This is a genomic window from Gordonia aurantiaca (genome assembly GCF_039939235.1).
Taxonomy (GTDB): Bacteria; Actinomycetota; Actinomycetes; order Mycobacteriales; family Mycobacteriaceae; genus Gordonia.
Window position 1 is genome coordinate 849,957 of the sequence record NZ_JBDUUF010000001.1, and the last position, 55,869, is coordinate 905,825.

Genomic DNA, 55,869 nt, shown 5'->3' on the forward strand with positions numbered 1-55,869 from the left:
CAACTCGACGACCTCAACTGGGAGAAGCGCCGCTACCGCCGTTGGCAGGCCTACGGCGACTCCAAGCTCGCCAACCTCATGTTCGGGCTCGAGCTGGCCAGGCGGCTGCGCGAGGCCGGGTCGTCGAAGCAGTCGTTCGTCGCTCATCCCGGTTATGCCGCAACGGAATTGCAGGGTCGCACGGAGACCGTCATGGACTTCCTGATGAAGCTCGCCAACAAGTCCCCGATGGTGCAGTCCGCGGCCGCGGGCGCCTGGCCGCAGCTGTATGCGGCGACCATGCCCGGACTGGGGTCCGGCACGTTCTACGGGCCGACACAGTTCTTCGGGCTCAAGGGGGCGCCGGGGCGCAGCGGCTACAAGAAGATCGCGAACGACGAGGCGTTTCGGGCCCGTCTGTGGGCGGAGTCGGAAAAGCTGACCGGGGTGACGTTCGACGTGGCGTCCGCGGGATAGCTCCTGGGAGAACGCGGACTTCGGTGGCGGTTTCGGGCGCCGGAGACCGCGTCTGGTGTCACTGCACCGAGAATGCGATGCTGTTCGACGCCCCGGAGATGGTGTCGGTGACGCGGATCGTGAAATCGCCGGCGCCCTTGAAGGAGTACGACTTCACCGCCGTGCAGTCGCGGGTCTTGAACAGCTCGGCCTCCTTGGGCACCTTCGGCCCCGACAGCCGGATCTCCATGCGGCACTCGTCGCCGTCGACGATGGGGCCGGCCTCGATGATCGAGTTCCAGCGCACGCCCAGGCGCGAGTTCTTCGGGAAGGTGCCCGGCGCGATCTCGCGCGCGTTCTTCGGGTTGTACACCCAGACGTTGATGGAGCGGACGCCGTTCGGGGCGTCCTTGCGGCCCAACTTGCCGTAGTGGGTGACCTTGTCACCGGACGAGCCGAGCGCCGCGCTGCCCGAATCGAGGCTTCCGCTCGCGCTGCCGAACAGATCGCCGGCAGGATCGGCGGTCGCCGGTGCGATCGGGAGCAGCAGGGCGGCAGCAGCCAACAGACCGACGAGACCGGTGCGCATCATCGAGTTCCCCCTCATCACGTTCGATAACGAATTGATTAAAGCAAAAGGGGTCGAATTCGACTGTGGGCCAGGTCATAGCGTGACGCGCGGCTGGTGAGATCGACCACCCCGTGCCGAGAGCAGAACCGAGCTGACCTGCTCGGAGTCGCCCTGATCCACAGGTGGGCGAGGTGGGGACGACGGCCCTCCACGGGTAGAGTTCCGCAGGTTCACGACCCCGATCCTCTAGGAGCGCCCGGTGGGGAAAGCCACGGCCAGAACCACGGCGACCACCGACGCGGTGTCGCCTGCCGACCGCCAGTCCGTCCTGCTCACCCTCCGCTCGCCGGACCGCCTGCGCACCGAGGTCCTCGCGGGCCTCGTCGTCGCGCTCGCGCTGATCCCGGAGGCGATCTCGTTCTCGATCATCGCCGGCGTCGACCCACGGGTCGGCCTGTTCGCATCCTTCACGATGGCGGTGACGATCGCGATCGTCGGCGGCCGGCCCGCGATGATCTCCGCGGCCACCGGCGCCGTCGCGCTGGTGGTGGCGCCGCTCGTGGAAAGCCATGGGCTGCAGTACCTCATCGCGGCGGTGCTGCTCGGCGGGCTCGTCCAGATCCTGCTCGGCGCGCTCGGTGTCGCGAAGCTGATGCGGTTCATCCCGCGCAGCGTGATGGTCGGCTTCGTCAACGCCCTGGCGATCCTCATCTTCTGGGCGCAGGTACCGCACCTGATCGGGGTGCCGTGGCTGGTGTACCCGATGGTGGCCGCCGCGATCGCCGTCATCGTGCTGTTCCCGCGGCTGACCACCGCCGTGCCGGCGCCGCTGGTGGCGATCGTCGCGCTCACCGCGGTCACCCTGGCCGCGAGCCTCGATGTCCCGAACGTCGGTGACGAGGGCGAACTCCCGGACAGCCTGCCGTCGCTGATGATCCCCGACGTGCCGTTCACGTGGGACACCTTGACCGTCATCGCACCCTATGCGCTGGGCCTCGCACTCGTCGGGTTGATGGAGTCGCTGATGACCGCGAAACTCGTCGACGACATCACCGACACCCACTCCGACAAGTCCCGGGAAGCCGTCGGGCAGGGAGTCGCCAACGTCGTCACCGGCCTGTTCGGTGGCATGGGCGGTTGCGCGATGATCGGACAGACGATGATCAACGTCAATCAATCGCGTGCGCGCACGCGGATCTCGACGTTCCTCGCCGGCGCGCTGTTGCTGGTGCTCTGCGTGGGGCTCGGGGATCTGGTCGCGAAGATCCCGATGGCCGCGCTGGTCGCGGTGATGATCATGGTGTCGGTCGGGACCTTCGACTGGCATTCGATCGCCCCGAAGACATTGCGCCGCATGCCGAAGTCGGAGACCGCGGTGATGCTGGTGACGGTCGCGGTGACCGTGGCGACGTCGAATCTGGCCTACGGCGTCGTCGTCGGCGTGCTGACCGCGTCGGTGCTGTTCGCGCGGCGGGTGGCGCACCTGACCGGGGTGGTCGAGGTGCCCGGCGAGCCCGGCATCCGTGTCTACAAGGTGACCGGTGAGCTGTTCTTTGCGTCGAGCAACGACCTCGTCTACCAGTTCGACTACACCGTCGACGAACCGCGCGTCGTCATCGACCTGGGCGACTCGCACATCTGGGACGCGTCGTCGGTCGCGACGCTCGACGCCATCACCACCAAATACGAGGCGAGGGGCAAACAGGTGACGATCGTCGGGCTCGACGACGTGAGCGCACAGCGGCACCGTCGGTTGAGCGGACACCTGGGCGGGGAGTAGCCCTGGTCAGTCCGGATTCGCGTCGCTGTCGCGGCGGCGTCGGATCACCAGCGCCACCTGGATGATCGCGGCCGCGCCGGCGGCGATCACCGGGATCCAGATCATCACGTCGGTACTGCCGTTGACGATCTCCCGCATCGGGATGATCATCAACGGCACGACGAGACACCACGTCAGGATGTCGGGACGGCCCTCTTTGATGCGTGTCTGACGGTCGGATTCGGTCATCGTGCGGCCCGGATCGTCGGGTCGTCGGCGGGCCGCACGGCGTCACGCGCGGATGCCGGCGCGGGGCGCGCCACGACGACAGGGTGCATGGTCAGCCATCCTAACGGGCACGGCACACAGCGTCGGCCGCCCTCCGAATTGCTCGAAAGTGTGTTCGACAAAGCGTGTATGGTGGCGGCATGTCCATCGGTATCCAGGGATCGCTGTTCGCCGAGGTCGACGTCGAGCCGACACTCGGTGACCTGGCCACGATGACGCGTCGTCCGCTCACCGACGGCGCGTGGGTGGACCTGTGTCCCGGGTGGATCAGCGGGTCCGACGAGTTGTTCGAACGGCTACGGAAGACAGTGCCGTGGCGGGCCGAGCGGCGGCAGATGTACGACCGGGTCGTCGACGTGCCGCGGCTGGTGTCGATCTACCAGGCCGACGACCGGCTCCCGGACACGCTGATCACCGAGATGAGGTCGGCGTTGAGCGCGCACTACCAAGCGGAGCTGCCCGAGGGCTTCGCGACCGCGGGGATCAGCCTCTATCGCGACGGCAACGACTCGGTGGCCTGGCACGGGGACCGCATCGGTCGGTCGGCCACCCACGACACCATGGTCGCGATCATCTCCCTCGGCGCCCCGCGGCCGCTGCTGCTGCGACCACGGGGCGGCGGGAGATCGCTGAAGTTCACCCTGTCGTCCGGTGACCTGCTGGTGATGGGCGGCAGCTGCCAGCGCACCTGGGAGCACGCGGTCCCGAAGGTGCGCGCGGCGGGTGCGCGCATCAGTATCCAATTGAGGCCGCCGGGGGTGTGGTAGGCCGGCAAGACGTAGAAGATGCGGACGCCATGTCCCGTTGTTTTCTACGAAATCCCTAGCCGGCGTTCGAGATCGGCTCGATCGGCAACCGCAGCGCGGCCGGTGCGTGGTCGGGGACCGTCGGGCGCACCGGCGGAACCGGGGCGACCGGGCGGTACGGCTCGCCGAGCGCCGGACGCGGATCGGCCTCACCGGCGTTCGGCCACATCGCCATCGCGCGCTCGGCTTGGGCGGTGATCGTCAGCGACGGGTTCACGCCCAGGTTCGCCGACACCGCCGATCCGTCGACGACGTGCAGTCCCGGGTGGTTGAACACGCGGTGGTACGGGTCGATCACCCCGTCCTCTGCGGAGTTGCCGATCGAACAGCCACCGAGGAAGTGAGCGGTCATCGGGATGTTCAGCCAGTCGACGAACGAACCGCCCGGATCACCGTCGATCTCGTCGGCGATGCGTCGAACCGCCTCGTGGCCCTCCGGGATCCAGGTCGGCGGGGGATCGCCGGCGCCCTGCCTGCTCCGTAGCATCGGACCGAAACGGCCACGGCGGGAGAACAACTCGAGCGAGTTGTCTGCGGTCTGCATCACCAGCGCGATGATGGTGCGCTCCGACCAGTTGCCCACCCAGAGACTACGCAAGGTCACCACCGGATGCCGGAACGCCTCGATCAACGCCTTCACCGGGCGCGGCAGTGTGCCGTCGCCGTCGATGAGCATGGCCTGCAGCAGGCCGATGAGGTTGGAGCCCTTGCCATATCGGACCGGCTCGATGTGCGTGTGGTCGTTGGGATGAAACGACGAGGTGATCGCGACGCCCTCGGTGTAGTCGACCTTCCGGTCGCGGGCCGTCGCGGCGAGTACCGCCTCGGAATTGGTGCGGACCACCTTCCCGAGCCGAGAGGACAGACCGGGAAGGTGCCCCTTCTGCTGCATGTCGAGCAGGAGCTTGTTGGTTCCGTAGGTGCCGGCGGCGAACACCACGTGATCGGCGGTGAACACGCGGCGCCCGCGCCGCGACCAGCGTCGACCGGTCCGATGCGACTCCACGACGTACCCGCCCTCCGACCGCGGGCGGACCGTGTCGACGGTGGTCATCGGGATGACGTCGGCCCCGGCCTGTTCGGCCAGGTACAGGTAATTCTTCACCAGGGTGTTCTTCGCGCCGACGCGGCAACCGGTCATGCAGGCGCCGCAGTCGGTGCAACCGGTGCGGGCCGGTCCGACCCCGCCGAAGAACGGGTCGTCGACGGTCTTGCCCGGTTCGCCGAAGAACACGCCGACCGGGGTGTGGACGAACGTGTCGCCCGCGCCCATGTCCTCGGCGATCTTGCGGATCACCTTGTCGGCGGGTGTCATCCGCGGGTAGGTGGTCACGCCGAGCATGCGCGACGCCTGGTCGTAGTAGGGATCGAGTTCCGACGCCCAGTCGGTGATCCGGCCCCAGTGCGGGTCGTCGAAGAACGCCGGCAGCGGCCGGTACAGCGTGTTCGCGTAGTTCAGCGACCCGCCGCCGACGCCCGCACCCGCCATGACGAGGACGTCACGCAGCAGGTGCATGCGTTGCACGCCGAACAGGCCGAGTGCCGGCGCCCACACGTAATCGCGAAGGCGCCAGCTGGTTTTCGGCAGCTGGTCGTCGGCGAAGCGGCGGCCCGACTCGAGCACCGCGACACGGTAGCCCTTCTCGGTGAGGCGCAGCGCGGAGACCGAACCGCCGAAACCGGAGCCGATGACGATGGCGTCGTAGTGTTCGGTCCTGGTCACTGGGCGAGAGTCCCCTCGGTGGCGTCGGAGTCAGCGGTGTCGGACGTGGTCTCGGCGGCGACCTCGGCCGGGATCGCGTCGTCGAAGCGATGGTCGGCGACCACGAACGTCGACATCATGCGACGGAAGTCGCTGGTGTACTTCGGCCACATCACCGAGTTGCGGCCCGTCGAGTCGAGGTACCAGCTCGAGCATCCACCCGAATTCCACACGGTGCGAGCGAGTTCCGGGTCGAGCTCGGCGTTGTAGCGGTCCTGCGCGTCCTGGGTGACCTCGAGGACGCTGCGGCCGGTGCGCTTGAGCTCGGAGATCGCCTTGGACATGTAGTAGGCCTGTGGTTCGAGCATCAGGACGATCGAGCTGTGGCCCAGGTTGGTGTTGGGGCCGTACAGGAAGAACATGTTCGGGAAACCGTGCACCTCGACGCCTCGGTACGCCTGCGGCGAGCCCTCCCACGTCTGCGCGAGCGTGCGGCCGTCCCGTCCCGTCACGGCCTTGGCGATGGGCGGCTCGGTGGGTGTGAAGCCGGTCGCGAAGATGACGGTGTCGACCTCGTGCTCGCGGCCCTCGGCGTCGACGACGCCGGTCTCGGTGAGCCTCGACAACGCGCCGGTGACGGTCACGTTGGGCCTCTGCAGTGCCGGGAACCACTTGTTGGTCAGCAGGATTCGCTTGCAGCCGATTTCGTAGGACGGAGTGAGCCTGCGACGCAGCCTGCGGTCGCGGACCTGCACCCGGAGCTGGGCCAGCGCCATGGTCTTCGCGATGGGGAGCAGCTTCGGGTTGCGCGCCATCATCAGCACGTAGAACTCGCGGTAGGCCCACACCATCTTGCGGACCGCCCGGTGCACGGCGGGCACACGGCGGTAGACGGCGCGTTCCAGCGGCCCGATGTTGCGGTCGAGACGCGGCACCACCCACGCGGGGGTGCGCTGGAAGACGGTGAGATGGCCGACGGAGTCGACGATCTCGGGCACGATCTGGATCGCCGAAGCGCCGGTACCGACGATCGCGACCTTGCGTCCGCGCAGGTCGTGGGTGTGATCCCACTGTGCGGAGTGGAACACCTTGCCGGTGAACGCATCGGCGCCGGGCACGTCCGGGACGCCCGGCTCCGACAGCGCACCGGGGGCGGCGACCAGGAACCGGCAGCGGATCGGTCCGTCGGTGGTGTCGACGACCCACTCCTGCGCAGCGCCGTCCCAGCGGGCGACGGTCAGCGCGGTGTTGTAGCGGATCTGGTCCTCGTAGTCGGCGGCGACGGAACGCAGGTAGTCGTGGATCTCATGGCGTCGGCCGTAGGTGTGCGACCAGTCCGGGTTCGGCGCGAACGACAGTGAGTAGAGCGAGGTCGGGACGTCACACGCGGCGCCCGGGTAGTCGTTCTCCCGCCACACGCCGCCGGGGCCGTCGGCGCGCTCGATGGCAAGGGTCTGCAGGTCCGGATGGTCCTTGCGCAGGCGGTGCAGTGCGGCGAGGCCGCCGAAGCCGACGCCGACGACGAGGACGTCGACGCGGTCGGGCAGGGCTGTGCGGATGTCAGTCATGGTTCAACAGGTCCTTCCATACGGGCAGGAGACGATCGATGAGTGCGCGGTCGGCCTCGGGGGAGCGCAGGATGCGCGACACCGCGAGACCGCGGGCGAGTTCGATGGACAGTTCGACCTCTTCGGGCGTGTAGCGGTCGCCGAACAGTTCGGCGCAGCCGATCGCCAGGGCGTCGGAGACCTTCTGTTCGAGCGGGATGAGTGCGGTCCGCAGGTTGACGTCGGTGCGGGCGGCGACCCAGAGCTCCAGCGCGGCGTCGAACAGCGGCCCGCTGAACGACTCGATGAGGATCTCGAGGCCGTCGTCGTCGCTGCGGGGGCGCGACAGGACCTCTTCGAGGCGTCGGTCGACGAGGTGCCCGACGGCCGCGACGACCAGGGACTCCCGGGTGGGGAAGTGGTGTAGCAGCGCCCCGCGTGAGACCCCGGCCCGCCGGTTGACCTCTTGGGTCGTGGTGCCGGCGTAGCCGACCTCGACCAGCGCCTCGACCGCGGCGTCGAGGACCCGTGCGCGGGTCGCCGCGGTGCGTTCGGCCTGGGTGCGCCGACCCGGCGTGGGGGTGGTGGGCTCGGTCACAGTGAGCAGGCTAACACACAAACAGTCCGGACTGCTTGTAAATGTTGCAACGACCGTGTGGGTGCAGGTCGGGGCGGTGTGAGGGTTTCCAAGAATCGCGGGTTCAGGCACAGAAGCGCTGGCTGGAGCTATCGAATCCGTGCGAACCCGCGATCTCGCGGGGGCTCGGGTGATGAGATGGCGGGCGGTTCCCATCCGGGGAACCGTGCGGTTCGCGGAGTAGGTTCGACGCCATGCGATTCGGACTCTTCATCCCCCAGGGCTGGCGACTTGACCTCGTGGGTATCGACCCCACCGACCAGTGGGAGGTGATGTCGTCGGTGGCCGAGCGCGCGGAATCGGGCGGCTGGGACTCCATCTGGGTCTACGACCACTTCCACACGGTGCCGCTGCCGACCGACGAGGCGACCCACGAAGCGTGGACGCTCGTCGCGGCGCTCGCCGCGACCACCGAGCGTGTCGACATCGGACAGATGTGCACCGCGATGAGCTACCGCAACCCGATGTACCTGGCGAAGGTCGCCGCGACCGCGGACCTCATCTCCGGTGGTCGCGTCCAGATGGGGATCGGCGGCGGTTGGTACGAGCACGAGTGGCGTGCCTACGGCTACGGATTCCCCTCCGCCGGTGAGCGTCTTGCCCGTCTCGACGAGGGCGTGCAGATCATGAAGCAGGCGTGGGAGACCGGCCGCGCCACCTTCTCCGGCAAGCACTACACCGTCGACGGCGCGATCTGCCGACCGCAGCCGACCGCGGGTAGGCTGCCGCTGTGGATCGCCGGAGGTGGTGAGAAGAAGACGCTGCGCATCGCCGCGAAGTACGCCGACTACACCAACTTCGACGGCACGCCCGAGGGATTCGCGCACAAATCCGCTGTCCTGCAGGGGCATTGCAAGGATCTCGGTCGTGACTTCGAGTCGATCGTCCGGTCGGCCAACTACAACGTCATCCTCGCCGAGACCGAGGCCGAGGTGGAACGCAAGCTTGACGACCTGGAGTTGCGGATCGCGAGGATCGTCGGCGCCGACGCGGCGTCGGGAACCATGGGCGCGTTCCGTGGGATGCCGGCGGTCGGGACCCCGGAGAAGGTCGCGGGGAACCTGAAGCGCCTGAAGGACGACGGGATGGCCTATGGCATCTTCTACTTCCCGAACATCGCACACGATCAAGAGGATCTTGAGTTGTTCGAGAAGGCCGTGGTGCCGGCGTTGCGCTGATCCCGAATTCGGCGTCGGGGCAGTTCGGCGCGTTGTGCGGATCGAACTGCCCCAACGTTTTTCGGGTCTACAATCGGCGCAGTCGCTCCGCGGCCTCGGCGATGACCTCGTCGCGCTTGGAGAACGCGAACCGCACCATGTGATGCCACGGCTCGACGTCGTCGGCGAAGACGCTCACCGGGACCGCCGCGACGCCGATGCGCTCGGGCAGTGACCGGCAGAAGTCGATGCCGTCGTCGAAGCCGAGTGGTCGCGGGTCGGCGCACACGAAATACGTTGCCTCGCTGCGGTGTACCCCGAAACCGGCGTCGCGGAGGGCGGCGGTGATCATGTCGCGCTTGGACTGCAGTGCCGCAGCCGAGGCGCGAACCCAGCCCATCTCGTTGTCGAGGGCGTGCGCGACCGCGGGCTGGAACGGCCCCGACCCCACGTACGACATGTACTGCTTGGCGGTACGCGCCGCCGCGACCAGTTCGGGCGGGCCGCTGATCCAGCCGACCTTCCACCCGGTGCAGTTGAACGTCTTGGCGGCGCTCGAGATCCGCAGCGTGCGTTCCCGCATGCCGGGCAGCGTTGCGAGCGGGGTGTGGACCCGGCCGTCGAACACCAGGTGCTCGTACACCTCGTCGGTGACGGCGATGACGTCGAATTCGAGGCAGAGACGGGCGATCTCGGCGAGGTCGTCGTCGGACAGGACCGTGCCGGTCGGATTGTGCGGCGTGTTCAGCAGGAGCACTTTGCTCTTGGGCCCAAATGCGTCGACGAGACGGTCCCGGTCGAGGCGGAAACCGTCGCCGTCGGGGACCAGCGGGACGACGCGTCGCACGCCGCCGGCCATCGCGACGGTCGCCGCGTAGGAGTCGTAGTACGGCTCGATCATGATGACCTCGTCGCCCCGTTCGAGCAGTCCGACGACGGCGCCGGCGATCGCCTCGGTCGCGCCGACCGTGATCAGGACCTCGCGATCGGGATCGTAGTCGAGTCCGTAGTGCTCGCTCTGCTGCCGCGCAACCGCCTGCCGCAGCTCCGGTACCCCGATCCCGGGCGGGTACTGGTTGCGGCCGTCGGTGATCGCGCGACGTGCGGCCTCCAGCATCGACTCGGGGCCGTCGGTGTCGGGGAAGCCCTGGCCCAGGTTGATGGCGTCGTGCTCGACGGCCAGCGCCGACATCTCGGCGAAGATCGTCGTCATGAACGGCCGCAGGCGGGTCGCGGTCCGGCTCTCCGGTGGCATGGAACCAGGGTGTCACACGGGCGTCGTGATCCCGATCCCAACCGGCGCGCGCACCGCTGCCCGACGCGCGTGGCGAGGGGGTGCATCGTACGATTCCCGGCATGGCAGTCCGATCGAAGGCCCGCAGCCCTCGGTGGTTTCGCGCATTCGCGGTGATCGCCGGCGGCGCGGTGTTCGTGCTGGCCGCATGTTCGGCCGTCGGCGAGGCCGCGGACAGGATCGGCGAGCCCGCTGATGTGGCCGTCGGCGAATGCGTGAAGGTCCGCTCCAGTGACGGCGACGACTCGACGGTCGAACCCCGGAGGTCGTCCTGTGACGTGGAGGGGATGACGTTCGTCGCGACCTACATCGGTCTCGGTGAGTGCGGGCGATACGAGAACTACCTGACCTTCCCCGGCACGTCGGAGCGGTTGTGCCTCATGCCGAACTTCGTGCAGGGGCGGTGCTATCAGATCCCCGCGTCGTCGGGCGGGTCGCTCGTCGATTTCAAGCAGGTCGGCTGCAACGGTCCGTCCGCCGGCGGTGCGACGATCTACCGCGCGGAGGTCGGCGCCGAGGACTCGCCGGGATGCGCCGCCGATCAGGTCGCGGTCACCTATGACCGGCCCGAACCGCGCGCATTCTGCCTCGCGGCGCTCGATCACTCGTGACCTCACGCGGGTGGTCCGGTTGACGGACGTCGCGACACGTCATCGCCCCCGCGAGCGATGAGGGGATGACAGACTACTGGCGAGCCGACGACCCGATGAGGAGGAGCGATGCCGCGCAACCCCGGCGAGCACTTCGCCGGTTACACGATCATCCGACTCATCGGCCTCGGCGGGATGGGTGAGATCTACCTGGCCCGCCACCCGCATCTCCCACGCGACGAGGCGCTCAAGGTGCTGCCCGCCGACCTCAGCCGCGACCCCAGGTATCGCCAGCGGTTCGTCAAGGAGGCCGAACACGCCTCCAGCGTGGTGCACCCGTCGATCGTCACGATCTTCAACTCCGGCGAGTTCGACGGCCACCTGTGGATCGCCATGGAGTACGTCGACGGCATCGACGCCCTGAACCTGCTGCGGCAGGATCCGCAGGGCCTCGACTCCGCGACCGTCGTCGCGATCGTCCGGTCCGTCGGCGCCGCCCTCGACCGTGCGCACGCCACCGGCCTGCTGCACCGCGACGTCAAACCGGCCAACATCCTGCTGCAGGGCGTCGGAGGCGCCGAACCGCGGGTGCTGCTGGCGGATTTCGGCATCGCGAAGTCACAGCAGGACGTCAGCCACCTGACATCGACCAACGTGTTCCTCGGCACCGTCGCCTACGCCGCACCGGAGCAGTTGCTGGGCAACGCCGTCGACGGCCGCACCGACCAGTATGCGCTGGCCGCAACCGTCTTCGAGTTGCTCACCGGCCGTCCGCCGTTCCAGGGGGAGAGCACGGCGTCGATCATCGGCCAGCACCTGCAGAAGATGCCGCCCCGGCCGTCGGCGCTGCGGCCCGGGATCTCACCGGCGGTCGACGCGGTGTTCGACCGGGCGCTCGCCAAGGACGCCGACCGGCGGTACGGGTCCTGTCGGGAGTTCGCCGCCGAGCTCGAACGCGCGCTGAACACACCTGGTCACCCGATGCCGACGATGCGTCCCGGCGCGCCGGTCCCGGGAGTCGGTGCGAAGCATGCGCCCGCTGGTCCGGCGCCGTCGAACCAGGGCCCCTGGGCGCCGACGCAGCAGCCGTTCGGTGCGACCGCGGCGCCGGGCGGGCAGCCGCAGACCGGCGCACCCGGGCGCCACCAGCACGGCGGACAGGCAAATCCGTACGGGCCGCCCGAGCAGCGCAATCCCTACGCACCACCGGTCGCCCAGGGCCAACCGTCGCCGGGCCTCACGCCGCCCGGCGGGTACCAGTCCTATCCGGGCGCCCATCCACAGCCGCCGAAGAAGAAGGGCGGCGGACTGCTGATCGGGCTCGGTGCGCTGGCTCTGGTGCTGATCGTCGCGATCGCCGGCGTGGTTGTCTTCGTCGCGAACTCGGTGTCGGACGGGCCGAGCACTGTCGCGCGGTCGTCTTCGTCGACCACGACGACCACCAGCGACGCGCCGTCGACGACGACCTCCCGGGACCCGGCCGACCGGACCCCGGACTCCTCACCGCGCTCGGTCACCGGACCCGGCGATGTCGTCGTCGGCGACTGCATCAGCATTGCGATGCAACCGGGATCGACGACGAGCGTGCTCGCGTCGAGTGTCGACTGTGGGTCCGCGGGCCTCAACTTCTACACGGCGGCGGTCATCGCCGGCTCCGCATCCTGTGCGAGCGAACAGAATTCGACGCTGACCTTCCCAAACAGCGGCCAGAAGCTCTGTCTCACACCGAACTTCCACCAGGGCCTGTGCTACCAGGTGCCGCTCTCGGGCGGATCGCTCGCCGACTATCGCGAGGTGCCGTGCGGCAGTGCGCCGGCACCGCGGACGGTGCTGGCGCGGGTGACCACGCGCGCGACGTCGACGGTGTCGTGCCGGGCGGGGGAGACCCGGTGGATGTTCTACCAGCCGGAATCGCTCGGCTACTGCCTGGTCGAGGTGTAGGCGGCGGGCCTAGTCGATGACCGGCGGGTCCGTCGGCGCGGTGTCCCCGATCGTCGGGCCCAGCAGGTCATCGGCGTCGGTGATCCGGTAGGCGTAGCCCTGCTCGGCCAGGAAGCGCTGCCGGTGGGCGGCGTAGTCGGCGTCGAGGGTGTCGCGGGAGACCACCGAGTAGAAGTGCGCCTGTCCGCCATCGTGTTTCGGCCGCAGCAGGCGACCGAGACGCTGCGCCTCCTCCTGTCGTGACCCGAAGGTGCCCGACACCTGGACGGCGACCGAGGCCTCGGGCAGGTCGATGGAGAAGTTCGCGACCTTGGACACGACGAGGGTCTGCAGCTCACCGGAGCGGAATCGGTCGAACAGTGCCTCGCGCTCCTTGTTCTTCGTCGACCCCTGGATGACCGGGCAGTCGAGTTCGCGGCCGAGCTCTTCGAGCTGGTCGATGTAGGCGCCGATGACCAGCGTCTGCTGATTCTGGTGCTTGTTCAGGATCGCCTTCACCACGTTGACCTTGGTGTGGGCGGTGGAGCAGAGCTTGTACTTCTCCTCCGGCTCGGCGACCGCGTACTGCAGGCGCTCCTCGTCGGTGAGGGTCACGCGGACCTCGATGCACTCGGCGGGCGCGATCCAGCCCTGCGCCTCGATGTCCTTCCACGGGGCGTCGTAGCGCTTGGGGCCGATGAGCGAGAACACGTCGCCCTCGCGGCCGTCCTCGCGCACCAGGGTCGCGGTGAGGCCGAGGCGGCGGCGCGACTGCAGATCGGCGGTCATGCGGAACACCGGCGCGGGCAGCAGGTGCACCTCGTCGTAGATGATCAGGCCCCAGTCGCGGGAGTCGAAGAGGTCGAGATTCTTATACTGCCCCTTCGACTTTCGCGTCATGACCTGATAGGTCGCGATGGTGACCGGGCGAATCTCCTTGCGTTCGCCCGAGTACTCGCCGATCTCGTCCTCGGTGAGCGAGGTGCGGGCGACGAGCTCACGCTTCCACTGCCGCCCGGCGACCGTGTTGGTCACCAGGATCAGCGTGGTGGCCTGCGCCTTGGCCATCGCGGCCGCGCCGACCATGGTCTTGCCGGCGCCACACGGCAGCACGACGACGCCGGAACCGCCGGCCCAGAACGAGTCGGCCGCCATCTCCTGGTAGTCGCGCAGATGCCAGTCGTCCTGTTCCAGAGTGATCGGGTGCGCCTCACCGTCGACGTAACCGGCGAGGTCCTCGGCCGGCCAGCCGACCTTCAGCAGCACCTGCTTGAGGCGGCCGCGCTCGGACGGATGCACGACGACGGTGTCGTCGTCGATGCGCGCGCCCAGCATCGGGGCGACCTTCTTGTTTCGCATCACCTCTTCGAGGACCGCACGGTCGAGACTGACGAGCGTCAGACCGTGCACCGGGCTCTTCACCAGCTGCAACCGGCCGAAGCGACCCATCGTGTCGACGACGTCCATCAACAGGGGTTGCGGGACGGCGTAACGGGAGTAGGTGACCAGCGCGTCGACGACCTGCTCGGCGTCGTGACCTGCGGCGCGCGCGTTCCACAGCGCGAGCGGGGTGACCCGGTAGGTGTGGACGTGCTCGGGGGCGCGTTCGAGTTCGGCGAAAGGTGCGATCGCCTGACGAGCCGCCTGCGCGTCGGGGTGGTCGACCTCGAGCAGGAGCGTCTTGTCGGATTGCACGATCAGGGGTCCATCGGTCACCCGCTCCATTGTCCAGATGCGGGGGACAGTTGTCAGCGACGGCCCCGCCGAGCTGTCCAGAACCGCCCCTGCACTCCGCGCTGGGCAGGAGCACCGGCGATGATCGGGCATTCGCGTGACCCTCGTGGGTCTGATTCAGGGGCGCTTTTCAGAAGACGGGGATTCCCAGCTTCCGGCGCAGCCGCAGATCGAGGATGTTGAGCCGGAAGATGCCGCGCAGCATCGGCGCCATCACCGGGTCGACCAGGCGCAACCCGGCCAGGATGGCCTCGTAGCGTCGGGTGTCGGCTTCCGACCACGACCAGCCCATCATCTCCCGGAACTCGGGTGGCAGGCCGGCGTTGATGGCGTAGGTGAGGAACCCGCCGAGCGCCTTGTGCGCGATGGTGCCGACGACGCCGGCCCGGAACTCCAGGAACGACAGGTCGGCGAGACTGCGCAGTTCCTCGCGCACCGGCTCGTCGATGCGGAGTTCGGCGAGCTGGGAGTTCCAGTAGACGAGGAGCTCTCCGTAGGTCTCGGGCCACTTGTCGCGGGGCACGTTGAGCGCGGTGCCCAGCGGATGCGCCTCGGTGAGCACCATCTGCTTCTCGGAGTCGCTGAGGGGGCCGTAGAGCAGCTCGTACTGGTCGATGAAGTACTTGAGCAGACACACCGCCACCCACAACTGCAGCCGCGAGTCGTTGGCGCTGTAGCGGACGGGACTCGACTCGGTGGAATACACCTGATCGTGGACGCGGCCGACGTGCTCGTGGATGTATGCCTTGTCCTCGTCGCTGCCCATCAGCGCCACCGCGAGGTAGGTGCCGGTGGTTCGGGCGCGCTTGATGGGGCGCTTGATGGCGTTGCCCCGCGGGACGCGGCTCTCGTGCACGCCGTACCCGACCTTCGGGTTGGACAGCTGCATGATCACGTTCGCGACCGACAGCGTCGGACCGATGACGGTCACCAGGTCGGCGGGCCGACGGACGTGTCGCCGACGGCGGCGCGGCCGGACGCGGTGGACCAGGTCGTGCTGGTAGGTATCGGGCACCTCGTTGCCCGCGATCTCGGTGAGGTGGCGTACGGCGGTCATGACCGGTTTCCCCCGACTGCGCCCGCGGCGGCGTCCGGCGGACACGAGGAGCACATGTCCGAGCTGTGTATCCCGATCATCGCGGCCCACTTTCCTCAGCGCTGAGTGAGATCGAGAGTAGCAAGAAGGTGAGACGTGGGTCACAGGATGTGTCTTTGTCGAGGTGTGAGGGGGCACCCCACCCGGAGACGTCTCGCGGGCCACGACGTCAGTCGTCGAGCAGCTCCACGCTCGTCAACCGGTGCAGCGAGAACCGCTGCTCGGTGTCGGTGCCGTCCTCGACCGCGACGAGCTGGCCCGCACCGAGGACCTTCGGCGTCACGACATGCCGGCTGGCCGACCCCTGGGCGTCGACGTAGCCGACGCGCAGCCGGCGGTTGGCGCGCAGCGCGAGCTGGATGAGCGCGGTCGAGGACTCGCCGCCGCCGGTCGCGCGGACCGGGCCCGACGCGGGGGTCCGCACCGGCGTGGCCGCGGCGGCCCGGTCGGTGGACCGGATCCGGGTGACCACCGCGCGCAGCTGCTCCTCCGAGGGTGCACCCCGGCGCGGCTGGGCCTGACGTCGGGCCCTCGACACCGTGACGCGGCTGCCGCGCTCACGCAGGTCCACGAGCGCTCCGGTGGAATCCTCACCGGCAGGGGCGAATCCGGCCGCCCGCAGCTGATCGATGACCTCGCGGACGTCCGACGGGGACACCGCCACCGTCGGGGCCAGGGACCGCAGGGCGAGCGGCTCGGCGGCCGGGCTGCGCAGCACCGCGGCGAGCACGGTCGGATCCTCGCACCTGATGAACGTCGATGCGACGCCGACCCGCAACTGCCCGTGCTTGCGGGCCACGTCCTCGATGAGATATGTGAGCGACTGCGGCACAGGTGTTCTCGAATGTCGGGTGAACATCTCGAGGAGCTCGTTGCTCGAACGTCCGGCGTCGAGGGCGCGGCGCACGGTCTCCGGGGTGATCCGATACACCGATGCGGCGCCGCCGGATTCGAGGTCGGCGACCAGCTCGACCTGCTCGGCCAGCTCCGGCGTCATCGGGCCGGGCACGGTGAGCGTCAGGTCCGCCTGCGTGAGGAAGTGGTCCACCGGCTCGGGCAGGGACGCCCGCATCGCGGCGAGCACCGCCGCGTCGGCATCGGCGGGATCGGTGCCGGGTTCGGGTTCGACGGTGTACGCCCGCCCGACGCTGGTCAGCGCATCGTGCGCGACCAGACCGAGCACCCTTGCCTCACGCAGGGTTTCGGCGACGAGGCGGCGACCGAACCGGCGGATGAGGCGCGGTCGGTGCCAGTGTAGGTTGGCCAGTACGGCGTCGGGGGCCACCGCAACCGCCGGATCGGCGTGCGCGAGCGTCGACAGGACCAGCTGACGCTGGATCGGCGCATACGAGTCGTGGAGCTCCGACGACAGCGTCGCCATCGCGTTGCCGTCGCGATCGGGTTCGCCGACCTGCCAGGCGCGCCGGGGCATGTGCAGCCACGCGTCGGCCAGCGACAGCCACTGTCGTTCGCGAGGCTGGTGCAACCACGTGTCGGCGGCCTGCGTGGGCGCGAAGTACTGTTCGCCGGTGTCGTTGGGCGGTGGCGGTTCCGGGAACCCGGCGTCGATGAGACGCAGATGGCCGGCGAGCTCGACGAGCAGCGCCACCCGCCGCGTCTCGAGATCGGTCACCTTGGCCAGGCGCCGCAGTTCCCGCACACCCAATGCGCCCGACCGCAGCACGGCCGCGGGGACGGCGCCGAGGGCGTTGATCAGTGCGGTGAGGTGCCGGATGAGCTCGAGGGCCTCACCACCGCCCGCGGCGTCGACGGCCTTCGCCGGGAAGCGGGGCCTCGCTCCCGGTTCGTGTAGCGGCGGAGGTGTGAGCGTCTCGGTGCGCCAGGCGGGTTCCCCGCGGATCACCGCGCCGACCATCGGCGGTAGTTCGACGGTCTGGTGGTCGACGCGGGCCAGCAGACCCGACGAGATCAGTTGCGCCACGGGCGCTGTCGGGTCGGCATCGGGTGCGGCATCGCGGCTGCGGCCCAGCGCCGGGCCGCGCGCCAGGGTCTCGAGCAGTTCGCGCGGACGCTCCGGCAACTCGGCGATCATCGCGGCGATCTCCTCGCCCGAACGCCCGGCCAGCGGACCGGTGAGATGCAGTGCCCGCCATGGCAACGCGGCCTCGAGGTGGGCGCCGGCCTGCAGCGACGAATCCTTGCCCCACAGGATCGCGCGGCGGCGGAGGAGGTCGATGCGGACGCGGATCTCGGCGGCGTCGGCGCGGCCCGAGAGCGCCTTGACGATCGACGCCGCGGTGAGCGACTTCGGCTTGCGTTTGGACGTGTCGACGCGGAAGGCGAGCACCTGTTCCAACACCGCGACCGACAGGACGTCGAGATCCTCCCCGGCCAGCGAGAGCGACGCCGCGGACAGGGCGCGCTGTGCCAGGACCCGGGTACCCGCCGGGGTGGGGGAGGCGAGGTCGGGTCGCTCGATCAGCAGCTCGGTGAGCTCCTCGTCGGAACGCGCGGCCAACTCAGCGGCAAGGCCGGCATGCTGGTCATCCGAACTCATTCGATCGACTCTACCGGTCCGCGCTGAATCGCCACCGCGGGTGCGCAAGTGCGGCCGAGGCGGTCACCCGTGCCGCCGGCGGTACTCGTCGGCGGCGCCCGGGTGCAACGGGACGGGCCCGGTGACGATCAGCGATTGCGCGTCGAGGAACTGACTGCCGATCGCCTGCGACGGCACGAGGCGGCCGGACTCGTCGAGCAGGAGGTCGACGACGGCCGCGGCCGTTGTATCCGGCACGTCCCGCCGGGCGAGCAGCAGGTTCGCGACCCCGACGGTGGTGACCGCCGGATGACGGCCGTAGATGTCGGCGGGGACGCGCACGGGCTCGTATGCGAGCCCGTACCGCCGGCGTACCTCTGGAACGACCTCACCGAGGTCGAGCAGGACGATGGGCACGTCGAGACCGGTGAATGCCGGGGTCGGCAGGCCACCTGCCCACATGACGGCGTCGACCGTTCCGGCGGCGAGGGCGTCACCGGACTCCCGCATCGTCTGACGGACCGGCCGGAGGTCGCGGTCGGGCCGGAGCCCGGCCGCGGTGAGGACCCGCTCGGAGAGTCGTGTCGCGCCCGAACCCGGTGCGCCCACACTCACCACCCGTCCGCGCAGGTCGGCGACCGTGGTGATGCCCGAGTCGGCGCGGACCGCAACCTGGAAGTAGTTCTCGTACACGCACCCGAGCGCCGTCAGCAGGGGACTCGCGCGCTCCACGGCGGCGTCGCGGAGGCTGAGCGCGAGCTCCGCGGAGCCGTCGGCAAGGGCGTCCAGGTTCTCGTCGGAGCCGCCGGACCGGAGCGGACGGATCGGCGGCGCGCCCGAGCGGTCGGCCGCCGCCGCGAGCAGACCGGCGAACTCCCAGAAGAAGCCGCCGGGCTCACCCGCCGCGAGCCGGACCGGCGTCTCACGCTCGGCCCCACACGAGGACAGCAGGAGCAACGCACCCAGGCCGGAGCACCCTCGGAGCACGGTCCGACGGTCGACCGACCCGGGTGCGCGCGACATGCTGTCACCTTAGGCCTGCCGTGCACCGGCCTCCGCGCCGACGAAGGCCCGGCCCTGTTCGCGATCGAGCGGCGTCTCCGCCTTGTTGCGCAGGACGAAGACGTAGACCAGCAGTGACACCGCGATCACCGCGGTCACGTAGGCGATGAACCACGGGACGTGACCGCCGTTCTTCGCCGCCTGGTAGATCATCGGCGCGGTTCCGCCGAACGCCGAGTTGGCGAGCGCGTAACCGAGTCCCACCCCGAGGGCACGCACCTGCGACGGGAACAGTTCCGCCTTCACGATCGCGTTGATGGAGGTGTAGCCGGTGAGGATCACGTAACCGATGCCGAGCAAGGTCAACGTCCCGGCCACCGAGGTGGTCTGGGGCAGGTAGGTGATCAGGACGTAGGTGTAGACGACCCCGCCGACGCCGAAGAAGACGAGCACCGGCTTGCGTCCGACCTTGTCGCTGATGAGCCCGCCGATCGGCTGGAGCACCATCAGGAACACCAGTCCGACCAGGTTGATCCATGTCCCGACGCGGCCGTGGTCCTCGTAGGCGGTCTTGACGATCGCCGGGGCGTTGACGCTGTAGGTGTAGAAGGCGATGGTGCCGCCTGCGGTGACCAGGAAGCAGACCAGCAGGGAGCGCCAGTGGTGCAGGAGGAGCGCGCGCATCGACCCGGACTCGGAGTCGGCGCCGGTGCGTACGGCCTCCAGCTGCTCGCGGGTGAGCGACTCATCCATGCTGCGGCGCAGCCAGAAGACGACGATCGCGGCCACACCGCCGATGAGAAACGCGATGCGCCAACCAAACTCGGAGATCTGCTCCTTGTCGAGGACGCCCTGCATCACCAGCAGCGTGAGCTGTGCGAGCACATGTCCGCCGATCAGCGTGACGTACTGGAACGACGAGAAGAAGCCGCGACGCTCACGCGTGGCCGCCTCGGACATGTACGTGGCCGATGCGCCGTACTCGCCGCCGGTGGCGAATCCCTGCACCAGACGGCACAGGATCAGGACGACCGCGGCCCACACGCCGATCGACTCGCGTCCCGGGGTCAGCGCGATCACCAGGGAGCATGCGGCCATCAACGACACACTGAAGGTCAGCGCCGCACGGCGGCCCCGACGGTCGGCGTACCGGCCGAAGAACCAGGAGCCGACCGGCCGCATCAGGAAGGTGACGGCGAAGATCGCGTACACGTAGACGGTGGAGTTCTTGTCGGCCGAGTCGAAGAACTGGCTCTCGAAGTACGTCGCGAACACCGTGTAGACGTAGACGTCGTACCACTCGACGAGGTTGCCGGAGGACCCACGCAGGGTGTTGAACACGGCGCGGCGGGTGGCCGCCGGCGAGGAGCCCGGCGGTGCGCTCCGCGAGTCCGCGGGCAGCCGGGTAAGGGCGTCTGTCATCAGGTCCTCCAGTCGTCGAACATGCACCCGGCGCGGGTCCGGCGCTGGATGCACCTAACGCTGGATGCACCTAACACTGTGAACGCAGTCACAGACTCAACGGAAGTGCGATGGAGGTTTCCTAACACTCCCTTAGGAATCGTTGTGGGCCAGCGGATCTGCCGTAGGAAGACCGAGGTCGATGCGAAGTCCGGCAGGGTGGCCGGCACTCACCGAGAGCTCCCCGCCGGCCCCCTCGACCAGGGCCTGCGCGATGGACAACCCGAGCCCGGAGCCCGGCGCGTTGCCCGCCGATGCACGGAAGAATCGTTCCGTCACGCGACGCAGGTCGTCGTCTGTCACACCGCGGCCGGTGTCGGCGACCCAGATCCGGATACGAGCCCCCTCGGGTCGGCAACCCACCTCGACGGAGGCGCCCGCGCCGGCGTGATTGACCGCGTTGCTCAGCAGGACGTCCATCACCCGGACGAGGTCGTCCTCGTCGACCGCGGCGAGCATGGGGCGGGCCGACTCCGCCGGCAGTGCGATCGACGACGACATCCCCGCATCCTCGAGTGCATCGGCCCAGAAGTCGTGGCGTTCGGCCAATACGGCGGCGACGTCGCTGACGCCGGTCGACGAGCCGGGCGGCCGCGACTCGGCGGTCGCCAGCACGAGCAGGTCCTCGACGATCCGGTCGAGCCGGTCGATCTCCACGAGTGTCCGCCGATGCGACTCGAGCGATCGGCCGCTGAGGCCGAGACCGAGGGTGTCGAGGCGGAATCGGACCGCGGCGAGCGGATTGCGCAGGGCGTGCGCGGTGTCGGCGACCAGACGGCGCTGGGCTGCGGTGGCGGTCTCGATGTCGTCGGCCATCGCGTCGAAGATGCGGGCCAGTTCACGGACCTCCGGCGGGCCACTCCGCCGCCGGTCGCCGGGGTCGTGCTGCCGCGATTCGCCGCCGGCCGGGACGCGGTCGACGATCGACGCGCGCAGCGCACGTACACGCGTGGTCAGCGCGGTCAAGGGTCGGACCGTCCACCGCGACAGTGCGACCGCGATCAGCGATCCCAGCACCAGCATGGCGAGGGCCCCGCCGGCGATCACCGCCCAGGACCTGGCCACGTCGCGTTTGGCCGCGGCCGTCGACGCCGCGATGACGACCGCGCCGTCGACCTGGGTGCCGGTGCCGATCGGCTGGGTGACCAGCACCGAGGTCGGCGACCACGGCGTCAGTCCCGACGAGATCCGGGTGCGTTGGTTGCGCAGGGCCTCGGACACGGCCGCTGCGACCTCCGGTGACCGGGCCGACAGGCCGGCGGAGGCCCGCGTCGTGCCGGTGCGGTCGACCACCACGACACCTTCGCCGTAGACGTCGTGGTAGCGCTCGACGGCCTGCTGCAACTCGGTGCCGCGCAGTTCCGGTTCGCGGTCGGCGAGGTCGGCGAAGTAGGTCGCGGCCGCGGTGCGGCTCTCGGTGAACCGTTGCAGCCGTTCGCGACTCACCGTCGTCGCGAGGGGAACCGACAGGCCCAGGACCACGATCGCCGAATAGGCGACGAGCACGAGCAGCACACGCCGCCACATCGGTCAGGAGTCCCAGCGGTAGCCGTACCCGCGGATCGTCTCGATCACGCCCGGTCGGCCGAGCTTGGCCCGGAGACCGGTCATGTGGACGTCGAGGCTGCGGGAGATCGCGACGTGGGCGTCGCCCCAGATCTCGTCCATCAGCTGTTCGCGGCTGACCGCCTGGCCCCGGCGCCGGACGAGCTGTTCGAGGAGCTCGAACTCCTTCGGGGTCAGGGTCACCTCGTCGCCTGCCACGGTGACCAGTCGGGCGTCGATGTCCACGACGATGTCGCCGGTCGTTATCCGTCGCTCCGTTGCGGCCGGTGTGACGGCGACGCGGCGTCGGGCGGCCACCTCCAGGCGTGCCATCAGCTCGCCGAGCCGGGCCGGCTTGACCACATAGTCGTCGGCGCCCCCGCGAAGTGCCCGCACCACCGACCGCTCGTCGTCCCGGGCGGTGAGCACCACGACCGGCATCTCGCTGACGGTCCGCAACCGGCGCAGCACCGACAGGCCGTCCTCGTCGGGCAATCCCAGGTCCAGCAGGGCGAGGTCGACATCGCGGTGACCGAGGAGGAGGTCGGCGCCGCGCCGCATCCGGCGGGGCTGGTGGCCGACCTCGGTCAGGGCGTCGACGAGGGCGTCGCCGACCCCGTCGTCGTCCTCGACCACCGCGATACGCATCGGTCCCACGGTACGACAGCGGGCGCCCCGGAATCAGGTCCGCCCCCTGGGTGCGTCCGGTCTAGAACGCCAGCTTCGTCGGCGTTCTGCGGTTGGCGCCGTCGCCGCTGGAGCCGTCCCCGACCTGGCCGTCGTTGTTGAAGCCCCAGCAGTAGACCGACCCGGTCGCCATCGCGCACGAGGTGCCGTTTCCGGTGGCGATCGACGTGACGTCGGCGAGGTTGATGATCTCGCGCGGCGTCTTGGTGGCGCCGCCGTTGGAGCCGAGCTGGCTGCGGTCGTCGTCGCCCCAGCAGTACGCCTTGCCGTCGGAGATCGCGCAGGTCGAGCCCCAGTCGGTGGAGATCGCGGTGACCTTCGACAGGTTGGCGACCTCGCTCGGCATGTTCCGGGTGTCGGTGGTCCCGTCGCCCAACTGGCCGTAGCGGTTGGCGCCCCAGCAGTGGGCCGTTCCGCCGGCGACCGCGCAGGTGGTCTGGAAGTAGTTGCTGGTGTGGGTGTTCGGGTCGTTGTCGGCGTCGGGCGTCTGCTCGTGGTAGCCGCCGACGGCGATGTCGGTGACGTCGGCGAGATCGCCGACCTTCACCGGCGTCGACCGCGCCTTGGTGCTGCCGTCCCCGATCTGACCGTTGTCGTTGCCGCCCCAGCAGAACGCACTGCCGTCGGACACGGCGCAGGTGGTGCCGTAAGCGGTGGAGATGTCGGTGACCTCGCCCAGTCCCGACACCCGCTTGGGCGTCGACACCTTCTCGGTGGCGTCACCGATGCCCAGCTGGCCGTACTCGTTGTTGCGCCAGCAGTAGGCGTCGGTGCCGGCCACCGCACACGTGGTGCCCCAGCCGGTGGAGATCGCCTTCACATCTGTCAGGCCGCCGACCTTCACCGCGTCCTCGACGGTGTTGCCGTCGGTGCCGTTGCCGATCTCGCCGTAGTGGTTGTTGCCCCAGCAGAACGCCTCACCGGTGGCGGTGACCGCGCAGGCCGTGCCGACGTAGGTGTTGTCGCCGGTCAGGTATCCGCCGACCGCGACCGACGTCGCATCGGCCACGCCGTCGACCACCTCGGGCCGCGGGTGCGGATCGATCGATCCGTCGCCGAGCTGGCCGGTTTCGTTGTCGCCCCAGCAGAAGACCCTGCCGCCGACGATGCCGCAGCTGGTACCGAAGTTGGTGCTCACCAGCGGCTGCGCGAGGGGTGCCTCGGCGGGTTCGTCGCCGGTGGCGCCGAGGATCGTCAGGCCGGCGATCGCACCGACCACCAGGACCAGCACGGCGCCGAGCACACCGGCGATGATCAGCCCGGTGCGCTTCTTCTTCGGCGGGGTCACGCCCGGTTGCGGGGGCTGCGACATCGCGTACGCCGGCTGCGAGAGGTGAAGCGGTTGCGGCCCAGAGTGATTCACGTCGGCGGTGTTCGTCGCGGGGATGTTCGTCGCCGGCTGCGCACCCGGCGGTCCGGCCATCACGGGCTGCGGGCCCGACTGCTGGTTCATCGCCGGACGGGGTCCGGAGGGCGTGGCCATCGGCGGCGGGGTGTATTGCCCGAAGGTCTGGCCGTATGGCTGCGGACCCGACTGCGCGCCCGCCCCGCCGCCGACGAGGGTCGGTGGCGGGACCGGTGCCGCGATGGTCTTGTTGCCCTGTGCCGCAGGCGCTTCGACGGCTTCTCGCAGTGCGGCGGCGAAGCTGCGGCAGTCGGGGAAGCGTCCCGCCGGATCCTTGGCGAGAGCGCGCTGGAAGACGGGGTCGAGATGCGCGACATCGCTGCGCAACCGGCCGATCGGCGGCACCGGACGCTGGATGTGGCCGAGCATCACCGACGGTTCGGACTGTCCGACGAACGGCGGCTGCCCGGCGAGCAGCGCGTACGCGGTGCAGGCGAGCGAATACTGGTCGGAACGCGGTGTGGCGTCGGCGCCCTCGAGGGTCTCCGGGGCCGAGAACGCGACGGTCCCGATGAACGAGTGGGTGCCGGTCAGGTTGGCCGAGCCGGCGAGCTTCGCGATGCCGAAGTCGAGGACGAGTGCGCGATCGATGGCGTGGGCCGCGGGGTCGCGGGTGACGAGGATGTTGGCGGGCTTGATGTCCCGGTGCACCACCTGATGGCGATGTGCGTAGTCGAGGGCGTCGGCGACCTGCTCGACGACCTCGGCGACCTCGGTGGGGGTGAGGCGCTCCTCGGTGAGGTCCTTGCCCTCCACGTAGCTCATCGAGAACCACGGCGAACCGTCCTCGATGCCGTACTGATGGATCGTGATGATGCTGCGGTGGTCGAGTTTCGCGGTGGTTCTCGCCTCGTTGGTGAAGCGCTGGTCGAACCCCGGCTGCGCGCTCACCGCCGACGAGATGACCTTCAGGGCCTCACGACGCTCGAGCTGCAGGTTCTCCACCAGATAGACCTCGCCCATGCCGCCCGCTCCCAGCTGGGAGATCACGCGGAAGCCGGCGATGTGGGTGCCCGGACTCAGTGGCACGGCGACACCTCTTTCTCGAGAAGAACGCGGTTTCAGGGGGCGTACGCTCGGACGATATCGGCCGGCACCCCCTCTCCGGCATCTCTCATCCGGATGAATCCGCGGTCGCGCACGGCCACTCGGTGCACCTGCCCGAGTGCAACCGCGCAGTACGAGACGCGGGTCGTGCAACCGCTCACTACGAGGCGCGGGTCGGCGACAGGCGGTCGTCGGTGCTGCCGGTGCCCATCCCGCCACTGCCGGCGGCCGGATCACGCGGCAGCCCGCAACCTCCTCGGGTGGTGGGCCAACTGCGCCTCCCGGATGTAGCGTGACCTGCGATGAGTCGACGACGGTCCGCCATCGGGTGCCATGCCCCGGACACGGCACCACTTGGTGGTGACCGTCGTGGCACAATGCTCCCGTGGCAAACAACAGTGGTGACACCGGCAAGAAGCACTACGTCGACAACGGCTGGCCGAGGAACGACCAGGGCGAGGTCATCGACCACGCGGTCTCCGAGCTCGCCACCCACGTCTCGGGTGCGCTGTCCCCGTTCGGCGACACCGAGTTCCCGATCCCGGCCGACAAGCTGCCCTTCGTGCAGCCGAAGACCGTCGTCAACAGCTGAACCCGATGTCGGCCTCCCGAGCTGACGACGCCGGGTCGGCCCAGCAGGACGGCAGCGGCCTGACGCACATCGACAGCAGGGGTTCGGCCCGGATGGTCGATGTCGGCCACAAGGCCACCACCAAGCGTCGAGCCGTCGCCGGCGGCACCTTTCACACCACAGCAGAGGTGATCGGCCTCCTCAGCGAGTCGAAGCTGCCCAAGGGCGACGTCCTCGCGACCGCGCGGATCGCCGGCATCATGGCGGCCAAGCGCACCGACGAGCTGATCCCACTGTGTCATCAGCTGTCGCTGTCCTCGGTGGAGATCGACTTCGCCATCGGCACCGACACGATCGACGTCACCGCGACCGTCGCCACCTCCGGCCAGACGGGCGTCGAGATGGAAGCCCTGACCGCGGTCGCGGTCACCGGCCTCACCCTCCACGACATGGTCAAGGTCGTGGACCGGTACGCGCGCATGGACGGCATCCGCCTGCTGGAGAAGACCGGCGGCAAGTCCGGCGACTGGTACCGGGACGAGTCGCAGCCCGGGTCATGACGGCGTCCGGGCGTCGTCATGCGCGGGTCATCGTCGCGTCGACCCGCGCCGCCTCCGGAGTCTACGAGGACCGGACCGGTCCGATCATCGAGACCTGGCTCGCCGCGCAGGGCTTCGACGTCGACGGTCGTGTCGTCGTCCCCGACGGACCGCCCGTGGGCGTCGCCCTGCGTGCCGCGATCTCCGACGGCATCGACCTCGTCCTCACCACCGGCGGGACCGGACTGTCGCCCACCGATCGCACCCCGGAGCAGACCCGAGCGGTGCTCGACTTCGAGATCCCCGGTCTCGCCGACGCCATCCGCGGCGCCGGCCTGCCCCGGGTGCCCACCGCGGTGCTGTCGCGGGGCGTCGCAGGCGTCGCCTCGACCACGCTGGTGGTGAACCTCCCCGGCTCGACCGGTGGCGTCCGCGACGGACTCGGTGTCCTCGCCGACGTCGTCCATCACGCACTCGACCAGATCCGCGGCTCCGATCACTGAACCGGGGCCGCCCCAGGGGTCGCCGGCAACCGGCGCGCCTCATGACAGAACAGGAAGTCAATCGATGACCGTAGTCGTGCACACAGCAGTGTCGGAGAACCCGATCGCGCTCGCCGAGCATGAGGCGATGGTCACCGACGCCGCCGGCGGCAAGGCCGGTGCGGTCGTCGGGTTCGTGGGCGCGGTCCGCGACCACGACGGCGGACGCACGGTCACCAATCTCGACTACTTTGCGCACCCGACGGCGCCGAAGGTGCTCGCCGAGGTCGTCGAAGAGGTCTCCGCGGTCGACGGGGTCCGCGCGGTCGCGGTGTCGCATCGCGTCGGAGAGCTGAGGATCGGGGATGTGGCGTTCGTGGTGGCCGTCGCCGCCGACCACCGCCGCGCGGCGTTCGAGACGTGCGCACGGCTCGTCGACGAGGTGAAGGACCGGCTGCCGGTGTGGAAGCACCAGTTCTACGACGACGGCACCGAGGAGTGGATCAACTCGGCGTAGGGATAGGTGAGACCCGGAGTATTGGAAAAGTGCCCCGCACGGAGATGTATCAACGTGCGGGGCCCTTTGTCTGGGGCCCATCTGTCGGCGGCGGACGCCGGGTCCGCGCCGTCACAGATCAGGGGTTGGGCAGCAGATGCTTGTTGTCGTTGAACAGCTTGATCTGCTCGGGGGACAGCGACACGCCGCTGTTCTTGGCGGCGTTCCACAGGTTCTTCACCTCGGGGCTCACACCGGCCTCGCTGAGGGCCTTGTCGAGCTGGTCGGCCACGTCGTCGGTGGTCTTGGCCTCGGGAGCCTTCACGAAGCTGAAGGAGCCGTTGTTGCCGTCTGCCTTCGGCAGGAGGCTCTTCGGGGCCGGGACGTCGGTCGGAGCGGTCCGCGGGGTGTGGCCCGAGAGGACGGTGCCACAGGTCGGCCACGCGCCCTTGCCCTGCGAGGCGAGCACGCGCTCGGCGACGACGATCTGCTCCTCGCGGGTGGCCTGGTCTGCGGTCGGGGCGAACTCGCCGCCGCCGTGCGAGGTCCAGGTGCTCGGCGAGAACTGCAGGCCGCCGTGGTAACCGTTACCGGTGTTGATGGCCCAGTTGCCGCCGGACTCGCACTGCGCGACCTGGTTCCACTCGGCGTCGGTGGCGGCGTTGGCGGTGCCGGTGCCCATGAGAGCGGCACCGCCGCCGAGGACAGCGCCGGTGAGCGCGACCTTGGTGATGGTCTTGGTGGTAGAGCTGGTCGTCTGCTTGCGATGACGTCCGGACATATAGATCGATTCCTCTCTCCACGCGCCTACGAAGTCAGCTGTCGGGTTCGAGCGAGAGGCTGCTCGGCCCCGGGCGTCACCACGACTTGTTAGCCGTGGTTCTGCGCCGGGACTTAACCCCAAGGACGCCTTTCGGCGCCCGGTCTCAGGGGATGAGGGTGGGTCCCCCGTCCTCGCTCCCAGATTCTTGCGGGTCGTTCCTGCCGGCGGAGCGAGGCTCGGCGCGGCCGGCAGGACGTATGTCTTGTTTCCTTGCTGTGACCTTCGAGAAGGTCGCTTCGTACAGTACGTCGTTCGATCAAGCGATTCACCTGCTTGAAAGCAACTGATTTTCGCGTCGAAATCTGGTCTGCCGACCCACTTCGGGCGTCATCGCAGTTCATGGCGCCAGATGCGGTCCCGTGGCCTTCTTGTTACCAGTCTGTGATGTGACGAAGGTCACTGGTCGACTGTGGCGTCAGCCACCGGCAAACGGGGGAAGAACGTCGAGCGTCGTGCAGTGACCGAGCGACTGTGAACGGTCGGTAAGCGCGATCTCGTCGCGCAGGTACGAACTCCGTTCGAGAACCCTGCCCAGTTCGTCGTTGTCGCGACACAGTCGGGACTCGAGTTCGCCGAGCGTCGTGGACGGGTCGATGCCGACGACAATCTGATCGGTGCCCGCAGCGGCGCGAGCGGCGGCGAAGAAGCGCACGGTGAGTTCCATCGGGACGAGAGCCTATCCGCCGATGGCCGACATGGGCCGGTCCGGCTGCCGGTAGCCGGCGACGTTCACCTCGTGGCCCGCGGCCTTGCGCCACATGTCCCCGCGCCAGATCGCGGCGATGGCGGCATCGATCTCGTCGTCGGGCAGCGTCCGCAGAACGGTCCGTAGATCGGACTCCGACGTCGCGAACAGACAGTTGCGCAGCGAGCCGTCGGCGGTGAGCCGGGTGCGGTCGCAATCCCCGCAGAACGGCCGCGTCACCGACGCGATCACCCCGACCCGCGCCGGGCGCCCATGGGAGGTCCGATGGCCGTCGACGATCCACGTGGCCGCCGGAGCACTACCGCGCGGCGCCGGATCGGGCAGCAGGGTGAACCGGTCACGCAGCGTCGAGAGGATCTCGTCGGCGGTGACCATCTGCGCGCGCTGCCAGGTGTGGTCCGCATCGAGCGGCATCTGCTCGATGATGCGCAACTCGTAGCCGTGCTCGAGACAGTAGGAGAGCAGGTCGGGAAGCGCGTCGAGGTCGGCGCGGTCGGGGACCACGGCGTTGACCTTCACCGGGTCGAGCCCGGCGCGTTTCGCCGCGGCCAGGCCCTCCAACACGTCGTCGAGCCTGTCCCGCCGCGTGATCTCGGCGAACCGGCGGCGGTCGACGGTGTCGAGCGAGACGTTGATGCGCTGCAGGCCGGCGGCGACGAGGCCGTCGATCCGCTTGGTGAGGCCGAGCCCGTTGGTGGTCATCGCGATCTCGGGATGCCGGGGGAGCGAGGCGACCGCGGCGATGATCTGCTCGAGGTCGCGACGCAGTAGCGGCTCACCGCCGGTGAAACGGATCCGTTCGATGCCGAGGTCGCGGACCGCGACGGTGAGGACCCGGATGAACTCGCCGGTGGACAGGACCGCGTCGCCGGGCATCCAGTCCAGGCCTTCGGCGGGCATGCAGTAGGTGCAGCGCAGGTTGCAACGATCGGTCACCGAGACCCGCAGATCCCTGGCGACGCGGCCGAACGTGTCGCGCAGCGGGCCGTCCTGCGGTGCCTCGGAGACCGGGCCAGCCGACACGCCGGTGTGCGGTGTCCCGACCGGAAGCGGCCGGGGCACCGGGATTCCCAAAGCGACCGTGCTCATGCTGCCCTTCGATTCACGTGGCGTTCTGGTCCTTGCGGGCCTCGAGCGCGCGGAACGTGCTGGCGTGGAAGACGAGCGGCTCGACGTGGGGATCCGCGCGCAGCGTCTCGATCTCCAGCAGCACGACGGTGTGGTCGCCCGCCTGGATCTCGTTGTGGATGGTGCACGAGAGGTGTGCGGCCGCGTTCGGCACGAAGACCGCGCCCTTCTCGGTGCTCAGCGGGGTGATGCCGTCGAAGCGATGCTCGGCCGGTCCGGCGAGCTGCCTGCACAGGTCGGTCTGGTCGCCGGCGAACACGCTCACACCGATGGCGGGCGCGGTGCGGATCAGCGGCCACGTGGTGGATGTGTTCTGAACGCACACCGACACCAGCGGCGGGTCGAGGGACACCGTCGTGAAGGAGCTCGCCGCCATTCCGATCAGCGTGGCCGAATCTCCCTCACCCTGCCGTGTACACACCGCCACGACCCCCGACGGGAAGCAGCTGTAGGCCGCCCGAAGTGCCTTCGAGTCGGAGACGGGGGCGAGATCAGGGGTGGTGTCGATGGTCGCGGTCACGGGGTCCTCACCTGGGTCGGCGTCCGGAGCGGAGTGCGTACACCAGGCCGAGCAGAAAACCCAGCGGTGCGCACATGGTCAGCAGGTAGACGGCGGTCGGGGCGGTGTCGCCACCGGTCACCAGCGGGGTCACGAACAGGGCCACCAAAGCGATCAGCCCGATCGCGAACACGATCACGGCGGCCTGCAGCAACCGCGGGGACGTCGTCTTCTGCATGGCCTCTACGGTAGTGCACCCCGGCGCCCGACGACGTCGGGCGAATGTCCGGCACGGTAATGGTGTGACCGGCGGCCACACCGTTGGCTACGATGGTCGCGCAGGCGCCTTACATCCGTCTGGGCCCCTTCCGGAATCCGGCCGCGGGGCTGCTGCGATGGGTGATGGCGTCTTTTGTTGTGACAGGCTGATCTTTTCACGGATCAACGACACAGATGAGGGTGATCACAGTGCCGACCGGCAAGGTGAAGTGGTACGACGCGGACAAGGGATTCGGCTTCCTCTCGCAGGAGGACGGCGAGGACGTCTATGTCCGTGCATCTGCCTTGCCCGACGGGGTCGAGGCGCTCAAGCCCGGTCAGCGCGTCGAGTTCGGCATGGCGGCGGGACGTCGTGGTCCGCAGGCACTGACCGTGACCATTCTCGAGCCGGCGCCGAGCGTCGCCAAGAACGTGCGCGAGGCCGCGCGCAAGGATGCCAAGCGGCACTCGCCCGACGAGCTGCACGGCATGGTTGCGGACCTGATCACCCTGCTCGAGACCAAGATCCAGCCGGACCTGCGCAAGGGACGCTTCCCGGACCGCAAGACCGCGCACCGCATCTCGGAGGTCGTGCGTGCGGTGGCGCGGGAGCTGGAGCGCTGAGCTCGATCCAGACGTAGCGAAAGAGCCGCGCCCGGATGTCCGGAGCGCGGCTCTTTTCGCGGTGGTGGGCGGTCAGTCCACGATCCGCTGGAAATCCACCGGGGACGTGTCCGCGGTCAGGACGCCGCGGCCGTAGGCGACGTTCTCCCCGATGAAGACACCCGACGGAGGCACGACGGTGACCCCGATCAGGATCCTCTCCGCGGTGGAGCGGAGCGGGACCGAGTACGTCGCGCCTGCCGTGAACTTGTCCTCGTCCTCGTCGATGCCCAGCCCAGGGACCCAGTAGACGGTCTGGAGACGCCAGGGGGATTCGGCGATCTCGCCCGACACGGTCAGCAGGATCGTCTCGCCGACCGGGACGGGTACACGCGGCGTCGGACGCTGTGGTTTGCCGGCCTCGGGGGAACACCTCTCCAGGAACAGGTCGCACCACCGTGCCGGTTCGACGGTGTACAGGTCACTGCCGACCGCGATGTGCAGGTACGGCTCGTGCTCCTTGTCGCTGTCGCGGGTCAGGAAGAAGACCGATGTCCCGACCACGACGACGAACACCACCACGACCGCCGCGATGATCGAAAGTGCCTTCTTCTCACCACTGCTGATCACGGTCGCCGATGTCCTGTCTGGTCGGGGGTGGGGTCACCCGGGTTGTCGAAGTGCGCGGTCGACGGCATCCGGGCCGTCGTCGGACGTTGAGCGTGCGGTCGGGTCGGGGCCGATCCGGGTCCGGGGCGTCGCGTGCCGCGTGCGTCGGGAGCCGGTGGGTCGGCCCTCGCCTCGGGGTCGGGGACGCGGATGGACCCGGTCGGGGCGGCGTGTTCGGGACGGCGTCCGCCGATGCCCGGCACCAGCGACGACCCGCGGGTGGTCATCACGGTCTGCAGCAGTCCCAGTCCGAGCAGCACCGACACCACGGTGAAGCCGATCCACAGGGTCGGCGGCAACAGCACGCCCAGCGATGCGCCGAACACCCACGACAGCTGCAGCACTGTCTCCGACCGGCCGAACGCCGAGGCGCGCGATTCGTCGGGCAGGTCGTCCTGGATCGACGAATCGAGGCAGACCTTGCCGATCGCGCTGGTTCCCGAGGCGATCAGGGCGGCGACCGCGGCCATCATGATGTTGCCGAAGATCGCGGCGAGGACCGCGACCACGAAGCACGCGGCCGTCGAGTAGACGATCACGTTCGGCGGGTTCTTCAGCTCCAGGCGGGTGCCCACGCCGTTGCCGATCGCGTTGCCGACACCTGCGGCGGCGCCGACGAGGCCGAGCAGCAGCACCTGGGTCCAGGACGACGAGTCACCCTGCTGTGCCTTGGCGTAGAAGGCCACGAACAGGGTCAGGAAACCGGTCAGGATCCGGATGGTGCCGTTGCCCCACAGACCCGCGACGACGGTGCGGCCGAGCGGCTGGCGCATCTTGGCGGCGATCTTCTTCGCGCCCTCGCGGGCGCTGGTCGGCTCGTGCTCGGGGACCGATGGACGGGCCGGTTCGCCGTGGTAGGTGATGGTCGTCGGGATCTCGCCCTCGGTCACCTCGACCCAGGACGGGATCCGCATGCACAGATAGGCGCCGGCGGCCGCGACGATCGCCAGCCACAGCATCGCACCGGGAAGGTGCAGCGGCAGCAGCTTGCCGAGCAGCATCTCCACGAGCGCGGCCAGGGCGCCGCCGACGATGGTGCCGCCGATCAGGCCGAACGTCGTCAGGCGGGAGTTGACCCGCGGCAGGTCGATGGTCGGTGGCACCACGCGCGGGGTGACCGCCGACTTGAGCACGCCGAACGATTTCGACAGCACCAGCAGGCCCAGCGCACACGGGTAGAGCACCCACGGGTCGTACTCGAGTTGCTGCTTGACGTCGTTCCATTGGACGTTCGCCATGATCAGCAGCGCCAGCACGACACGCAGGCCGAAGGTCGTGGCCATCGCGATGCGCCGACCGCGCTGCAGCCGGTCGAGCATCGGACCGATCAGCGGGGCGATGAGTGCGAACGGGGCGATGGTCAGCGCCAGATACAACGCGACGTTGGTCTTGGACTCGCCGGTCGCGGCCGCGAAGAACAAGGTGTTCGCCAGCGCGACGGCCATCGCGGCGTCGGCGGCGAAGTTGGCGATCACCGGAAGTGTCAGCGCGGTGAGGCCGGACTGATCGGCGCCGTCGGCGGTCGCGGCCTTGTAGATCTTGCCGATGCCCTTGCTCGTCAGCTCCCTGCTGCGCATCGCGGCGACCCGGGCGACGGTCAGCTTCTTGGGCGCGCGCGGACCGTGGTCGGTCGGCATCGCACGTGTCGCGGAGTCGTCGGCGGTCGGCTGGTCGCGGTCGTCGAGCGGCGGCAGGTGCGGGTTGTGGGTGGGCGGCGGCAGATAGGCGTTGCGGCCCGGGCCGGGGGCGCCCGGCGCTACCCGGCCGGGTGCGGGCCGACGCGCCCGCATCTGGCGGGTCTCGTCGGCGGGATAGTTCGCCGACCCGGGATGAGGCGCGGCGCGCCGACCGCGGCTGTCGGCGGGCGGTCGGTGTTGCTGGTTCGCCGGACCCCGCTGGGCCCCGCGCCCATCGTCGTGTCGGGAACTCCGTGGGATCACGATGACGATTGTTCCTCATCGGCGGCCGGTGCTGCTTGAAGCGGGTCGGTTGTGTGGCCCACGTGGCCGATATTGCACACTGGAACCGTGACTGACGTAAGTGACGGCGGACGACTGCTCGCGGCTGTCGACATCGCTCGTGCAGCGCTGGTCGAGGAAGGACAACAGCCCGGCGCGCATCGGCGCAGCGTCGCCGAGGGCGAATGGGCTGCCGCACACTATTTCGACGCGGAGCTCGCAGGCTATCGCGGGTGGCAGTGGTGCGTCGTGCTGGCGGGTGCGCCCGGCACCGACGAGATCACGCTCAGCGAGATCGTGCTGCTTCCCGGCGAGGGTGCGCTGCTGGCCCCGCCGTGGGTCCCGTGGGCCGAACGTGTCGCGTCCGGCGACCTCGCCCCCGGCGATCTGCTGGCCGCCGAGCCCGACGATCCCCGCCTGGTGCCGAACCACATCGACACCGGCGACGAGTTCCGCTTCCACTCCGAGTCCGAGGATCCCGACGACATCGGTCAGGTCGCCGGCGAGATCGGTCTGGGCCGGCGTCGCCTGCTGAGCCTCGAAGGCCGGCTCGATGCCGCCCAGCGTTGGTACGACGGCGAGTACGGCCCGAATTCCGAGATGGCCCAGGCCGCGCCGTTCAACTGTTGCACCTGCGGCTTCTACGTCCCGCTGTCCGGCGCCCTGCGCGCCGCCTTCGGCGTGTGCGCCAACGAGTACGCCGCCGACGGTCGGGTCGTCTCCGCCGAGTACGGCTGCGGCGCGCATTCCGACGTCGAGGCGCCCAAGGGCAACGGATCGCCCGCCTACGAGGCCTACGACGACGGAGCGCTGGAGATCATCGAGTTCAGGCGCGACGCCGAACCGGCTCGCTCCTGAACGACACCGGGCGTCCGATGAACGCCGACCCGGTCGACCCGGATCCGTTCGACACCGAGTCGCTGCGGGAGGCGACGCTCGACGCCTGGGCTGCGTCGCCGACCCGGCTCGCCGAGGACGCGGCCGCCGAAGCCGATCTGGTCACCGTCGGTTACCGCGACCGGCTGCTCACCGAACTCGCGGCCAACGCCGCCGACGCCGCAGCGGCCGCCGGGATGGCCGGCCGGCTACGGGTGTGGGCCGACGGCGATGACCTCCACGTCGCGAACACCGGCGCCCCGCTGTCGGTCGAGGGAGTGCGATCCTTGGCGGCGCTGCGGGTGTCGGCGAAAGAACCCGTCGACGGTCAGATCGGCCGGTTCGGGGTCGGGTTCACCGCCACCGCAACGGTTTCCGACCACATCGAGGTCCGATCGGTATCCGGGTCGGTGGTGTTCGACCGCGACCGGACCCTGGAGGCGGTGCGACGGGCCGGGATTCCCGCCGACGACGGGACCGTCCCGACGCTGCGGCTCGTGTGGCCGAGCGGGGCACGGCCCGTCGAGGGTTTCGACACCGAGATCGTCCTGCGACTGCGGGAGCCCGCCGGGCCACTGCTGGAGGCGATGATCGCCCAGGCTCCCGACCTGGTCGTCGAACTTTCCGCCCTGCAACGGATCACGGTCTCCGACGTGGATGTCGCGGTGGACCGGGAACCGGGACCGCAGCTCGACGACGCCGATGCCGCCGCATCGGTGGTCACGGTGACCGTGGACGAGGCGGGCGAGCGGGCGACGCGGCGGTGGCTCGAGGTCGCGCGCGGCGGCACCCGCTGGCTCGTCGACGCCGACGGCGGGGTCCCGCCCGAGCACGACGTGCTGCGCGCACCCACCCCGACCGACATCGAGCTGAGCCTGCCGTGCCGGTGCATCACCGACCTGCCGCTCACCCCGGACCGGCGACATCTCCACCCGCGGGCCGAGATCGCCGACGCCGCGGTCGGTTACGTCGATCTCGTCCGGCTCGTCGACCCGGCCAGACGTCTGGACCTCGTGCCCGAGCTGCACCTCGCGCGCAACCGCGACGACTCCCGCCTCATCGAGGCGGTGCGCCGACGACTGCGGGACGCCGCGTGGTTGCCGGTCGCCGACGGTGGGGAGCTGATCCCGTCACGGGCCGTGGTCCTCATCGGTCTCACCGATCGGCTGGCCGAGTTGCTGGGTGATCACTTCGGTGATCTGGTTCATCCCGATCTCTCGATGGCGCAACATCTTCCGACGCTGAGACGACTGGACGTCGACGAACTGGGGCTGGCCGCGCTGGCCGAACGACTCGTCGGGCTGCAGCACGAGCCGGGCTGGTGGCACGACCTGTACGACGCGCTGGCGTCGCTGGTCTCGACCGGACGCGAGGTCGAGGAACTGGCCGCGCTCCCGATCCCGCGGTCGGACGGCCGGATCGCGGTGGGGGTGCGGGGCCTGTTCATCAGCGATCGCATCGCCACACCGATGCGGTGGATACCCACCGTCCATCCCGAGGCCCGGCATTCGCTGCTGGAACGGCTGGGCGTGCAGGAGATCTCGGTGTCCGACGCACTCGCCGACCCGGCGTTGCGGGTGCTGGTCGAGGACATCGACCTCGACGCCGTCGACGACGGCGGGCTCGCGGGCGAGATCTGTGCCGTGCTGCGCGCCGATCCGGAAGCCGCGGTGCCGTCGTGGTTGTCCGCGTTGCCGCTGCGCGACACCGATGGAGAGCTCCGGCCGGCCGATGAGCTGCTACTGCCGGACAGCCCGCTGCTCGGTGTGCTCGTCGAGGACCATCCGTTCGGGGTGGTCGCCGACGACGTCGTCGACGAGTGTGGCGCAGCGGAACTGCGCCGGCTCGGCGTCGGATGGGGATTCCTGGTCGTGGAGGACGAGCTGCCGGTCGGACCCGACCACGATCTTCCCGACGAGGAGGAGTGGTGGGACTCGCTGCCCGAGGCTCCCGAGAGTTTCCGGGCGGTAAGGGATCTCGACCTCGTCGACGAGACCCGCTGGCCCGAGGCGCTCACGATGCTCGCGACCGACGAGCAGATCGCGCCGCTGCTCGCCGACCGCAACGGTTACACCGCATGGTGGTTGCGACGGCATGCGGAGGTCGACGGACTGTTGTTGGGGGAATATCGCGCGCCGTCGGACGAGACCCTCGACGGGATCATCGACCCCCTCGACCATCCGCACGCCGATGCCCTGGTGGGTGCGCTCGCCCGGCTGGAACCCGACACCGCCGCCGACGCCGCGCTGCTGCTGACGCGGTTGGGGTCCCCGGATCGGTCGATCACCTCCGGCGCGGCGGTGTTGGTGCATGCCGCGGTGGTGGGCGCCTGCCGGTCCGGCGTCGTCGACCCGGTGGATGTCGAGGTGCCGGAACGGGTTCGGACGTTGTCCGGCGGGGTCGCCGAGCGTGGGGTGGTCGTCGACGAGGCATGGTTCCTGCAGGCGCTGGCAGACGACGAGGTGGTGCTCGCCGGCCCGACCGTCGATCCCGCCGACGCGGAGATCCTCGCGACCCTGCTCGACCTGCCGCTGGCCTCCGAGGAGTACGGCGCGACGATCGCCGAGCCCGGCGACCCGGTCACGTGGGCACACCCGGAGGTGGTGCGGTTCGCCGCCGAACGTGGGATCGAGGTGCCGCGGGGCCAGGTGAGGCTCCATGACGAACTCTGGATCACATTGCGCGACGACGGTTCTGATCGTGAGGCCCGGGTGCGCTGGTGGGTCGACGACGCTGGGGTGACGCACGTGGAGCGGCGAGTCGGGCCCTCCGCTCCCTGAGGTACGAGGAGTGCAGGCGGCTACCGGTCCCCGCTCCCCGCGTCGATTCCGGACGTGAGAATCGACGCGAGCTGCCGGTAGGCCGCGGCGTCGTCGAGCCCGGTGGCGGCATGGACCTCGCGGCGCTGGATTCGGCTCATCATCGATGCGGCGAGATCGGCGGCGAAGGCCGCGTCGACATTGCGGAACTCGCCGGCGGCGACACCGTCGGCGATCAGTTCCTGCACGCGCTGCGCGGCCGCGGCGGTGTTGAGCTCGTAGAGCGCGCGGGTGGGGGCGAAGGCGTCGAGGTCGCGCATGAATGCCGCCGACGCCGGCGACAGCGCCTCGCCGACCGCGACCAGATACGCGATGACCGCCTCGCGTGGGCGCGCGGCCTCCTTCACACGGGCTTCGACCTGTTCGGTCGCGGTCCGGAAGAAGTGGGTGACCGTCGCCGTGACCAGCTGTTCCTTGCTCGCGGCCAGCGTGTACAGCGTCGACTTGGAGCAACGTAGTTCGGCGGCGATGTCGGCGATCGACAGGTGCGCGAAACCGTCGCGCAGGATCAGGTCGAGCAGGGCGTCGAACAACGCGGCACGACGCCGGGTCGCGAAACCCTCGCGCGGCATCCGACCACCTCCCTGCGTCTCGAACCGGTACCGGTCGCACCGCCGCGGCTGTACGGACGGCTTGCGAAATAGTACTGTGCAGGGAACCAGAGTACTAGTTCTGTTACCTGAACGCCGTGACATGGAGGTTCCCGATGCCGGTCGACCGTCTGCTGCCCAACGACGAGGCCCGCGACCTGATCGCACTGGTCCGCGATATCGCCGACAAGCGGATGGCGCCGATCGCCGGCGAGTACGAGAAGGAGCGCAAGTACCCGGAGGGACTCTTCGCCGAACTCGGCGAGGCCGGCCTGCTGGGTCTGCCGTACCCGACCGAGTGGGACGGCGGCGGCCAGCCGTACGAGGTGTACCTGCAGGTCCTCGAGGAGCTCGGCGCCCGCTGGGCCGCGGTCGCGGTGGCGGTGAGTGTGCATGGGCTCGCCTGTCATCCGCTGTTCAACTTCGGCACCCGGGAGCAGAAGGAGAAGTGGCTGCCGGACCTGCTCAACGGCAAGCTCATCGGCGCCTACAGCCTCAGCGAGCCCCAGGCCGGTTCTGACGCCGCGGCCCTGGCCTGCCGTGCCACCCCGACCGACGGGGGCTACTCGGTCACCGGGTCCAAGGCGTGGATCACCCACGGCGGCATCGCCGACGTCTACAACCTCTTCGCCCGCACCGGTGAGGGGTCCAAGGGCATCTCCTGCTTCTTCGTCGCCCGTGATACCGAGGGCCTCGACTTCGGCAAGCCCGAGGACAAGATGGGCCTCCACGCCGTCCCGACCACCGGCGCGTCGTACGACAACGCCTTCGTCGAGGAGGGGCGTCGACTCGGTGCCGAGGGGCAGGGCCTCCAGATCGCGTTCTCCGCACTGGATTCCGGGCGTCTCGGCATCGCGGCGGTAGCGACCGGTCTCGCGCAGTCCGCGCTCGACGCCGCGGTGGAGTATGCGCAGGAGCGAACCGCTTTCGGCCGCAAGATCATCGACCATCAGGGCCTGAACTTCGTGTTGGCCGACATGGCGGCCGCGGTCGACTCCGCCCGGGCCACCTACCTCGACGCGGCGCGTCGTCGTGATGCCGGGATGGAGTACTCGCGGGCCGCGGCGACCGCAAAACTCGTCGCCACCGACGCCGCGATGAAGGTCACCACCGACGCGGTGCAGGTCTTCGGCGGATACGGCTACACCCGTGACTTCCCGGTCGAGCGCTACATGCGCGAGGCCAAGATCACCCAGATTTTCGAGGGAACGAACCAGATCCAGCGCCTGGTCATCGGCCGTGCACTCACCAAATAGCCTGCGGAGTAACCCAAACACCACCAAAATCGCCACTTCCGTCCAGAATCGCGAGCTGAAACCACCCTGCGGGTCTGAAGCGGAAGTGGCGATTCCGCGCCTGGGGAAGGCGGGTCTGGGGGTCTAGTGCGCGACGTAGTAGAAGGCGCGGCCGTCGAGCCGGCGGAACGACGGTCCGCCGAGCCTGACGATCAGCTTGAGGGCCGCCGGGACGCGGGTGTAGACGGCGGAGAGGTGCTGATCGCTCAGGCCCTTGAGCATCAGCGGACCGACCTTCATCATCTCGCGGATGCTGCCGGTCTTGTTCATCATGGCCTCGAAGTCCTCCCAGTCCCGAGGCGTCATACGCCGCTGGACGATGGCGAGGGCGTCGGTCTCCTCGTGGGCCAGGTGATCGCCGAGAACGGTTCGCGCCCGCGAGAGCACATCGGCCAGAGTCGCGCGGGTTTCTCCGCCGGGCCGCTCGACCATCGCCGCGAAACCGGCGGCCGACTCCTCGAGCAGTGGGTCGATCAGATCGTGTTCGGACTCCATTGCCTCCAGGACGATCTTCTCCGACTCGTCGGCGCGCTCCTCGAGCAACGGCCACAAATGCAGATCCTCGCCGTTGTGATGGTGGTGCAGGGCGTCGGAGAACAGCTCCCAGCGCGTGGCGAGAGCGCGCCAGGTGCCGGTGTCGTCGAGCGGGGTCACGGGCACGGCCGCGGCGAAGTCGGTCAGATCGCGCCGGAACATGTGGTGCGCGACGTACATCATGAACGGGTCGACCGGACCCTCGGGCGCGGCTGCCTGACCGGGCAGGCGCAACCGGGTCGGCTTCTCGAGGGTGAGGAAGGGGCTCTTCATCTTGTGGATCTCGCTTCCGGATGCTGTTTTCGGGGCTGTTGTCGGCAACCACTGTCGAACCGGCGGCTTGTGGCGCACTTGAAGGCGGCTTGATCCGGCTGTGTGTGCAGGTCACCGGACTGCGGTTGTCGGTCGACCGGATGGTTGCGGACGTCGGGATAGGGTGAGGCAAGGGGCGGCTCGACACTCCTCCGAGACAGAGAAAGGCCGGTGACGGATGTTCATCTCGCCGACGTGGATCGACGAGAACGTCTGGGAATGGGTGGTCACCCACCGCACCGAGCCGTGGAACACGATCGCCGAGGTGATCACGGTCTTCGGCAACACGATCACCCTCACCGCGGTCACCGTTCTCGTGGTCGTGGCGCTCGCCGCGGTTCGACGAACCGCCGACGCCGTCTTCGTCGCGGCCGGCACGATCATCGGATTCGCGATCTCACAGGCGCTGAAGTTCGGATTCGCCCGCAACCGGCCGCCGGTCGAGGATCGGCTGCTCAACATCGACACGTTCTCCTACCCATCGGGTCACGCGATGATGACGATGATCGTGTTCGGGCTGTGTGCGGTGGCTGCGTATCGCTGTTTGGCGTGGGTTCGCGATCACCGGTGGATTCTGTTACTGGCCCCGCTGATTTCGATCCTGGTGGGGCTCACCAGAATCGAACTCGGCGTGCACTGGACCACCGACGTGCTCTCGGGCTGGCTGTTCGGCGCGATCTGGGTATGGGCATGCACCCAGGCGTTGCTGCGGTACGAAAACCGGCATCGCGCAGGGGTTCCCGTCGTCGACGCCCCGCCGGAGGGTACTCACCGGGTGGAATAGTCCACACGGGGGATAGTCGCCCGGCGTCTCCTGGGCCTGACTGTGGAGATGTCCCACGGGTGACGGAGGCCCCGGCTCGTTGCCGCCCGATCCCGGCGAGTCGCCGACCGCGGCGACGCGACCCGGGTCCGAGCCGCCGACCGTCGTGCCCGGGGTGTCGTCGGACAAGGGCGTCTCGCTGAACAAGGGCGTCTCGCTGAACAAGGGCGTCTCGCTGAACAAGGGTGTCTCGTTGGACAAGGCCATCTCGTCCGACGCGGACGTCCCACCGATCCGAACGCGACCACCCCGTCCGGGGCGATCCCGGCCCGATCCGTTCGCCGAGACCCCGGATCGGGCAGATCCCGTACGGGGCCGCCGGCGGGATGGCCGTGGGACCGCAGTACCCGTACCAGGGCCCCGGTGCGGGGCCGACGGGGCAGGTCGGTCCACCGGGGTCGGCCCTGCCCATGGGCCCACCGGGCATGCCGCCACCCGGATATCCGATGCCGGGGTGGCAACCTCCGCCGCGGCGCCGATCGAACGCCGAGGCGTACCTGATCACCGGTCTTGCGCTCGTGTGCGTGCGCGCGCTGGTCGCCGGCGGGGTGGTCTGGTGGAAGATGCGGCAGTCGGGCGAACCCGAACTCGTCGCCGGACAGCTGACGCGGTCGTATCCCACGGCGCCGGGTGCGGAGTGGAGAGTCGACGCGGCGTCGCTGGGAGGCACGAAGTTCAACTCGGTCATCCCGTCGGAAGGGCGCTACGGCGCGCTCGGGGCGGTCACCGACGGGCAATCGCTGGTGACCCTCGTGGGCGGCGATTTCAGCGGTGTGACCGACAGCTGGGTGGTCGGTATCGACGTCGAGACCGGTGACAGTTGGCGGTTCGACCGGCAGGTGCGACATTGCGCGGACCGGATCGTCGACCACGTCATCGTCTGCGGAGGGGAGACCGACCTCCACTTCATCGACACCAGAACAGGCAAGGTTGTCTCGAGCGTGGCCAAGCCGACGACCACCGAAGCCGTGGCCTACAACGGCGAGGCCGCTTTCCTCGCGCGGTTCGATGACTCGCTCACCATTCTCAAGATCACCCGCGACGGAACCGTGGAGTGGTCGCGGCCGGTGAGCCCGCTTCCGGAACCCGCCAACGGCAGTGGCGACTCGACCTATCTCACCGCCACCGACAACGCAGTGGTGTACGCCGGACTCGTCGTGTACGCGGTATCGGCGCTCATGGGCACACCATCTTCTCGGAGACGGGTGGCTCCTCGGAGATCGGCAGATTCGACGACGGCACGCTGGCCGTCCAAGCGGGTACTCCGGCGGAGGGGTTCACACTGACCGACCGCCGGGTCGTGATGCTGCGCCCCGACGGCTCGACGACCGAACTTCCGGGTGGCCATGTGGCGGTGTCGGAGGTCGCAAGTCCGAACCAGCGCAACCGAACGCATACCTCGCAAGATCATCGAGCTCGACCCGCCGCAGGGCTTCGCCGCCGAGGCGACCGCGGCGTCGGTGCTCTACGTCGCGTCGCTGGGCATGGGCGCCCCGATCTCGACGACGCACCCTGACACCGCGACGGGAGATCGGCGATGGGAGTCCTCCGCTCTCGGCCCGTCCACGGCGAGCGGCCACGCCGTCACGGACGGAGAGCGACTCATCGCAGCCACCGCCGAGGGTGGCGTGAGTGCCGTCGATCTGGCGACGGGAGTCCCGGCCTGGACCTTGCCTGCCGCGGCGATCGGGAACCTGGCGGGCACTGAAGGCCGGGCCCTCACCTTCGCCGTCGGCGATCGCCTGGTCACCCTCACCGACACCACCATCACCGGCTTCGCCCCCACGGGCCCACGAGCGATCATCCCCGGAACCGAGCGAGAACCTGACACCGGTTCCGGCGGAACCACATACGTCACGCCCTGTGGTTCTTCACCGGTCTTCGAACCGCAGACCTTCCGCACCGCGGCCGGCGGTCTGGTGGTGACGATGAAGGTCACCGCGAGATGTCCCGCCGGCGACGTCCTCTACGGTCCGCGGACCCGGATCACCATCTCCGACGGCAGTGGACTCATCGCGTCGGGCGACTTCGACTTCCGGCGCACTCCGGTCGCGGTGCCGTCCCTCGACGACGTGGGGCGGCGTTGACGCTGGAGCTCACCTATCCGCCGGGCAGCTTCTATCGGCTCCCGGACACCCTGCCTGACGGAACATCTTTCGGCGGATCCGGTTCCGGCAACGGTGGCGCGAACGGCGACCGCTATCTCGTGGAATGCGACAAGGGCGCGACACCGGACGCGCCGCCGTCGTTGCCCGTGTCGGAGTCGGGGATGTCCTCGGCGTCGTCGGTGGCGACGGGTGCATCGTTGCCGGCGGGTGCCAACGTGACCGCGACAGCGCGAGCGCGCTCCGCCTGCAGGCCGACGCCGACCGCGCGTTCATCCTCGCCGACCTCGACAATCGCTGGGTGGCGCAGCTCAGTTCCAAGCGACCGGGCCTCGTCGCCGATGGCCGCACCTGGGACGATCCGGCGATCCTCGACGAGTTCCTCGCACTCCGGCTGCGCTTCAACGACGTTCGGCTGCTGTACAGCGACGAGTGGCCGGTGTTCTCGTACTCGGGCTGGTGGGTGACGGTTGCCGCGGCGACGTTCCCGGGGCCTCTGGAGGCGAACAACTGGTGCCGCGCCCAGGGCTTCGATCCCGACCACTGCTTCGCCAAATTGATCCGTACGACGGGCGGGCCGGAGGGGACCACGCTCTATTGGAAGTAGCCCCTGGGACCAGTGACCCACGATACGGTCGGGGCATGGACTTCTCTCCGTCACCGCGGTCCGCCGAGCTCACCGAGCGGGTGCGGGCGTTCGTCACCGAAAAGATCGAACCCGTCGAAGCCGAGATCCACCGGGACATCAAGAAACGTCGTGACGAGGGCGGCAACCCGTGGACGCCGTCACCGATCATCGCCGACCTGCAGCAACAGGCGCGCGCAGAAGGGCTGTGGAACCTCTTCCTGCCCGCCGCGCACGCCGGCCGCTATGCCGCGGACTTCGGCACCGATGGGGGAGAGGGCCTGTCGAACGTCGACTACGCGCCGATCGCGGAGGCCATGGGGTCGTCGGCGCTCGCGCCGGTCATCTTCAACTGCAACGCGCCGGACACCGGCAACATGGAGGTGCTGCTCCGCTACGGCACCGAGGAGCAGCGCAAGCAGTGGCTCGAGCCGCTGTTGCGCGCCGACATCCGCAGCGCGTTCTGCATGACCGAACCCGCGGTCGCGTCGTCGGACGCCACCAACATGGCCGCGACCGCGGTCCTCGACGGCGAGGACGTGGTCATCAACGGCACCAAGTGGTTCTCCACCGGAGTCGGGCACCCCGACTGCAAGGTGCTGATCTTCATGGGCGTCACCGACCCCGACGCCGACCGCCACTCCCGGCACACGATGGTGCTCGTCCCGATCGACACCCCGGGGGTGAAGGTCGAGCGGATGCTCACCACGATGGGGTACTTCGACGAGCCGTTCGGGCACGGCGAGGTCAGCTTCGACGACGTGCGCGTCCCGGCGTCGAACATCCTCCTCGGACCGGGCCGTGCTTTCGAGATCGCGCAGGGACGCCTCGGGCCCGGTCGCGTGCATCACTGCATGCGGGCGATCGGCCTGGCCGAACGTGCGCTCGAACTCGGTGTCCGGCGCGCGCTTTCGCGTGAGGCGTTCGGGAAGCCGCTGGCCAAGCTGGGCGGCAACGGCGAACGCATCGCCGACGCCCGCATCGCCATCAACCGGTCGCGGTTGCTGGTGCTACACGCCGCGTGGCTGCTCGACCAGGGCATGAGCCGCGAGGCGCTGTCGGCGGTCAGCGAGATCAAGGTCGAAGTGCCGAACATGGCGCTGTCGGTCATCGACATGGCGATCCAGTTGCACGGCGGTGCCGGTATGACCGACGACTTCCCGCTCGCCCAGGCGTGGGTGGGGGCGCGGTCGCTGCGGCTGGCCGACGGGCCGGACGAGGTCCACCGCAACGTCGTCGCGCGGCTGGAACTCGGCAAGTACCGCTGACGCGGTCCATCGACTCACATATTCGAATCGGAAGGGTGAAGAGATCAACCATGTCTGACGAGGTGGCCGGCGCCAGGGAGGTCCGGGACGAGGACGCATTCGACGTCGAGGCGGTGGCGTCGTGGCTGCGCACCGCGGCACCGGATGTCGAAGGACTCGACGCGACGCCGCAGGTGCGGCAGTTCTCCGGCGGCGCATCGAATCTCACGTTCCTGCTGCGTTATCCGACGCGTGACCTGATCCTGCGTCACGCACCGCGGGGCACCAAGGCCAAGGGCGCGCACGACATGCGGCGCGAATACCGCATCCAGTCCGAACTCGCCGAGGTGATCCCTTACATCGCGCCGATGATCGCCTTCTGCGACGACCAGTCGGTGCTCGGCGCCGACTTCTACGTCATGGGTCGCATCGACGGGGTGATCCCGCGCAAGGAATGGCCGGCCGACGTCCCGTTGAGCCCCGAACAGGCACGACAGCTGTGCTTCAACTTCATCGACACCCTCGTCGAGGTGCACTCGGTGGACGTCACCAAGACGGGCCTGGGCGACCTCGGCAAGGGACCCGGCTATGTGAAGCGGCAGGTCGGCGGTTGGATCACGCGCTTCCGCAACGCGCACACCGCCGACGTCCCCGACCTCGAGAAGGCGATGGCCTGGCTCGACGAGCACCAGCCCGATGACGTCGGGAACTGCGTCATCCACAACGACTTCAAGCTCGACAACGTCGTCCTCGACAAGAACGACCCGACCGAGGTCATCGGCATCCTCGACTGGGAGATGGCCACGCTCGGCGATCCGCTGATGGATGTCGCGGGGTCGATGGCGTACTGGATCCAGGCCGACGACTCCGACGCCCAGCAGATGATGCGCCGCGTGCCGACGCACCTGCCGGGCATGATCACCCGTGCGGAGTTCGTCGAACGCTATTGCGAGCGCATGGGTTTCGAGATGACCCCGCACAAGTGGCGCTGGTACGAGGCGTTCGGCCTGTTCCGCGCCGCCGTGATCGCCCAGCAGATCTACTACCGCTACTACCACGGCCAGACGCACAACGAGGCGTTCGCGTTCCTCGGGGAAGCGGTGAAGTTGCTCGACGGGCGGTTGGACGAGATCATCGACCGCGCGGGGTGAGCCCGTTTCGACGGCTCACCCCACGCGGCGATCACTGACCGCTAGGGCGTCGCAGGACACCGCCGCTCCGACGCCGGACACTCTGCTGCGAACGAGTCCAGCTGCATGGACCGGTACGAACGTGCCAGCCGTTCGCGCCGGTACTGGTGATAGGCCATGGGGGTCAGGATGATTCGTCGAGGAAGGTGCCGCCACGCGGCCTGCAGGAGGCGCTGGTACAGGCGGAACTCCCACTGCTCACGACGGCCGAGACGTACCGTGGTCGCCGCCCGCACGCCCGGATGCAGAATGCTGAACGAACACACCTTGACGACGTGACCGGCCAGAGGGCGGACCAGCATCCAGATTGGGGTGAGGACGGTCCGCACGACCGGTGGCAGACCGATCGTGGGCAGGGGCAGTCGGGTGAGTCCTTCGGTGACCTCGTCGAGGAACGAGTTCGGTTGCACCCGTTCGGCAACCACCTCGTCGTACCACCGCCGGGCGTCGGCCAGGGTGGCGGGCAGCTGATAGGACTTGCCCGGCAACTGGAGCACGCCGAACCGCTCGAGCATGAGTGCGTAGGCGAGTTCCTCCTCGTCCGGGGTGAGTTCGATGCCCGTGCACGGGGTGAAGCTGTGGAGGTAACCCATCATGGCGCTCATCGCGATCCAGTTCCACAGCGTCGGATCGAGTGCGCTGTAACGGGTCCCGGCGAAGGCGCCGTGTCCGGTGCCGCGGACCTCGCGATGCAGGTACTTCAGTCGATCGGCGAATTCGTCTCGGGTTCGGTCGTCGCCCCACAGCACCAACTGTTCGGCGCCGAAGCTACGGAGACCGCGATCGACGAAGTTGTCGGCGAAGCGGCCGGTCCGGTCGACGGCCGCCGCGACCGGCGCAAGGGCGACCTGGTCGAAGAACGACGCGACGAAGAATCCGAACAGCAAGCTGCCCAGATGCCACCGGAACTGCTCGACCGCCGGCGGCAGGTCGGTGAGGTCGACGGCCGACGTCGCCTGTTCGGGTGTCGTCGCGTCGACGGAACCGGTCTGATCTGTGAGTGTCATCGCGTCCCCCCAGAAATGTTAGTAGTCGGCCTGAACACTAACATTGCGATGATGTGCGTGTGAAGAGCCCGGGCATGTCCCGTGCGGAACGCACCGGACAGAAGATCCTCGACGCGGCGATGTCGTCGATCCTCAGCAAGGGGATGAAGCGGACCTCGATCGAGGCCATCGCCGCGCTGGCCGGCGTCTCCCACATGACCGTCTACCGTCGCTGGCCCCACAAGGAGGACCTCTTCACCGACCTCCTGTCGAGGGAGGCGGACGCGCTCTTCGCCCGGGTCGACGCGAACCTCGACGCGGTCGACGACCCGCGCGAGCGACTCGTCGAGGGCTTCGCGCAGATCTTCTGGGCCTTCTACGACCACCCGCTGCTGGCGCGTGAATACGCAACCGACCCGGCGACCACGCTCCGCGTGCTCTCCGTGGCGTCGGGGCCGGTGTTCGACCGTGCCGTCGACTACCTCACCGCCCGCGTCACCGGACTCGCCGGTGCGGACCCGACCGGGCAGCGGGCGCGGCGCATCGCCGAGGTCCTGGTTCGGATCACCCACTCACTGCTGCTGACCACGCTCGAGACGCGCCCGTTCGCGAGTCCGGACGAGGCGCGCGAGTGGGGGCGGGAGCACCTCGGCTGGATCTTCGTCGAGCACTGAGGGCCGCCATCTCGACAACCGCGGCCTCGAGGGCCACCGCTCCGAGGATCACCGCCCCGAGGGCCGCCGACCGCTAGTCCAGACCCACCTGGGCGCCCTTGGCGCCGCGTCGGACACCGGCCTTCTGAACGAACACGATGGTGGTGCCGAGGAGGCCCACGGCCAGCCCGACCAAACAGATCTGAAGTGCCTTGTCGCCGCCGACGTCGGTGATGGCGACCACCACCGATGCGACGACCCACGCCAGCATCCCCACCACGATGACCGGCTCGGGGGCGCGCAGTGCTCGGGGCAGTTCGGGGATGTCGTCAACATCGGACATGGCACAAAGAGTAGCTTTCCTCAGGTGACCAACGATGTTCCGAGTGAGTCCGGCGACGTGACACCCGACGACACCGCCGCCACAACCGCTTCCGAACCGGTGCCCGCGGAAACCGGGCCCACCACCACGAAGGGCCCGTCGACCGCGATCCCGAGCGGTCCCCTCGACCGCTTCTTCAAGATCACCGAACGCGGCTCGACGATCAATCGAGAGCTGCGTGGCGGCCTGGTCAGCTTCTTCACGATGGCCTACATCGTGGTGCTGAACCCGATCATCATCGGCGGCATCCCCGGCGGGGACAAGAACACCGACGTGCTCGGCAACGTCCTCCCGCTGGCCCAGGTCGCGGCGGTCACCGCGCTGGTCGCCGGCGTCATGTCGATCCTGTTCGGCCTCGTTGCCAACTATCCGTTCGCCATCGCCGCCGGCCTCGGCATCAACAGCCTGCTCGCGGTCACCATCGCGCCGGAGGTCACCTGGCCCGAGGCAATGGGCCTGGTGGTCGTCGATGGCATCATCATCGTTCTGCTGGCGGTCACCGGCTTCCGCACCGCGGTCTTCAACGCGGTCCCGCCCGAACTCAAGGCGGCGATCGCCGCGGGCATCGGCGCCTTCATCGCCTTCGTCGGCTTCGTCGACGCCGGGTTCGTCAAGCGCATCCCCGACGCCGCGGGCACCACCGTCCCGGTCCAGCTCGGCATCGACAACTCGATCGCATCCGTCCCGACCCTGATCTTCGCGCTCGGCGTGCTGATCATGGGCGTCCTCGTGGTGCGGAGGGTCCCGGGCGGCCTGCTCATCGGCATCGTCATCACGACGATCCTGTCGATCATCCTGGAGTCGGTGTTCGACTACGGCTCGGGAGTCGAGAACCCCAAGGGCTGGGGTCTGTCGGTTCCCGACATCCCGGGGGCGCTCGGCAGCCTGCCCGACCTGAGCCTCGTCGGGGACGTCGACCTGTTCGGCGCCTTCACCCGCATCGGTGTGCTCTCGGCGTCGGTGTTCGTGTTCGCTCTCGTGCTGTCGAACTTCTTCGACGCCATGGGCACGATGACCGGTCTCGGCAAGGAGGCCGGGCTCACCGATGAGAAGGGCAACCTCCCGAACATCGGCCGCGCGCTGGTCGTCGAGGGCAGCGGCGCGATCGTCGGCGGCGTCGCCTCGTCGTCGTCCAACACGGTCTTCGTCGAGTCCGCGTCCGGTATCGCCGAGGGCGCCCGCACGGGCCTCGCCAACATCGTCACCGGTGCGCTGTTCCTCGCCGCCATGTTCTTGACGCCGCTGTACGAGGTCATCCCGCTCGAGGCGGTCGCGCCCGCGCTGGTCGTCGTCGGGGCGATGATGATCGGGCAGCTACGTGACGTCGACTTCACCCGCTTCGACTACGCGCTGCCGGCCTTCCTGACGGTTGTGTCGATGCCGTTCACCTACTCGATCGCCAATGGCATCGGCGTCGGCTTCATCAGCTGGGTGGTCATGGCGACCGCGAGCGGCAACGTCCGGAAGGTCCATCCGCTGCTGTGGTTGGTGGCCCTGGTGTTCGTCGCGTACTTCGCGCGCGGCCCCATCTCCGACCTCCTCGGCTGACGTCTCAGATCTGCACACACGCGCGTCGTCGATTGTTGCGGCGCTGGTCACGGCCGGTGTCATCCGGCCGGGTCAATTTGCGTTGCTTATATACGTCCACCGAACCACCTCGCATACGCTGGGAGAATGCATTCACCGTTCGGTGACGGAAGCCTTTCGGGGGACCTGTCCTTGGCCGTCGTACGCCTGGCGCGTCGCCTGCGTGGGCGTCGCGAGAACAAGCTGGTGTCGTTGACCCAGCTGTCGGCGCTCTACACGCTGCACCAGGAAGGGCCCATGACACCGGGTGCGCTCGCCGCGGCCGAGCGTGTGCGACCGCCCTCGATGACCCGGGTCATCGCGTCCCTCGCCGACCTCGGCATGATCAAGCGTGAACCGCATCCCACGGACGGTCGTCAGGCGATCGTCGCGCTCTCCCCGCAGGGGCTCGAGGTGATCAAGGACGAATTGGCGGCCCGCGAGGCGTGGCTCAGCGACCGCTTGCGGGAGCTCACCCCGGCCGAGCGAGAGACGCTGCGTGAGGGGGTGAGGATCTTCAACAAGATCCTCACCGTCCCGGACACGGATGTGCCACGACCGCGGGCGGCGGTCTGAGCTACGTCCGATCGAAGGATCAGAAGAACGTGCCGGAGAACGGCGCGCGATCGGTGCTGAACGCCAGGTCGAGTGCTCGAAGCGTTGTCGGGGAGTCGACGTCGAGCCGGCCGGCAGCGGCGAACTCCGAGGGGCGGATGCCGCCGAGGTAGATGCTCGACAGCACCGAGGTATCCATCCGCACGGTCGGCGCGATGCCCGCTTCGGCGGGGGTGACGATCGCATCGCCGCCGCGCACCGACAGCTTGTAAACCCCTCCACGACCACGGAATTCGTCGGTGATGTCGAGGACGACGTCGAGGTCTGCGGCGTACTTGCGCGCCGAAAGCGCGGCCGGGACGTCGAGGATGCGCAGCCACATCTCGTCGCGGCGGCCGGTCACCGTCACCGCGCGGAGGTCGGTGAGTTTGAACCGCAGCGGGTCGTCGACGGGGACGGTCGCGGTCAGCGACGGGATCAGATCGAGGCTGACGAGCACACGCCACAGGTCGGTGTGTGCGTCGTCGGTGACGGCGAAGATCTCGTTGACCTCGCCGCGCACGCTGCCGGACGGGTCCTTGTAGATGCGGTAGCTGGCGTATCCGTCGTCGTGCAGCAGGTAGTGCAGGCCGCTCGAGCTCAGCGGGCGCTCCGACGGCCGGTCGGCGAGGATCGGCGCCCACCACGCGGGCGTGCGGGTCAGTGCGCCCGGCGTGCCGAGGGTCCAGCGGGCGTGCAGGTCGGGGACGGCCGCGGCGATCTCCTCGCGGTCCGCGAAGCGGACGGTGGCGTCCTTCGGCTGCGGGCTGCGCATCACCGGTCGGCCCGGGGTCAGCGAGACGGTGTGGGAGAAACAAGCCGGCCCGAACCCGAAGCGCTCGTAGATCGTGCCCTCGCTGGCGGTGAGGATCGCGAAGGTGAAATCCTCCGACTCCCACTGCTCGAAGAGCTCGGTCAGCATGCGGCGCAGGATTCCGCGACGACGATGTGTCGAGGCTACCGACACCCACGACAGGCCCGCGGCATCGGCGACGCCGGCGCCGGGCAGCGACATCGACATCCGGTAGAACATCGACACCCCGACGAGCAGGTGGGAACGCAGCCCGGTGTCGCGGACCAGGACGATGTCGTCGTCGGCGACCTTGTTGCGCAGGTCGGCGCGTTCGTCGTCCGGCAGCGGATTGCGCATGGCGAATGCGCGCGCGTCGGTGAGGATGATGTCGTCCCAGTCGGCGTCGGTGGCGCGCTGCAGGGACAGACGTGACTTCGGGGTCGAGACACTGGTCACGCCCTCCACATTTTCACATCGGGACGTTCCGGGCACGTACCGGGCGAGCGAGCCGCGCATCCGGCGCTCCCGGGAGGCGACCGCAGCGTGCGGAGGCCGGGGACCGACACGTGAGCCACGCACCGCGGGACCGTGTCCGAGGCCACTGGACACCCGGGTGGCACACTGTTCGGCGTGCCCGGGCTCGCAGTTGACGTGATCGACATCGACGACCCGCAGGATCCGCGGGTCGAGGACTTCCGCGACCTCAACTCGGTCGACCGCCGCCCCGACCTTCCGGTGTTGCCGGGCGGACGTCCCGGACGCGGCCTCGTCATCGCCGAGGGCGTGCTGGTCGCCCAGCGGATGATCGCCTCCCGGTTCTCGCCGCACGCGTTCTTCGGCGTCGACAAACGACTTCAGGAACTCTCCGGCGACCTACGCGACCCGTCGCTGCAGGGCGTGCCCTTCTATCGCACCTCGGCCGAGATCATGGCCGAGGTCGTCGGGTTCCACCTCAACCGCGGAGTCCTGGCCGTGGCGCGGCGCCCACCGCTGCTATCGGTCGAGGAGGTCATCGCCGGCGCGAAGACGGTCGCGATCCTCGAGGGCGTCAACGACCACGAGAACATCGGCTCGATCTTCCGCAACGCCGCGGGCCTCGGCGTCGACGCCGTGTTGTTCGGCCGCGGCTGCGCCGACCCGCTGTACCGACGCTGCGTACGCGTCTCCATGGGCCATGCGCTGCTGGTGCCGTTCGCGAGGTTCGAGGAGTGGCCGTCGGGTCTCGACGACCTGCGCTCACGCGGCTTCCGGCTCATCTCGATGACCCCCGACCCGTCGGCCGTCACGCTCGCCGAGGCCGTCGACGCGGAGAAGGTCGGATTCCTCGTCGGCGCCGAGGGCCCGGGCTTGACCCGGTCCGCGATGGCCGCCTCCGACGTCAGGGCGCGCATCCCGATGAGCCGTGGCACCGATTCCCTCAACGTTGCGACCGCTGCCGCCGTCGCGTTCTACGAACGCGTCCGGTCCGGCACGATGGAGTGGTGAACAGCACCGATCCGCTCGCCCGGCACGAGTCCGTCGCATGGTCGGGTCCCGCCGAACCCACACCGTGGGGTCTCGGGATCATCGTCGCGGTGTTCTGCGCCTTGTTCGGGGCGTTCGTGCTCGTCGGCATCCACGAACTGATCGGCAACATCCAACGGTTCCTGGGCATCGCCGCGGTGCTCATCGTGGCCGGCGGCCTCGGCTGGACGCTGTGGGAGTTCCGCTACCGGCCGGTGTGGCGGTGGATCGTGTGGGGCCTGCTGGTCGGTTTCCTGGCCGGGGTGGCGTCGTCGGTGGCGCTGCTGGTGATGGGCCGCTGAGCCCTGAGACCGCGCTGAGGTTGCCGATCGAACACCGGCCAGGGATTTCGTAGAAAACAACGGGACATGGCGTCCACAACTTCTACGTCTTCCCCACCTGAACCCTGGAAGTTCCGGCCGCTGCTGAGCCCTAGAACCCGAAGTACGCCCGGATTCGCCCTTTCCTGCGACGCCCGCGCTCGGGACCTGGCTCTCCGATCTCGACGTCATGCCGTTCGACGCCGCGTCGACCGTTGCGGGCGGCGTTCGCGGCCCGGTAGGCCTCGAAGTCCTCGGGCGTCGGCTCGTACTCGGCCGGGTGCAGGGCGAAACAGGTGACCGGTATGGACGCGGGATCGAGGTCCGTCGGCGAGAACGGGTGCGTGAAGCGGAACCCGAGCCAGTCGCGGTTGGCCTCCTCGGCGAGCTGCCCGGGATGGAACGGCAGCGCCATCGGCTGGGCGGCGAAGCGCTCGGTGAACGGGATCGGGAATTCGCCCGCCCAGAACGGTCGCTCGAAGGTGAACGGCAGACCCTGGTCCTCGTGGATGGTCACCGGGTCGGCGGAGAAGGACCGGCGCAGCGTCCCCTGTTCCCAGCGCGCGAACGCGCCGAAGGCGGTGTCGGGATCGACGTGGAGCAGCGTGGCCACCGAACTCGGTCGGATCGCGGCGAGGGTCCGGGTCAGCATCGACGGTGTGGTCGTCTCGAACAGCGAGCACGAGATCACCGCCAGCGGTCCGTAGAACCCGGCGTAGACGTGATGGTCCCGGGCGGCCGCGGCGGTGGCGAGGTCGGTGTCGACGAGCGGGACGAGGACGCTGTCGCCGTAGATCGTCGACGCGAGCTGCTGCGCGCGACCGACATCGTGTCGGGGCAGGGGGTTTCCGGAGTCGTCGGGTGCCGGGTGTACCGCGGCTCGAAGGTCACCGGCCGGGTCGGGGGAGTCGATGAACCAGACGGTGGCCGCGCGTGCCGTCATCTGCTAGCTGTTCCCGTTGCTTCGAACTCCGAGCAGGACATCCTCCCAGGCCGGGACGGACGGCTTGCGGGACTTCTTCTTCCGCGGGCGATCGCCGGCGGTGGTGGTGTCCTTCGGCGCGGGTTGCTCACCCGACTCCTGCGCGGCGGGTTGCTCGGGCTGGTCCGACGGCGTCTCGGTCTCGCCCGGCGCGGGCGTGCTCTCGGCCGGTGCCGGGGCTTGCGCGACGGGGGCCGGTGCGACGGGAGCCGGCACAACGGGGGACGGGGTCACGGGCGCGGAGATCGGGGTGACCGGGCGGACCTCGGCGGCCGGCGGCTGCGGCTCGTCGTCGAACCCGAAGTCGAGCGGCACGGTGCCGTCGTCCTCGCGGGCCGCTCGCTGTCGTGCCCGCTGCGCGCCGATGAGGGAGTTGGCGTCGACGGTGACCTCTTCGCGGCCGTCCGGCGTCGCCTCGACCGAGACCTCGGGCGTTGACACCGGATTCGACACGGGGGTGAGCCGGCGTCGCGGCGTGATGGTCTCGGGGTGGGTCAGCTCGTCGGCCAGGTCGTCGAGCGGGTCGACGGTGCCGCCGTGCGTGCCGGGCATGTAGCGCCAGTGCGCGAGATTGTCGGTGCGTCCGACGCTCCACGCGACCTGCACCACCCAGTAGCCGTCGTCGCCCTTCCAGGCGTCCCAGTCGGCGTCGGCGGGGTTGTGGCCCATCGCGACGAGACCTTCGGCAACCGACTCGGCCAGCGTCGCGACAGCCGGGCCGTCGTGCCGGATCGGGTGTGCGGCACTGGCCAGCTCGCACGCGCGGGTGCGTTCGAGCAGGACCGGGTGGGCGAATCGTTCGATCTTCTCGACGCCCACTCCGGCGGCGGCGGCGACCTCGGCGATGGAGGCGCCCCCACGGATGCGTGCCTGGATCTCGCGTGGCCTCAATGCACTTTCCATCTCGATCTCGATCTGTCCCAGCCTGGTGATGTCGCCGCGGGCCGCGGCGCGGAGGCGTTCGTCGGAGGCGATCCGGAATTTCTCACCCGTCTGAGGGTCCTGGCAGATGACGTGGGAACCATCGGTTTCCACTCCGACGACGCGGAGCTCACGCATCTGCTCCTCCTCCGGTGGGTGCACGCATTGGGGTCACACTAACTCACCTGATCCGCAGGTCCTTGTGGGACACGCGGTAAAACCGCAGTTCAGCACCTGTGTGGCGGGTGCGACGGCAGCGGCCGGTGCGGCGGGTGTTGCCTGTGGGATCAAGGCTACCCGCTGGTCGATACGCCACCGGCGCGTCGACCCGAAGGTGCGGACGCGCCGGTGACGACGGTGGATGCTGACCAGCTCAGAGGCGCTCGACGATGTAGTCGATGCACTGGGTGAGCTTGGTGACGTCCTCGGGCTCGATGGCCGGGAACATGCCGATGCGCAGCTGGTTGCGGCCGAGCTTGCGGTACGGCTCGGTGTCGACGACACCGTTGGCACGCAGGGTCTTGGCGACCGCCGCCGCGTCGACGTCGTCGTTGAAGTCGATCGTGCCGACGACCTGGCTGCGGTTGGCCGGATCGGCGACGAACGGCGTCGCGAACTCGCTGGCCTCGGCCCACTGGTACAGGCGCGAGCTGGAGTCGGCGGTGCGCGAGACGCACCAGTCCAGGCCGCCGTTGTCGTTCATCCACTCGATCTGGTTGGCGAACAGCAGCAGCGAGCCGACGGCCGGGGTGTTGTAGGTCTGGTTCTTGCTGCTGTTGTCGACGGCGGTCGGCAGCGACAGGAACTCGGGGCACCAGCGGTCGGTCGCGGCGATCTCCTC

54 protein-coding genes and 1 riboswitch (2 of these 55 running past the window's edge) are annotated in these 55,869 nt (G+C 69.1%); of the genes, 25 read left to right on the plus strand and 29 right to left on the minus strand.

All coding sequences use genetic code 11. The annotated features are described in order from the left end of the window. Positions 1-456, plus strand: partial view of an oxidoreductase gene (locus tag ABFT43_RS03865; RefSeq protein ID WP_347959047.1) — the 3' portion only. The gene continues 435 nt to the left of window position 1, outside the view; the window shows 456 of its 891 coding nt (coding positions 436-891); its start codon lies off the left edge, out of view; it ends in the stop codon at positions 454-456. Between the two features lie 58 nt (positions 457-514). Here ABFT43_RS03865 and ABFT43_RS03870 read toward each other — a convergent pair whose 3' ends face one another. Next, the gene (locus tag ABFT43_RS03870) at positions 515-1,027 is read right to left on the minus strand and encodes a hypothetical protein (RefSeq protein ID WP_347959048.1); all 513 of its coding nucleotides are present in this window, start codon (positions 1,025-1,027) and stop codon (positions 515-517) included. 238 nt (positions 1,028-1,265) lie between these two features. On the opposite strand from ABFT43_RS03870, the gene ABFT43_RS03875 reads away from it, so the two are divergent. Then, complete coding sequence (locus tag ABFT43_RS03875) at positions 1,266-2,786, plus strand: SulP family inorganic anion transporter (protein ID WP_457590092.1); 1,521 nt, start codon at positions 1,266-1,268, stop codon at positions 2,784-2,786. A gap of 6 nt (positions 2,787-2,792) precedes the next feature. Here the strand turns inward: ABFT43_RS03875 and ABFT43_RS03880 are convergent, their stop codons facing one another. Next, positions 2,793-3,014, minus strand: a complete 222-nt coding sequence (locus tag ABFT43_RS03880; RefSeq protein WP_347959049.1) for a hypothetical protein — start codon at positions 3,012-3,014, stop codon at positions 2,793-2,795. Between the two features lie 179 nt (positions 3,015-3,193). Here ABFT43_RS03880 and ABFT43_RS03885 point away from each other — a divergent pair, with 179 nt between their 5' ends. Next, positions 3,194-3,820, plus strand: coding sequence for an alpha-ketoglutarate-dependent dioxygenase AlkB (locus ABFT43_RS03885; protein WP_347959050.1), 627 nt, complete (start codon positions 3,194-3,196; stop codon positions 3,818-3,820). Between the two features lie 55 nt (positions 3,821-3,875). Here the strand turns inward: ABFT43_RS03885 and ABFT43_RS03890 are convergent, their stop codons facing one another. The 3 genes from ABFT43_RS03890 to ABFT43_RS03900 are packed head-to-tail and all read right to left on the minus strand — an operon-like array spanning position 3,876 to position 7,706. Next, positions 3,876-5,582, minus strand: coding sequence for a GMC family oxidoreductase (locus ABFT43_RS03890; protein ID WP_347959051.1), 1,707 nt, complete (start codon positions 5,580-5,582; stop codon positions 3,876-3,878). Then, positions 5,579-7,129 carry a flavin-containing monooxygenase gene (locus ABFT43_RS03895; RefSeq protein WP_347959052.1) on the minus strand — a complete coding sequence of 517 codons (1,551 nt, stop codon included), beginning with the start codon at positions 7,127-7,129 and terminating at the stop codon, positions 5,579-5,581. The genes ABFT43_RS03890 and ABFT43_RS03895 overlap by 4 nt, the downstream gene beginning before the upstream one ends. Next, entirely contained in the window at positions 7,122-7,706 is a 585-nt protein-coding gene (locus tag ABFT43_RS03900; protein ID WP_347959053.1) for a TetR/AcrR family transcriptional regulator, read from the minus strand. The genes ABFT43_RS03895 and ABFT43_RS03900 overlap by 8 nt, the downstream gene beginning before the upstream one ends. Before the next feature lie 233 nt (positions 7,707-7,939). On the opposite strand from ABFT43_RS03900, the gene ABFT43_RS03905 reads away from it, so the two are divergent. Further along, complete coding sequence (locus ABFT43_RS03905; RefSeq protein WP_347959054.1) at positions 7,940-8,923, plus strand: LLM class F420-dependent oxidoreductase; 984 nt, start codon at positions 7,940-7,942, stop codon at positions 8,921-8,923. Between the two features lie 67 nt (positions 8,924-8,990). Here ABFT43_RS03905 and ABFT43_RS03910 read toward each other — a convergent pair whose 3' ends face one another. After that, positions 8,991-10,157: a pyridoxal phosphate-dependent aminotransferase gene (locus ABFT43_RS03910; RefSeq protein ID WP_347959055.1), complete on the minus strand. Its 1,167-nt coding sequence runs from the start codon at positions 10,155-10,157 to the stop codon at positions 8,991-8,993. Positions 10,158-10,258: 101 nt separating this feature from the next. On the opposite strand from ABFT43_RS03910, the gene ABFT43_RS03915 reads away from it, so the two are divergent. Further along, entirely contained in the window at positions 10,259-10,807 is a 549-nt protein-coding gene (locus tag ABFT43_RS03915; RefSeq protein ID WP_347959056.1) for a pyridine nucleotide-disulfide oxidoreductase, read from the plus strand. A gap of 108 nt (positions 10,808-10,915) precedes the next feature. Continuing rightward, positions 10,916-12,727 carry a serine/threonine-protein kinase gene (locus ABFT43_RS03920; RefSeq protein ID WP_347959057.1) on the plus strand — a complete coding sequence of 604 codons (1,812 nt, stop codon included), beginning with the start codon at positions 10,916-10,918 and terminating at the stop codon, positions 12,725-12,727. A 9-nt stretch (positions 12,728-12,736) separates the two neighbouring features. On the opposite strand, the gene ABFT43_RS03925 is transcribed toward ABFT43_RS03920, so the two are convergent. From ABFT43_RS03925 to ABFT43_RS03960, 8 genes are all read right to left on the minus strand, one after another. Next, complete coding sequence (locus ABFT43_RS03925; RefSeq protein WP_347959058.1) at positions 12,737-14,422, minus strand: DNA repair helicase XPB; 1,686 nt, start codon at positions 14,420-14,422, stop codon at positions 12,737-12,739. Between the two features lie 148 nt (positions 14,423-14,570). Then, positions 14,571-15,497 (minus strand): oxygenase MpaB family protein, encoded by a 927-nt coding sequence (locus ABFT43_RS03930; protein ID WP_347959059.1) that lies wholly within the window; start codon positions 15,495-15,497, stop codon positions 14,571-14,573. A gap of 208 nt (positions 15,498-15,705) precedes the next feature. Beyond that, positions 15,706-18,054, minus strand: a complete 2,349-nt coding sequence (locus ABFT43_RS03935; RefSeq protein ID WP_347959060.1) for a helicase-associated domain-containing protein — start codon at positions 18,052-18,054, stop codon at positions 15,706-15,708. A gap of 63 nt (positions 18,055-18,117) precedes the next feature. Further along, a complete protein-coding gene (locus ABFT43_RS03940) occupies positions 18,118-19,056 on the minus strand; it encodes a TAXI family TRAP transporter solute-binding subunit (RefSeq protein WP_347959061.1) in 939 nt (312 codons plus the stop codon). Positions 19,057-19,065: 9 nt separating this feature from the next. Further along, entirely contained in the window at positions 19,066-20,457 is a 1,392-nt protein-coding gene (locus ABFT43_RS03945; RefSeq protein WP_347959062.1) for an MFS transporter, read from the minus strand. A 132-nt stretch (positions 20,458-20,589) separates the two neighbouring features. Then, on the minus strand, positions 20,590-22,023 hold the full coding sequence (locus ABFT43_RS03950; RefSeq protein WP_347959063.1) for a sensor histidine kinase: 1,434 nt from the start codon (positions 22,021-22,023) through the stop codon (positions 20,590-20,592). Between the two features lie 3 nt (positions 22,024-22,026). Further along, positions 22,027-22,689 carry a response regulator transcription factor gene (locus ABFT43_RS03955; RefSeq protein ID WP_279104017.1) on the minus strand — a complete coding sequence of 221 codons (663 nt, stop codon included), beginning with the start codon at positions 22,687-22,689 and terminating at the stop codon, positions 22,027-22,029. A 61-nt stretch (positions 22,690-22,750) separates the two neighbouring features. After that, positions 22,751-25,162 (minus strand): protein kinase domain-containing protein, encoded by a 2,412-nt coding sequence (locus tag ABFT43_RS03960; protein ID WP_347959064.1) that lies wholly within the window; start codon positions 25,160-25,162, stop codon positions 22,751-22,753. Positions 25,163-25,565: 403 nt separating this feature from the next. Between ABFT43_RS03960 and ABFT43_RS03965 the strand changes: the two genes are divergently transcribed. The 4 genes from ABFT43_RS03965 to ABFT43_RS03980 all read left to right on the plus strand — a co-directional run bounded on the left by ABFT43_RS03965 (position 25,566) and on the right by ABFT43_RS03980 (position 27,289). After that, the gene (locus ABFT43_RS03965; RefSeq protein WP_347959065.1) at positions 25,566-25,772 is read left to right on the plus strand and encodes a hypothetical protein; all 207 of its coding nucleotides are present in this window, start codon (positions 25,566-25,568) and stop codon (positions 25,770-25,772) included. A 5-nt stretch (positions 25,773-25,777) separates the two neighbouring features. Next, positions 25,778-26,311: a cyclic pyranopterin monophosphate synthase MoaC gene (gene moaC / locus ABFT43_RS03970; protein ID WP_347959066.1), complete on the plus strand. Its 534-nt coding sequence runs from the start codon at positions 25,778-25,780 to the stop codon at positions 26,309-26,311. Next, the gene (locus ABFT43_RS03975) at positions 26,308-26,793 is read left to right on the plus strand and encodes a MogA/MoaB family molybdenum cofactor biosynthesis protein (RefSeq protein ID WP_347959067.1); all 486 of its coding nucleotides are present in this window, start codon (positions 26,308-26,310) and stop codon (positions 26,791-26,793) included. The genes moaC and ABFT43_RS03975 overlap by 4 nt, the downstream gene beginning before the upstream one ends. Before the next feature lie 64 nt (positions 26,794-26,857). After that, positions 26,858-27,289, plus strand: a complete 432-nt coding sequence (locus ABFT43_RS03980) for a molybdenum cofactor biosynthesis protein MoaE (RefSeq protein WP_347959068.1) — start codon at positions 26,858-26,860, stop codon at positions 27,287-27,289. 118 nt (positions 27,290-27,407) lie between these two features. Here the strand turns inward: ABFT43_RS03980 and ABFT43_RS03985 are convergent, their stop codons facing one another. The 5 genes from ABFT43_RS03985 to ABFT43_RS04005 all read right to left on the minus strand — a co-directional run bounded on the left by ABFT43_RS03985 (position 27,408) and on the right by ABFT43_RS04005 (position 30,662). After that, complete coding sequence (locus ABFT43_RS03985; RefSeq protein ID WP_347959069.1) at positions 27,408-28,049, minus strand: transglycosylase family protein; 642 nt, start codon at positions 28,047-28,049, stop codon at positions 27,408-27,410. A gap of 7 nt (positions 28,050-28,056) precedes the next feature. Next, positions 28,057-28,251, minus strand: a riboswitch (cyclic di-AMP (ydaO/yuaA leader). A 255-nt stretch (positions 28,252-28,506) separates the two neighbouring features. Next, positions 28,507-28,755, minus strand: coding sequence for a MoaD/ThiS family protein (locus ABFT43_RS03990; RefSeq protein ID WP_347959070.1), 249 nt, complete (start codon positions 28,753-28,755; stop codon positions 28,507-28,509). Between the two features lie 12 nt (positions 28,756-28,767). Then, entirely contained in the window at positions 28,768-29,886 is a 1,119-nt protein-coding gene (gene moaA / locus ABFT43_RS03995) for a GTP 3',8-cyclase MoaA (protein WP_347959071.1), read from the minus strand. Positions 29,887-29,899: 13 nt separating this feature from the next. Continuing rightward, on the minus strand, positions 29,900-30,445 hold the full coding sequence (locus tag ABFT43_RS04000) for a flavin reductase family protein (protein ID WP_347959072.1): 546 nt from the start codon (positions 30,443-30,445) through the stop codon (positions 29,900-29,902). A 7-nt stretch (positions 30,446-30,452) separates the two neighbouring features. Continuing rightward, entirely contained in the window at positions 30,453-30,662 is a 210-nt protein-coding gene (locus ABFT43_RS04005) for a hypothetical protein (RefSeq protein WP_347959073.1), read from the minus strand. 230 nt (positions 30,663-30,892) lie between these two features. On the opposite strand from ABFT43_RS04005, the gene ABFT43_RS04010 reads away from it, so the two are divergent. Then, positions 30,893-31,306 (plus strand): cold-shock protein, encoded by a 414-nt coding sequence (locus ABFT43_RS04010; RefSeq protein WP_347959268.1) that lies wholly within the window; start codon positions 30,893-30,895, stop codon positions 31,304-31,306. 72 nt (positions 31,307-31,378) lie between these two features. Here the strand turns inward: ABFT43_RS04010 and ABFT43_RS04015 are convergent, their stop codons facing one another. Together ABFT43_RS04015 and ABFT43_RS04020 are read right to left on the minus strand one after the other, a co-directional pair. Then, on the minus strand, positions 31,379-31,915 hold the full coding sequence (locus ABFT43_RS04015) for a DUF2771 family protein (protein ID WP_347959074.1): 537 nt from the start codon (positions 31,913-31,915) through the stop codon (positions 31,379-31,381). Beyond that, positions 31,912-33,744, minus strand: a complete 1,833-nt coding sequence (locus ABFT43_RS04020; protein ID WP_347959075.1) for an MFS transporter — start codon at positions 33,742-33,744, stop codon at positions 31,912-31,914. Before ABFT43_RS04020 ends, ABFT43_RS04015 begins: the two co-directional genes overlap by 4 nt. A 237-nt stretch (positions 33,745-33,981) precedes the next feature. On the opposite strand from ABFT43_RS04020, the gene ABFT43_RS04025 reads away from it, so the two are divergent. Together ABFT43_RS04025 and ABFT43_RS04030 are read left to right on the plus strand one after the other, a co-directional pair. Further along, positions 33,982-34,770, plus strand: a complete 789-nt coding sequence (locus tag ABFT43_RS04025) for a DUF3027 domain-containing protein (RefSeq protein ID WP_347959076.1) — start codon at positions 33,982-33,984, stop codon at positions 34,768-34,770. Positions 34,771-34,787: 17 nt separating this feature from the next. Continuing rightward, the gene (locus ABFT43_RS04030) at positions 34,788-37,568 is read left to right on the plus strand and encodes a sacsin N-terminal ATP-binding-like domain-containing protein (RefSeq protein WP_347959077.1); all 2,781 of its coding nucleotides are present in this window, start codon (positions 34,788-34,790) and stop codon (positions 37,566-37,568) included. A gap of 20 nt (positions 37,569-37,588) precedes the next feature. Here ABFT43_RS04030 and ABFT43_RS04035 read toward each other — a convergent pair whose 3' ends face one another. Further along, the gene (locus tag ABFT43_RS04035; protein ID WP_347959078.1) at positions 37,589-38,179 is read right to left on the minus strand and encodes a TetR/AcrR family transcriptional regulator; all 591 of its coding nucleotides are present in this window, start codon (positions 38,177-38,179) and stop codon (positions 37,589-37,591) included. Positions 38,180-38,313: 134 nt separating this feature from the next. On the opposite strand from ABFT43_RS04035, the gene ABFT43_RS04040 reads away from it, so the two are divergent. Further along, positions 38,314-39,453, plus strand: a complete 1,140-nt coding sequence (locus tag ABFT43_RS04040) for an acyl-CoA dehydrogenase family protein (protein WP_347959079.1) — start codon at positions 38,314-38,316, stop codon at positions 39,451-39,453. A gap of 123 nt (positions 39,454-39,576) precedes the next feature. Here ABFT43_RS04040 and ABFT43_RS04045 read toward each other — a convergent pair whose 3' ends face one another. Further along, a complete protein-coding gene (locus ABFT43_RS04045; RefSeq protein WP_347959080.1) occupies positions 39,577-40,299 on the minus strand; it encodes a hemerythrin domain-containing protein in 723 nt (240 codons plus the stop codon). 217 nt (positions 40,300-40,516) lie between these two features. On the opposite strand from ABFT43_RS04045, the gene ABFT43_RS04050 reads away from it, so the two are divergent. From ABFT43_RS04050 to ABFT43_RS04080, 6 genes are all read left to right on the plus strand, one after another. Next, complete coding sequence (locus tag ABFT43_RS04050) at positions 40,517-41,122, plus strand: phosphatase PAP2 family protein (RefSeq protein ID WP_347959081.1); 606 nt, start codon at positions 40,517-40,519, stop codon at positions 41,120-41,122. Between the two features lie 485 nt (positions 41,123-41,607). Further along, positions 41,608-42,447, plus strand: coding sequence for a hypothetical protein (locus tag ABFT43_RS04055; protein ID WP_347959082.1), 840 nt, complete (start codon positions 41,608-41,610; stop codon positions 42,445-42,447). A 60-nt stretch (positions 42,448-42,507) separates the two neighbouring features. Further along, the gene (locus tag ABFT43_RS04065) at positions 42,508-43,248 is read left to right on the plus strand and encodes an outer membrane protein assembly factor BamB family protein (RefSeq protein ID WP_457590093.1); all 741 of its coding nucleotides are present in this window, start codon (positions 42,508-42,510) and stop codon (positions 43,246-43,248) included. Positions 43,249-43,372: 124 nt separating this feature from the next. Next, positions 43,373-43,873: a hypothetical protein gene (locus ABFT43_RS04070; protein ID WP_347959083.1), complete on the plus strand. Its 501-nt coding sequence runs from the start codon at positions 43,373-43,375 to the stop codon at positions 43,871-43,873. 35 nt (positions 43,874-43,908) lie between these two features. After that, positions 43,909-45,159: an acyl-CoA dehydrogenase family protein gene (locus ABFT43_RS04075; protein WP_347959084.1), complete on the plus strand. Its 1,251-nt coding sequence runs from the start codon at positions 43,909-43,911 to the stop codon at positions 45,157-45,159. 50 nt (positions 45,160-45,209) lie between these two features. Then, a complete protein-coding gene (locus ABFT43_RS04080; RefSeq protein ID WP_347959085.1) occupies positions 45,210-46,289 on the plus strand; it encodes a phosphotransferase family protein in 1,080 nt (359 codons plus the stop codon). Positions 46,290-46,330: 41 nt separating this feature from the next. Here the strand turns inward: ABFT43_RS04080 and ABFT43_RS04085 are convergent, their stop codons facing one another. Further along, the gene (locus tag ABFT43_RS04085; protein WP_347959086.1) at positions 46,331-47,335 is read right to left on the minus strand and encodes an oxygenase MpaB family protein; all 1,005 of its coding nucleotides are present in this window, start codon (positions 47,333-47,335) and stop codon (positions 46,331-46,333) included. A gap of 74 nt (positions 47,336-47,409) precedes the next feature. Between ABFT43_RS04085 and ABFT43_RS04090 the strand changes: the two genes are divergently transcribed. Continuing rightward, a complete protein-coding gene (locus ABFT43_RS04090) occupies positions 47,410-47,988 on the plus strand; it encodes a TetR/AcrR family transcriptional regulator (RefSeq protein ID WP_347959087.1) in 579 nt (192 codons plus the stop codon). Positions 47,989-48,061: 73 nt separating this feature from the next. On the opposite strand, the gene ABFT43_RS04095 is transcribed toward ABFT43_RS04090, so the two are convergent. Further along, on the minus strand, positions 48,062-48,310 hold the full coding sequence (locus tag ABFT43_RS04095; protein ID WP_347959088.1) for a DUF2530 domain-containing protein: 249 nt from the start codon (positions 48,308-48,310) through the stop codon (positions 48,062-48,064). Between the two features lie 99 nt (positions 48,311-48,409). Between ABFT43_RS04095 and ABFT43_RS04100 the strand changes: the two genes are divergently transcribed. Further along, on the plus strand, positions 48,410-49,897 hold the full coding sequence (locus ABFT43_RS04100) for an NCS2 family permease (RefSeq protein ID WP_347959270.1): 1,488 nt from the start codon (positions 48,410-48,412) through the stop codon (positions 49,895-49,897). Between the two features lie 126 nt (positions 49,898-50,023). Beyond that, positions 50,024-50,491: a MarR family winged helix-turn-helix transcriptional regulator gene (locus tag ABFT43_RS04105; protein WP_347959089.1), complete on the plus strand. Its 468-nt coding sequence runs from the start codon at positions 50,024-50,026 to the stop codon at positions 50,489-50,491. A 19-nt stretch (positions 50,492-50,510) separates the two neighbouring features. Here the strand turns inward: ABFT43_RS04105 and ABFT43_RS04110 are convergent, their stop codons facing one another. Next, on the minus strand, positions 50,511-51,758 hold the full coding sequence (locus ABFT43_RS04110) for a GNAT family N-acetyltransferase (protein WP_347959090.1): 1,248 nt from the start codon (positions 51,756-51,758) through the stop codon (positions 50,511-50,513). Between the two features lie 174 nt (positions 51,759-51,932). On the opposite strand from ABFT43_RS04110, the gene ABFT43_RS04115 reads away from it, so the two are divergent. Next, a complete protein-coding gene (locus ABFT43_RS04115; protein WP_347959091.1) occupies positions 51,933-52,787 on the plus strand; it encodes a TrmH family RNA methyltransferase in 855 nt (284 codons plus the stop codon). Next, entirely contained in the window at positions 52,784-53,107 is a 324-nt protein-coding gene (locus ABFT43_RS04120) for a DUF2537 domain-containing protein (protein WP_347959092.1), read from the plus strand. Before ABFT43_RS04115 ends, ABFT43_RS04120 begins: the two co-directional genes overlap by 4 nt. A 130-nt stretch (positions 53,108-53,237) precedes the next feature. Here ABFT43_RS04120 and ABFT43_RS04125 read toward each other — a convergent pair whose 3' ends face one another. The 3 genes from ABFT43_RS04125 to serC form a co-directional block, all read right to left on the minus strand. Further along, a complete protein-coding gene (locus ABFT43_RS04125) occupies positions 53,238-54,068 on the minus strand; it encodes a DUF6928 family protein (protein WP_347959093.1) in 831 nt (276 codons plus the stop codon). A 3-nt stretch (positions 54,069-54,071) separates the two neighbouring features. After that, positions 54,072-55,166 (minus strand): septation protein SepH, encoded by a 1,095-nt coding sequence (gene sepH / locus ABFT43_RS04130; protein WP_347959094.1) that lies wholly within the window; start codon positions 55,164-55,166, stop codon positions 54,072-54,074. Between the two features lie 235 nt (positions 55,167-55,401). Then, positions 55,402-55,869 carry the 3' portion of a phosphoserine transaminase gene (gene serC / locus ABFT43_RS04135; RefSeq protein ID WP_347959095.1) on the minus strand. Its footprint extends 678 nt past the window's final position, so the window shows 468 of its 1,146 coding nt (coding positions 679-1,146); the start codon falls outside the window, past its right edge; the stop codon is at positions 55,402-55,404.

Excerpts from the sequence above, each read along its gene's own strand:
- ABFT43_RS03950 (WP_347959063.1), bottom strand. The coding sequence starts at position 22,023 with ATGTGGCGGCGTGTGCTGCTCGTGCTCGTCGCCTATTCGGCGATCGTG.
- sepH (WP_347959094.1), bottom strand. The coding sequence starts at position 55,166 with ATGCGTGAGCTCCGCGTCGTCGGAGTGGAAACCGATGGTTCCCACGTC.
- ABFT43_RS04125 (WP_347959093.1), bottom strand. The coding sequence starts at position 54,068 with ATGACGGCACGCGCGGCCACCGTCTGGTTCATCGACTCCCCCGACCCG.
- ABFT43_RS03940 (WP_347959061.1), bottom strand. The coding sequence starts at position 19,056 with ATGTCGCGCGCACCCGGGTCGGTCGACCGTCGGACCGTGCTCCGAGGG.
- ABFT43_RS03985 (WP_347959069.1), bottom strand. The coding sequence starts at position 28,049 with ATGTCCGGACGTCATCGCAAGCAGACGACCAGCTCTACCACCAAGACC.
- ABFT43_RS03880 (WP_347959049.1), bottom strand. The coding sequence starts at position 3,014 with ATGACCGAATCCGACCGTCAGACACGCATCAAAGAGGGCCGTCCCGAC.
- ABFT43_RS04075 (WP_347959084.1), top strand. The coding sequence starts at position 43,909 with ATGGACTTCTCTCCGTCACCGCGGTCCGCCGAGCTCACCGAGCGGGTG.
- ABFT43_RS03955 (WP_279104017.1), bottom strand. The coding sequence starts at position 22,689 with ATGCGTATCGCGGTGGTCGAGGACGACGACGGGGTCGGCGACGCCCTC.
- ABFT43_RS04030 (WP_347959077.1), top strand. The coding sequence starts at position 34,788 with ATGAACGCCGACCCGGTCGACCCGGATCCGTTCGACACCGAGTCGCTG.
- ABFT43_RS04080 (WP_347959085.1), top strand. The coding sequence starts at position 45,210 with ATGTCTGACGAGGTGGCCGGCGCCAGGGAGGTCCGGGACGAGGACGCA.
- ABFT43_RS03945 (WP_347959062.1), bottom strand. The coding sequence starts at position 20,457 with ATGACAGACGCCCTTACCCGGCTGCCCGCGGACTCGCGGAGCGCACCG.
- moaC (WP_347959066.1), top strand. The coding sequence starts at position 25,778 with ATGTCGGCCTCCCGAGCTGACGACGCCGGGTCGGCCCAGCAGGACGGC.
- ABFT43_RS04040 (WP_347959079.1), top strand. The coding sequence starts at position 38,314 with ATGCCGGTCGACCGTCTGCTGCCCAACGACGAGGCCCGCGACCTGATC.
- ABFT43_RS03980 (WP_347959068.1), top strand. The coding sequence starts at position 26,858 with ATGACCGTAGTCGTGCACACAGCAGTGTCGGAGAACCCGATCGCGCTC.
- ABFT43_RS04055 (WP_347959082.1), top strand. The coding sequence starts at position 41,608 with ATGCCGGGGTGGCAACCTCCGCCGCGGCGCCGATCGAACGCCGAGGCG.
- ABFT43_RS04070 (WP_347959083.1), top strand. The coding sequence starts at position 43,373 with ATGCGACAAGGGCGCGACACCGGACGCGCCGCCGTCGTTGCCCGTGTC.
- ABFT43_RS03870 (WP_347959048.1), bottom strand. The coding sequence starts at position 1,027 with ATGATGCGCACCGGTCTCGTCGGTCTGTTGGCTGCTGCCGCCCTGCTG.
- ABFT43_RS03915 (WP_347959056.1), top strand. The coding sequence starts at position 10,259 with ATGGCAGTCCGATCGAAGGCCCGCAGCCCTCGGTGGTTTCGCGCATTC.
- ABFT43_RS04065 (WP_457590093.1), top strand. The coding sequence starts at position 42,508 with ATGTGGCGGTGTCGGAGGTCGCAAGTCCGAACCAGCGCAACCGAACGC.
- ABFT43_RS04090 (WP_347959087.1), top strand. The coding sequence starts at position 47,410 with ATGTCCCGTGCGGAACGCACCGGACAGAAGATCCTCGACGCGGCGATG.
- ABFT43_RS03975 (WP_347959067.1), top strand. The coding sequence starts at position 26,308 with ATGACGGCGTCCGGGCGTCGTCATGCGCGGGTCATCGTCGCGTCGACC.
- ABFT43_RS04005 (WP_347959073.1), bottom strand. The coding sequence starts at position 30,662 with ATGCAGAAGACGACGTCCCCGCGGTTGCTGCAGGCCGCCGTGATCGTG.
- ABFT43_RS04105 (WP_347959089.1), top strand. The coding sequence starts at position 50,024 with ATGCATTCACCGTTCGGTGACGGAAGCCTTTCGGGGGACCTGTCCTTG.
- ABFT43_RS04035 (WP_347959078.1), bottom strand. The coding sequence starts at position 38,179 with ATGCCGCGCGAGGGTTTCGCGACCCGGCGTCGTGCCGCGTTGTTCGAC.
- ABFT43_RS03905 (WP_347959054.1), top strand. The coding sequence starts at position 7,940 with ATGCGATTCGGACTCTTCATCCCCCAGGGCTGGCGACTTGACCTCGTG.
- ABFT43_RS03895 (WP_347959052.1), bottom strand. The coding sequence starts at position 7,129 with ATGACTGACATCCGCACAGCCCTGCCCGACCGCGTCGACGTCCTCGTC.
- ABFT43_RS03920 (WP_347959057.1), top strand. The coding sequence starts at position 10,916 with ATGCCGCGCAACCCCGGCGAGCACTTCGCCGGTTACACGATCATCCGA.
- ABFT43_RS03885 (WP_347959050.1), top strand. The coding sequence starts at position 3,194 with ATGTCCATCGGTATCCAGGGATCGCTGTTCGCCGAGGTCGACGTCGAG.
- ABFT43_RS04050 (WP_347959081.1), top strand. The coding sequence starts at position 40,517 with ATGTTCATCTCGCCGACGTGGATCGACGAGAACGTCTGGGAATGGGTG.
- ABFT43_RS03910 (WP_347959055.1), bottom strand. The coding sequence starts at position 10,157 with ATGCCACCGGAGAGCCGGACCGCGACCCGCCTGCGGCCGTTCATGACG.
- ABFT43_RS04045 (WP_347959080.1), bottom strand. The coding sequence starts at position 40,299 with ATGAAGAGCCCCTTCCTCACCCTCGAGAAGCCGACCCGGTTGCGCCTG.
- ABFT43_RS04020 (WP_347959075.1), bottom strand. The coding sequence starts at position 33,744 with ATGCGGGCGCGTCGGCCCGCACCCGGCCGGGTAGCGCCGGGCGCCCCC.
- ABFT43_RS04085 (WP_347959086.1), bottom strand. The coding sequence starts at position 47,335 with ATGACACTCACAGATCAGACCGGTTCCGTCGACGCGACGACACCCGAA.
- moaA (WP_347959071.1), bottom strand. The coding sequence starts at position 29,886 with ATGAGCACGGTCGCTTTGGGAATCCCGGTGCCCCGGCCGCTTCCGGTC.
- ABFT43_RS03935 (WP_347959060.1), bottom strand. The coding sequence starts at position 18,054 with ATGAGTTCGGATGACCAGCATGCCGGCCTTGCCGCTGAGTTGGCCGCG.
- ABFT43_RS03930 (WP_347959059.1), bottom strand. The coding sequence starts at position 15,497 with ATGACCGCCGTACGCCACCTCACCGAGATCGCGGGCAACGAGGTGCCC.
- ABFT43_RS04095 (WP_347959088.1), bottom strand. The coding sequence starts at position 48,310 with ATGTCCGATGTTGACGACATCCCCGAACTGCCCCGAGCACTGCGCGCC.
- ABFT43_RS03990 (WP_347959070.1), bottom strand. The coding sequence starts at position 28,755 with ATGGAACTCACCGTGCGCTTCTTCGCCGCCGCTCGCGCCGCTGCGGGC.